We start from the raw sequence: 54,032 nt of genomic DNA, 5'->3' as shown, positions 1-54,032 counted from the left end.
ACCCTTTACGTGCTCGGCCTGATCGTGTCGTGGATCGGCGGCGATTACGTCAGCGTGCGCGCCTCGGTGCATAACCCATGCAACGCCGTGCTGCTCAGCGCGTTCGTGATCGCGATGTTCTGGCACGCCAAGCTCGGCCTGCAGGTGATCATCGAGGATTACGTGCATACCCCGGGCCTGGCGGCCGCCTCGCAGATCGCCGTCGTTTTCGTTTGCGTACTCGCGGCTCTTGCCAGCGTGCTCGCCATCATCCGCATCGCGTTGGGAGCCTGAGTCGTGGCCTCTGCCTACAAGATTCAAGAACACAAGTTCGACATGATCGTGGTCGGCGCCGGCGGCGCCGGACTGCGCGCCACCTTCGGTCTGGCCCAGAAGGGCCTGAAGACCGCCTGCATCACCAAGGTGTTCCCGACCCGTTCGCACACCGTCGCAGCGCAAGGCGGCATCTCCGCCGCGCTCGGCAACATGGGCGAGGACGACTGGCGTTACCACTTCTTCGACACCGTCAAGGGTTCGGACTGGCTGGGCGACCAGGACGCGATCGAATACATGTGCAAAGAGGCCATCCCGGCCATCATCGAACTCGAACATCAGGGCGTGCCGTTCTCGCGCACCGACGAGGGCAAGATCTATCAGCGCCCGTTCGGCGGCATGACCACCAAATACGGCGAAGGCCCGCCGGCGCAGCGCACCTGCGCCGCCGCCGATCGTACCGGTCACGCCATCCTGCACACGCTGTACCAGCAGTCGCTGGCGCACGACGCGCAGTTCTTCATCGAATACTTCGCCCTCGACCTGATCATGGACGAGACCGGCGCCTGCCGCGGCGTGCTCGCGCTCGACATGGCCGAGGGCACGTTGCACCTGTTCCGCGCCCAGGGCACGGTGCTGGCGACCGGCGGCTACGGCCGCGCCTATTTCTCCGCGACCTCGGCCCACACCTGCACCGGCGACGGCGGCGGCATGGCGCTGCGCGCGGGCCTGGGCCTGCAGGACATGGAGTTCGTGCAGTTCCACCCGACCGGCATCTACGGCGCCGGCTGCCTGATCACCGAAGGCGTGCGAGGCGAGGGCGGCATCCTGCGCAACAGCAACGGCGAGCGCTTCATGGAGCGCTACGCGCCGAGCGTGAAGGACCTCGCGCCGCGCGACATGGTCAGCCGTTCGATGACCATCGAAATCCGCGAAGGCCGCGGCGTCGGCGAGCATAAGGACCACATCCTGCTCGACCTGACCCACCTCGGCCCGGAAGTGATCCACGAAAAGCTCCCCGGCATCGCCGAGTCGGCGCGCATCTTCGCCAACGTTGACGTCGAGAAAGAGCCGATCCCGGTCATTCCGACCGTGCACTACAACATGGGCGGCATTCCGACCAACTACCACGGCGAAGTCGTGCAGTTGAAGGACGGCAATCCCGACGCGGTGGTCGAAGGTCTATACGCGATCGGCGAAGCGGCCTGCGTGTCGGTGCATGGCGCCAACCGTCTGGGTTCGAACTCGCTGCTCGATCTGGTCGTGTTCGGCCGCGCAGTCGCTAATCGCTGCGCCGAGACGATCAAGCCCAATGGCCCGCACGCCAAGTTGCCGGCCGATGCCTGCGACGCGGCGCTCGCGCGCCTGGACAAGCTGCGCAACGCCAGCGGCAGCACTCCGACCTCGGTCATCCGCGACAAGATGCAGCGCACCATGCAGGCCGACGCGGCGGTGTTCCGCACCGGCGAAACGCTGAGCGACGGCGTGCGCAAGATGCGCGAGATCCACGCGCTGTTCGCCGACGTCAAGGTCAGCGATCGCTCGCTGATCTGGAACTCGGACCTGATCGAGACCTACGAGCTGTCGAACCTGCTGAGCCAGGCGCTGGCGACGATCGTCTCGGCCGAGAACCGCACCGAGTCGCGCGGCGCGCATGCGCGCGAGGATTTCGACAAGCGCGATGACGTGAACTGGCAGAAGCACACGCTGTGCTGGGTCGACGAGAGCGGCAAGACCACGATCGACTACCGTCCGGTGCACAACTACACCCTGACCGACGACGTGGCCTACGTGCCGCCTAAAGAACGCAAGTACTGATCTTTCGACCGTGGCGCGCGGCATGCCGCGCGCCGGCAACGACCCTACTTCAGTACGACGCAAGCCGAGAGATCGCCAGCATGGCTGAATTCGCCCTACCCAAGAACTCCCAGATCCAGAAGGGCCGCCATTGGCCGACCCCGGGCGCCAAGCAGCCGCGCACCTTCAAGGTCTACCGCTGGAACCCCGACGACGGCATGAATCCGCGCGTGGACACCTACGAGGTGGATCTCGCCGCCTGCGGTCCGATGGTTCTCGACGCGCTGATCAAGATCAAGAACGAGATCGATCCGACCCTGACCTTCCGCCGTTCCTGCCGCGAAGGCATCTGCGGCTCGTGCGCGATGAACATCGACGGCACCAACACCCTGGCGTGCACGCGCGCGATCGCCGATTGCGGCGACGCCAAGAGCGACGTGCCGGTGTATCCGCTGCCGAGCATGCAGGTGGTCAAGGATCTGGTTCCCGATCTGACCCACTTCTATGCCCAGTACGCCTCGATCAAGCCGTGGCTGCGCACCCAGAGCGCGACCCCGTCCGACCGCGAGCGCCTGCAGTCGCCGGAAGACCGCAAGAAGCTCGACGGCCTGTACGAATGCATCCTGTGCGCGTGCTGCTCGACCAGCTGCCCGAGCTACTGGTGGAACGGCGACCGTTACCTCGGCCCGGCGATCCTGCTGCAGGCTTACCGCTGGATCATCGATTCGCGCGATGAAGACACCGGCGCGCGCCTGGACGATCTGGAAGACCCGTTCAAGCTCTACCGTTGCCACACCATCATGAATTGCGCGCGCACCTGTCCGAAGGGTTTGAACCCGGCGCAGGCGATCGGCGAGATCAAGAAGCTGATGTTGGCGCGCCGGGTCTGATCCGGACTTCGCGTTATGGCCGCGGCCTCCGACGTGGGGGTTTCGGCCAGCGAGCGAGCATCGGTGCTCGGCGTAGTGCGGATCGATTGCGTTGCCACGGAGAGGTGAGACCGGTCGCATGAACAAGAAATCGCTGTTGCTCGTGCTGGCCGGCCTGCTTGTGTTCGTGGCCGGCGCTTGGCTGAAATTCTCCGACGGACCGGCCGACGTGGACATCGCGGTGGTCGAAAAATGCCGCGCTGAGATGGACAAGCGCAAGGCCGACGCGGCCATGCGCGACAAGTGCGAGGAAGCCGCGTTCGCGCATATGATCACCGCGACCGATGCGGCCAGCGCGGCGCGCGCGATCAGCGCCGCGAACGAGAATGAAATCGGCGGCAACGGCTTGGCGATGTTCCTGCTGGGCCTCGGCGCCGCGTTGACGGTCGGCGGCGTACTGGCGGGGCGCCGGCGCGGCTGAGCCCGCAGCGGCCGGCGCGCACGGGTTTCGCCGAGGAATACCGCGACGCAGTGCGATACCGTCGACACCGCGACCCGCGGTGTCGTATAGGCAGTCGAACCGCCGCGCGAGCGCGCGGCCCGCTCAGGAGCGAGGCGATCGATGGATTCGAAGGCTATTTTCCTTCCCGCGCTGGCGATGGTTGCGTTGACCCTGGTCGTGTGGCTGCGCATGTATGTCGTCCGCATCGGTCAGATGCGCCGCGACCGCATCCATCCGCAGGCGGTGGCGACCTCGGCCCAGGTCAGCGCGCGGCTGACCCAGAGCAGCGCGGCCGACAATTTCCGCAATCTGTTCGAACTGCCGGTGTTGTTCTATCTGGGCCTTACCGTGGCTGCGTTCGCCCAGTTGGCCGATGCGCTGACGCTCGGCTTGGCCTGGTTGTTCGTGATTACGCGCATCGTCCACAGCGCGATCCAGTGCGGCTACAACAAGGTCATGCATCGCTTTTTCGCTTACACCAGCGGCGCGTTCGCGCTGTGGGCGCTATGGATACGTCTGGGAATAGGACTGCTCGCATGATGAGTTTGCTTCGAAATTCGCTTCGACCGTCGTTGTCGCTTCGCGTCTGCGGCGCACTGGCGGCGCTGGTGTTGGCCGCCAGCGCGAGTGCGCGCCCGGCCGAAGAGGCCGCGTCCGCCGCGCCCGGCAAGGCCACCGTCGCGCAGGCAAGCAGCCTGCTCGACACGATGGGCTTCGAGAACGTGCTGCGGCAGATGATGGTGCTGGTCAACGATCAGACCCTGCCGGAAGAACCGCGCGAAGACGGCGACAAGGCCCTGCTGCAGCGCTGGATGGCGGCGACGAAGCTGCAGCCGGTCGCGGCGCAGACCGCGCAACGCCTGGCCGAGCAGACCAGCGCCGCGCAGCTCGACGAAGCCCTGCGCTATTTCCGCAGCGCCGCCGGCCAGACCGAGCTGAGCTGCGTGCGCGATTCCGCCGCCACCCCGGCGGTGTCGGCCTGCATCGAACAGCGCGGCGGCGAGGCGCAGTTGCGGGCGCATCGGGCCTTCGCCGACAGCGACATCGAGAACACGATCGGCGACGTGCTCGGCGATTCGTTCGGCCCCGAGCTGTTCGCCGCCGCGTCCGCGGCGCTGGACGGCGATGCCGCGCTCAAGCGCGACGTGGCGCGGTATTGCAAGCGCCGTCCCACCGGTTTGTGCGCGATGGTCGGCGCCGCGCCGGCCGAGAGCGGCTCATGAGCGAACAACTCTCGGCCGAGCAACGCGACGAAATCGAACTGCGCCGCCTGCGCTGGCGCTGCCGGCGCGGCATGCGCGAACTCGATCAACTGCTGGGCCGTTACCTGGACCGCGAATGGAAGCAGGCTTCCGAATCGCAGCGCGGGGTTTTCCTACGGCTGCTTGAAACCGAGGACGATAAGCTCTGGCACTGGTTCATGGGCCACGAGACCTCCGGCGATGCGCAGCTTCAGCAACTGGTTGAGTCGATTCGTCAACTGCCGCCTTGAGCGGCAGTTATTGCACGGCCGCCGCCTTGAGCGGCAGTTAGTGCATGGTCGCCGCCTTGAGCGGCAGTTAGTGCATGGTCGCCGCCTTGAGCGGCAGTTAGTGCATGGCCGCGGTCTTGAGCGGCAATCGCAGGATGTCGGTTTCCAGCGACAGGGATCGACAAAATCGGGCGGCACCGCGACTCAACCGAAACCGAGCGAGTCCTTCCGCGGCCACGCCATGGCCGATTGCGAACTGCAGTGGCGGCCGTCGCGCTGGCTCGCGTCGGCATTGATCGTGTTGGGCGTGCTCGGCGGCGTTTCCGCCTGGGCGTCCGAACTGCCGCAGTCGCTGTCCCTGCCGGCCGCTGCTCTCGCGCTGCTCTGGGCGACCGCGAGCGCCAGCCGCGAATTGCGGCGACCGGCGCGTTCCTTGGTGATCCGCGGGGGCCGCGCCACGCTGGCCGGCGAGGCGATCGCCGACCTGCGCCTGCACTGGCGCGGTTGGCTGGCCCGGCTCGATTTCACCGGGCCCGACGGGCGCCGGCAGCGGCTGCTGTGGTGGCCCGACACCCTGGACGCGGCCGGTCGCCGTGAACTGCGGCTGGCCGTCGCGGTCACAGCCCCTGCGCGCGATACGCGTTCGGTGGCACCATGAGTCGAGGCCGGGATTCGGGATTGGAGATAAGGGATTCGACTGCAGCGAACTTCGTTTCCGCCCCATCCGCCACCCTTTCCCGACACAGGCCCAAGACAATGAACCCAATCCCGAATCCCGAATCCCGAATCCCGGCTCCATAAATGTTCAAACCCATTTCAGTCGCCATCGGCCTGCGCTATCTGCGCGCCAAGCGGCGCAACGGCTTCATTTCCTTCATCTCGCTCGCCTCGATCGGCGGCATCGCCCTGGGCGTGACCGCGCTGATCACGACCCTGGCGGTCATGAGCGGGTTCCAGCGCGAGATCCGCGACCGCATGCTGCAGATGGCCGCGCATGCCACGGTCAGCGCCTACGGCGAACCGATGACCGAGTGGCGGGTCGCGGTCGACAAGGCCATGGCCGATCCGCGCGTCGCCGGTGCCGCGCCCTACGTCGACAAGGAAGCGCTGCTGTCGGCCACCCGCCAGCAGCCGGCGATCGTGCGCGGCGTCGATCCGGTCGAAGACCACAAGGTCTCGGTGCTCGCCGACAAGATGGTCGAGGGCAAGCTGGACTCGCTGACGCCGGGCAGTTTCAATATCGTGCTCGGCAAGGAACTCGCGCTGTGGATGGGCGCGCAGGTCGGCGAGAGCGTGGTGGTGATGACCGCCGACGGCCGCAGCACGCCGATGGGCGCGATGCCGCAGCTCAAGCGCTTCACCGTCAGCGGCATCTTCGAAGCCGGCTACAACGAATTCGACAAGGGCCTGGCGGTGGTCAACATCCGCGACATGCAGCGGGTATTGCGCATGGGCGATGGCGTGACCGGCGTGCGGCTGCGATTGCACGACATGGATCAGGCCTGGAACGTCGCGCGCGATCTGGCGCTGAGCCTGGGCGGCCCGTATCGGGTCACCGACTGGAGCAGCGACAACGCCAACATGTTTCGCGCGTTGAAGATGGAAAAAGTGGTGATGGCGGTGCTGCTGTCGCTGATCATCGCGATGGGCGCGTTCAATCTGGTGTCCTCGCAGGTGATGCTGGTCACCGACAAGCAGGCCGACATCGCGATCCAGCGCACGCTCGGTCTGACCCCGATGAGCGTGATGGCGGTGTTCGTCGTACAGGGCACCTTGATCGGCATCATCGGCACCGTGCTCGGCGTCGTCGGCGGCATCACCCTGACCTTGAACCTGGAACACATCCTCAAGGCCATCGAGACCGTGCTCGGCGTGCAACTGCTGCCCGAGGACGTCTACTACATCACCGGCCTGCCGACCGACCTGCGCAGCAGCGACGTGATCGTCATCGCCTGCGTGGCGCTGGCGATGGCGTTCTTGGCCACTATCTATCCCGCCTGGCGCGCCGCGCGTACGGCTCCGGCGGAGGCGTTGCGTTATGAGTGAGGTTCTCGAATCTAAGATGGAACAGCGCAATCCGGCCGGCCATGGCGCGGACGATGTGGTGCTCAGCTGCACCGGCCTGACCATGACCTATTCGGAAGGCAAGCTGCGCACGCCGGTGTTCGACGGGCTCGACTTCTCGGTCAAACGCGGCGAGACCGTGGCGATCCTCGGCGCTTCCGGCGCCGGCAAGAGCACCTTGCTGCACTTGCTCGGCGGTCTGGACACGCCGACCAAGGGCGAGGTCTATGTCGATGGCCATCGCATGAGCGCGCTGTCGAACCGGGCGCGCGGCATCGTGCGCAACAAGTCCTTGGGCTTCGTCTATCAGTTCCACCATCTGCTGCCGGAATTCACCGCGTTGGAAAACGTGATGCTGCCGATCCTGTTGAGCGGACGCTCGATGCAGCCCCGGCGAATACTCGGCGCAAGCAGCGTGGCCTTCGGCCTGGCCGCATTCGTCCTGGTGGATCTGCCGCTGGCGATATTGCATTCGGTGATCGATGAGTTCCAGGCACCGTCCGTGGCGCAGGCGCGCGAACGCGCGACCGTGTTGCTGGAATCGGTCGGGCTGGGGCATCGGCTGCACCATAAGCCCGGCGAATTGTCCGGCGGCGAGCGCCAACGCGCCGCGGTGGCGCGCGCGCTGATCAATCGTCCGGCCTGCGTGCTCGGCGACGAACCCACCGGCAATCTCGACGAAAAAACCGCCGCGACCGTGTTCGAGCTTATGCTCGCGCTCAATCGCGAGCAGGGCACCAGCCTGGTGCTGGTGACCCACGACCGCCGCCTCGCGCGGCGCCTGGACCGCGTGCTGGAATTGCACGAAGGCAAACTGCGGCAACTGGACGCCGCCGAGGTGTAGACATGCTCGACGCGGCAAGGACGCCGCCCTTCGGAAAACTCATCGCGATCGCATTGTTGGCCGGCATCGGTGCCGGTCTGGCCTTGCCGCGTGCGTGTCCGTGGGGACTATCGTTACCGATTCTGATTCTAGCCGCGCTGATGTGGTGGCGCTCGCCGCGTTGGCGCGCGTTCGCCGCGGCCGGGTTCGGCTTTGCCCTGGTCAGTCTGCACGCGGTCTATGCGCTCAGCCTGCAACTGCCTCCGCAGTGGGAAAAACGCGACGTCGCGGTGACCGGCCGCATCGTCGAATTGCCGCTACACGAGCCGCGCCGCACCCGCTTCGAATTCCGCGTCGACGACGATGCCGCGCAACCGTCGCCGCTGCGCGGCCGCCTGCTGCGGCTGGCCTGGTACGACGAACGCATCGAACCGCGACAGGTGCTCGCCGCCGGCCAGCGTTGGCGATTCGTGGCACGCGTGCGCGCGCCGCGCGGCTTGCGCAACCCCGGCGGTCCCGATGCGGAAAAATACGCGCTGATGCAGCGGCTCAGCGCGACCGGTTATCTGCGCGATCCTGAAAATGCCCAACGCCTGGCCGAAGCCCGCGGCCTGCAGGCTTGGCGCGAATCGATCAGCAATCGCATCGCCGCGCGAGTGAATTCGGATGCATCGCGCTTCGTGCGCGCGCTCGCGCTGGGCGACACGCGCGCGCTCGGCGAACGCGACTGGAGCGTGTTGCGCGCGAACGGGTTGACCCATCTGATCGCGATTTCGGGCTTCCACGTCGGGCTGGTGGCGGGGTTCTTCGCCTTGTTCGCGCGTGGGCTGTGGTGGCTGTGGCCGGGGTTGGGGCGGCGGGTGCCGGCGGCGGTCGCGGCTTCGGTGGCGGCGATGCTGGGCGGACTGTTGTATGCGGCTTCGGTTGGCTTCGCCCTGCCGACCGTGCGCACCTGGCTGATGATCGCGGTGATCGCCGGCTTGCGTCTGTCGCGGCGTCCTTTCCATGCTTTCGACGCGCTGGCGCTGGCCGCGATCGCGGTCTTGCTCGCCGATCCGCTGGCGGTGCTCGGGGCCGGGTTCTGGCTGAGCTTTCTCGGCGTGGCCTGGTTGCTGTGGTGCCTGCCCGATCAGGCCGATAGCCGCGGTTGGCGCGAACGGCTGCGCGCGTTCGTGTCGGCGCAGGGCGTCGCCAGCCTGGGATTGCTGCCGCTGGGCGTGCTGCTGTTCGGCCAGGCCTCGCTGGCGGGACCGTTCGCGAACCTGATCGCGGTGCCGTGGTGGAGCCTGCTGGTGGTGCCGCTGGCGTTGATCGGCACCGGCCTGGAGGCGCTGCATGCCGGTGCCGGCGAATTCGCCTGGCGCTGGGCCGCGGCCTGTTTCGAGCCGGGTTGGCCGTGGTTCGAAGCGCTGGCCGACAGCGGCCTGGCCTTGTGGTGGTTGCCCGAAGCGCGCTGGTTCGCCTTGCCGCTGGCCCTGATCGGCGCGTTCTGGCTGTTGCTGCCGCGCGGCGTGCCGGGCAAGGCGCTGGCGGTGCTGTTGTGGTTGCCGTTGCTGTGGCCGGACCGCCATCTGCCCGCGCACGGCGAGGCCGAACTGGTGGTGGTCGACGTGGGGCAGGGGCTGTCGGTGCTGGTGCGTACCGCGAATCACGCCTTGTTGTTCGACGCCGGGCCGGCGGTGCGCGACGGCTTCGATGCCGGCGAACGCGCGGTGGTGCCGGCCTTGCATGCCCTGGGCGTGCGCAGGCTCGACCGCGCGGTCGCCAGTCATGCCGACAACGACCATGCCGGCGGCTTGGCCGCGGTATTGCGGGCGTTCCCGGCGGGCGAGGTGTCGGCGCCGCCGGAGGCCGAAGGCGAGGCGCTGCAACACATCGCGATCCGGCCCTGCGAGGCCGGGCGCAGTTGGACCTGGGATGGCGTGCGCCTGCGCTGGCTGCATCCGCCGCGGCATTTCCCCTATCTGGGCAACGAATCGAGCTGCGTGCTGCGGATCGACAGCCGCCATGGTTCGGCATTGCTTACCGGCGACATCGGCGAGGTGATCGAACGCGATCTGGTCCGCCGCGCCGCGGTTTCGCCCGAGGACGATCTGCGTGCCGACGTGGTGCTGGTGGCCCATCACGGCAGCGGCGGTTCGTCCGATCCGGCCTTCGTCCGCGCCACCGGTGCTCGCCATGCGCTGGTGTCCAGCGGCCACGGCAACCGTTTCGGCCATCCGCGCGCGGATGTGCTTGAACGCTGGGCCCGCGCCGGCGCGCAAACCCGCGACACCGCGGCCGATGGCGCGCTGCGGGTCGGCCTGCGCGCCGGCGGCACCACGGTCGAAACGCGACGCCAGGCACACCCGCGTCTGTGGGATGCGACCCGGCGCACGGACCCTGGGCTATCCTATCGGCCGGATTGAAGTCGGCCACAGGCCGGAGGTTCGCGAGTGCTGGAACTGGTCAAGGCCGGCGGTTGGCCGATGATTCCGTTGTTGATCCTGTCGGCGCTGGCGCTGGCGATCATCATCGAGCGGCTGTGGACCCTGCGCCGGCGCGCTGTATTGCCGCCGCAACTGGGCCAGGAAGTGCGGGCCTGGGCGGCGACCGGAAAGCTCGACCCGGCGCACATCGAGTCGCTGCGCGCGACCGCGCCGCTGGGCGCGCTGCTGGCTGCGGCGCTGGACGTGCGCAACCGTCCGCGCGAGGAAATCCGCGAACGCATCGAGGACGTGGGCCGGCACTTGGTCCACCGCATGGAGCGTTACCTGAACACGCTCGGCACCATCGCCGCCGCGGGGCCCTTGCTGGGCCTGTTCGGCACCGTGGTCGGCATGATCCAGATGTTCATGGTCATCAACGACCACGGCATCGGCGACGTCAACCAGCTCGCCGGCGGTATCGGCAAGGCGCTGGTGTGCACCGCGACCGGCATGATCGTGGCGATTCCGGCGTTGATGGCGCACCGCTGGTTCCGCGGCCGCATCTCCGAATACATCGTCGCGATGGAGCACGAGGCCATCGCCCTGATCGACGTATTGACCCCGGGCACCGCCGAAGCGCGCCAGGCCGAAGCGGCGCGCGCGCCGGTGCGGCTGGCCGGTCAGGCCGGCTGAGGCGCGCTCGATGCGTATCCGCGACCATCGCGCCGACGATGAGCCCGAGATCAACCTGGTTCCGTTGATCGACGTGATCCTGGTGTTGATCATTTTCTTCGTGGTCACCGCGACCTTCGACGCGCGCTCGGTGCTCAAGCTCGAGCTGCCGCGCGCCACCGGCGAACCGTCCGGCGACGCGAGCAAGGCGCTGATCGTGCTGGTCAACGCCGAGGGCCGTTACTTTGTCGGCGACCGCGAGGTGCTGCGCGACGATCTGGAATCGCTCAAGGCCACCATCGCCGAAGTCGCTGGCACCGATCGCGACCGCAGCGTGATGCTGCGCGCCGATGCGCGCACGCCGTATCAGGCCGTGGTCACCGTCTACGACGCGCTCGGCCAGTTGGGCTTCCGCAAGATCATGAGCGCGACCGCGCCGCCGCAGAACACCGGTGGCGCCGCTGACGCCAGCGACAACGGCAAGCCCGCGGCGGGGCCGGTGCGGTGACCGCGAGCGCAACCGCGTCGCCCTGGCAGACCTACCGCCGGTTGCTCCGATTCGCGCTGCCGTACCGCCCCCTGCTGTGGCTGGCGTTGATCGGCATGCTGATCGAAGCGGCCGCCGGCGCCGGTTTCACCAAGTTGATGGAACCGGTCATCAACCAGACCTTCATCGCCAAGAACGAGCGCATCGCGATCTGGCTGCCGCTGACCATCGTCGGCCTGTTCGTGATGCGCGGCCTCGCCGGCTATGTCACCGATTACTACATGGCCAAATCCGGGCGCGGCGTGGCGCGCGATTTGCGCGTGCAGGTGCTCGGCAAATACCTGCGTCTGCCCGGCGCGCGCTTCGACACCGAGCCGGTGCCGTCGATGCTGGTGCGGCTGGGCTCGGACAGCGACCAGGTCGCGCAGGCCTCGGTCGACGCGCTCAAGGTCATGGTCCAGCAATCGACCCAGGCCCTGGGCCTGCTCGCGGTGATGATCTGGACCAGTTGGCAGGTGACCCTCGCGGTGCTGGTCGTGGCGCCGCCGCTGGCCTGGGTCATGGACAAGGTCGGCCGCCGTTATCGGCGCATCAGCCATCGCATCCAGGAAAGCGGCGCGCAGTTGCTGCTGGCCGCCGACCAGACCTTGTCCAACCAGCAGGAAGTGAAGGTCTACGGCGCGCAGCAGTCCGAACTCGCCCGTTACGGCGCGATCGCCGATCACTACCTCAAGCTCAGCCTCAAGGTCGAATCCACCCGCAGCATCGCCTCGGCGATGGTGCAGTTGATGGGCTCGATCGGTCTGGCGGTGCTGCTGTTCGTGGCCGGCTACGAAGCGTTCAACGGGCGCTTGAGCGCCGGTGGTTTCGTCGCGCTGATGATGGCGATGATGGCGATGATTCCGAACCTGCGTCAGCTCACCAACGTGCAGAACATGCTCCAGCGCGGCGTGGCCTCGGCCGAGCGATTGTTCGAAGTGCTCGACGCGGTCGAGGAGCCCGACACCGGCACGCGCGAACTCGCGCGCAGCCAGGGGCTGATCGAATTCCGCGACGTCACCGCGCGCTATCCGGGGCAGGCGTCGCCGGCCTTGTCGAACATCAGCTTCACCGCGCGGCCCGGCACGGTGACCGCGATCATCGGCCGCTCCGGCAGCGGCAAGTCGACCCTGATCAAGCTGATTCCGCGCTTCTACGATCCCGAGTCCGGGCAGATCCTGCTCGATGGCCATCCGCTCGAAGAGTACAAACTGCTCGACCTGCGCCGCCAGATCGCCCTGGTCGGCCAGCAGGTGATGCTGTTCGACGGCACCGTCGCGGCCAACGTCGCTTACGGCGAAATGCAGCAGGCCGATGCCGCCGCGCTCGACAGCGCGGTGCGCGGCGCCAACGCGGCCGAGTTCATCGAACGTCTGCCCGAAGGCGTCGACACCTCGATCGGCGCCAAGGGCGGCAAGCTCTCCGGCGGCCAGCGCCAGCGTCTGGCGATCGCGCGCGCGATGCTCAAGGACGCGCCGATCCTGATTCTCGACGAGGCCACCGCGGCGCTGGATACCGAATCCGAACGCCTGGTGCAGGACGCGCTTGAGCGATTGATGCCCGACCGCACCACCTTGGTGATCGCGCATCGCCTGTCGACCATCGAACACGCCGATCAGGTGCTGGTGCTGGATCAGGGCCGCATCGTCGAGCGCGGTTCGCATGCCGAACTGCTGGCGCAGGGCGGCCTGTACGCGCACCTGCACCGCATGCAGTTCCGGGACGCCGAGTGAGCGCTCCGATGCGCATGCTCGCGATCGTAGCGATGCACGGCCCGCATGGCCGCGGGAGCGTGCGATGAGCGGCGCGCCCGATCGCCGCGGCGGCGTGCCGGCGTACTGGTACGACGACAGCGCGGTGCCGATGCACGCACGGCTGTTGTCGGGCGTGTACGCCGCGGTCACCTCGTTCCGCCGCGCGCTGTACCGCAAGGGACTCAAGCGCCGCCGCCATCCCGGCGTGCCGGTGATCGTGGTCGGCAACATCACCGTCGGCGGCGCCGGCAAGACCCCGTTGACCATCGCGCTGGTGCAGCGGCTCAAGCAGGAAGGCTGGACCCCCGGCGTCGCCAGCCGCGGCTACGGCCGCGACGACATCGCCACGCCGCTGTGGGTCGATCGCGATACCGATCCACGCATCGGCGGCGACGAGCCGGTGCTGATCGCGCGCCGCACCGGAGTCAAGCTGCGCGCCGACCGCGATCGCGCCGCCGCGGCCAAGGCGCTGGCCGAGGCCGGCTGCGACATCGTCATCTGCGACGATGGCCTGCAGCATTACCGGCTGGCGCGCGACATCGAGATCGAAGTGGTCGACGGCCGCCGCCGTTACGGCAACGGCCAGTTGCTGCCGGCCGGTCCGCTGCGCGAGCCGCCCGAGCGCGCCGCCGATTGCGATTTCCGCGTGGTCAACATGCCGCAGGCCGCCTCCGGCGATCCCGCCGCGAGCGCCGGTTTCGGCGAATGGCCGATGCGCCTGATCGCCGATCAGGCGTTGCCGCTGGTTGGCGCGCGCGCGCTCAAGCTCGAGGCCTTCGTCGGCCAGCGCGTGCACGCGGTCGCCGGCATCGGCGATCCCGAACGTTATTTCGCCATGCTGCGCGGCCTCGGCATCGCGATCGTGCCGCACGCGTTTCCCGATCATCACCGTTACACCCAGGCCGACTTTGGCTTCGGCAGCAAATTGCCGGTGCTGATGACCGAGAAGGACGCGGTCAAGATCCCGCTGAGCGGCGAGGGCGCGTTCGCCTCGGAGTCGTATTACAGCGTGCCGGTGCGCGCGGAGTTGCCGGAAGCGTTCTGGGTGTCGTTGCTGGATAAATTGCAGGCGTTTGCAAAGCGCTCGGTCGCTGCGTCGTAGTTGCACTGACGCGGTCGCGGCTCGCGCCGCTCCTACAGGGAGCGATTGCGGTGGTGGCGGTTCATGCCGTTCCCGCATGGAGCCACTGTAGGAGCGGCGCGAGCCGCGACCGCGAATCCGCACCGACCGCGCCCGCTACGCAAACCGTAGTCCTTACCGCATCCGCAATCCGCATCACCTGTTTCGGAGCCGAACCATGAGCCAGGATTTCGTCGTCGCCATCCCCGCCCGCTACGCCGCCTCGCGCCTGCCCGGCAAGCCTCTGCGCGACATCGGCGGCGAACCACTGGTGCTGCACGTCGCGCGCCGCGCGCTCGCGGCCGGCGCGCGCGAGGTCTGGGTCGCGGCCGACGACGAACGCATCGCCCAAGCGCTCAAGGACAGCGGCGTGCAGGTCGCGATGACCTCGCCCGACCACGCCTCCGGCACCGACCGCCTGGCCGAATGCGCCGACATCGCCGGTTGGCGCGACGACACCGTGGTGGTGAATCTGCAGGGCGACGAACCGTTCGCGCCGGCCGCCGGCATCGTCGCCGCCGCGCAGACCTTGCGCGACAGCGGCGCGGAGATGTCGACCCTGGCCGTTCCGATCACGCAGGTCGAGGTGTTGTTCGATCCGAACGCGGTCAAGCTGGTGCGCGCCGGCAATGGCGATGCGCTGTATTTCAGCCGCGCGCCGATTCCGTGGCCGCGCGACGCCTTCGCCAAGGACCGCGAGCGCATGCCCGGCGGCGACGAATGGCTGCGGCATATCGGCATTTACGGTTATCGCGCCGGGTTCCTGCGCAAGTTCGCCAAGCTGCGTCCGGGCCGGCTGGAGCAGATCGAATCGCTGGAACAACTGCGCGTGCTCGAGGCGGGTTATCGCATTGCGGTCGGGATCACGCCCGAACCGTTCCCGCCCGGCGTCGACACGCCCGAAGATCTGGCCCGCGCCGAAGCGTATCTGGCGCAAACGCGCCAGGGCGAAGCGAACGCGCCCGCAAGCGGCGAGGGCGCCTGAGCCGTGCGCCTGCTCGTGGTCTGCCTGGGCAACATCTGTCGCTCTCCGGTCGCCGAAGGCGTGCTGCGCGCGCGTATCGAGGCCTCGTCGCTGGCCGGTCGGATCGAACTCGATTCGGCTGGCACCGGCGACTGGCACGTCGGCGATCCGCCGGACCGGCGCGCGATCGCGAATGCGGCCGAACACGGCGTGGATATTTCCGGCCTGCGCGCGCGCCAGTTGGCCGCGTCGGATTACCAGAATTTCGATTGGCTGCTGTGCGCTGACAAGGCCAACCTGCGCGATGTGCGCGCGCGTGCGCCGAAGGGCGCCCACGCGCGCAGCGCCTTGCTGCTGGACTGGTGCAACACCGTCACCGACGGCGAAGTACCCGATCCCTACACCGGCGGACCGGCGCAGTTCGAGCATGTATTCCAACTGCTGGACCGGGCGGCGGATGGAGCGATCGCGCGCTTGCGCGAGGAGCTGGGGTTGCGCGGGTAGGGCGTTGCCGGATCGCAGCGCAAAATCGGCGCCCGACTGTAGGAGCTGCGTAAGCTGCGATCGCGACACCACGACTACGACGCAAGTTTCGGCGCGATCGGACACAGCGCGGTCGCGGCTCGCGCCGCTCCTACAGGGCGCCGCCATGCAACGCCGTATCGGATCGCTGCGCAAAATCGGCACCCGACTGTAGGAACTGCGCAAGCTGCGACCGCGACACCACGACTACGATGCAAGTTTCGGCGCGATCAGATACAGCGTGCTCGCGGCTCACGCCGCTCCTGCAGAGGGTCGCCGCGGCGACGCGGGAGCGGGCGGGTCGCAAATTCACCCAGCATCCGGCCCCCGATCCCGGCCGCAAGCCTTGCGCTCGCGCATAATCAGCCCAATTCAAGCTTGGTCCCTCCATTTTGTCGGCCTCCGGGCCGAGAGCCGCCCCGCCGACCGATGCCCGTGACCGCGACGCCCGCCCTTTCGCCAGCCCGCCAGCCTGATTCCGTCGTCGCTTCGGTGCATCCGTCGCGCGTGGGGACCGTGCGCGCATGACCGCCGCCGCGCCAGCGCCCGCGCCTTTCGACGGCAAGGCCTTCGTCAAGAAGCTCAGCACCGCGCCGGGCGTCTACCGCATGATCGGCGCCGACGACAACGCGCTCTACGTCGGCAAGGCCGGCGCGCTGCGCAACCGGGTGTCGAGCTATTTCAACGCCACGCCCAAGTCGGCGCGGATCATGTCGATGCTGTCGCAGACCGTGCGCATGGAAGTCACGGTCACCCGCACCGAGGCCGAAGCGCTGATCCTGGAAAACCAGCTGATCAAGTCGCTCAAGCCGCGCTACAACGTGCTGCTGCGCGACGACAAAAGCTATCCCTACGTGCTGATGACCAACGAGGCCTGGCCGCGCATCGCCATGCACCGCGGTCCGCGCGCGGTGCCGGGGCGCTACTTCGGTCCCTACGCCAGCGTCGGCGCGGTGCGCGACACGCTCAACCTCATGCACAAGCTGTTCCGCCTGCGCAGTTGCGAGGACAGCGTGTTCCGCAACCGCTCGCGGCCGTGCCTGCAGCACCAGATCGGCCGCTGCAGCGCGCCGTGCGTGGGCCTGGTGCCGGCGCGCGATTACGCCGAGAGCGTGCGCCGCGCCGGCCTGTTGCTCGACGGCCGTAGCGACGAGCTTACCGACGAACTCGGCCGCGACATGGAAGCGGCCAGCGTGCGTCTGGATTTCGAAGACGCCGCGCGCCTGCGCGACCTGATCACCGCCATCCGCACCCTGCAGGCGCGCCAGTACGTCGACGGCCGCGCCGCCGACCTGGACGTGCTCGCGGTGGCGATGCAGGGCGTGTCGGCCTGCGTGCTGCTGCTGGCGTTCCGCGACGGCCGCAACCTGGGCACCCGCGCGTTCTTCCCGAAGACCAACGGCAGCGACAGTCCCGAGGAAGTGCTGACCGCTTTCATCTCGCAGTACTACGGCGAACAGACGCCGCCGCGCGAGATCGTGCTCGACCGCGACCTGCCCGATCGCGAATTGTTCGAACAGGCGTTCTCGGCCTCCGGCGAACGCCGCGTGCAGATCAAGAGCAACGTGCGCGGCGAACGCGCCGGCTATGTCGACATGGCACGGCGCAACGCCGAACTCTCGCTCGGCACCGAACTGACCAGCCATGCCGCGCAGCTGGCGCGCGCCGAATCGCTGCGCGATCTGCTGCGCATGCCGGCGCTGCCGCAGCGGATCGAGTGCTTCGACATCAGCCACACCATGGGCGAGGCCACCGTGGCCTCGTGCGTGGTGTTCGACGCCGAAGGCCCGGTGCGCGGCCAGTACCGTCGCTACAACATCACCGGCATCACCGAGGGCGACGACTACGCCGCGATGAACCAGGCGATCGCGCGGCGCTTCCGCCGCGCGGTCGAAGAGAACGGGGTCATGCCCGACATCCTGCTGATCGACGGCGGCGCGGGGCAGGTGGCCCAGGCGCGCGCGGCGCTGGCCGAGCTCGGGGTCGAGGGGCTGCTCCTGGTCGGCGTCGCCAAGGGCCCGGCCCGGCGCCCCGGCGATGAGGAACTGCTGCTGCCCGATGGCCGGGTCGAACGCCCCGGCGCGCAGTCGCCGGCGCTGCAATTGGTCCAGCAGGTTCGCGACGAGGCGCACCGTTTCGCCATTACCGGCCATCGGGGGCGTCGTCAGAAGACGCGCAACAGCAGTAGGCTGGAAGATATTCCGGGCATCGGCCCGCGTCGACGCGCTAGTCTGTTGAAGCATTTCGGCGGTCTGGGCGGTCTCAAGGCCGCCGGGATCGAGGAAATCTCCCGGGTCGAAGGCGTCAACGCGGCCCTGGCCGAGCGCATCTACGCCGCCCTGCACGGGCTGGATGCGCCCGCCGAGCCGTCCGTCGCACCGAATACCCTTCCCAAGGCCCAGGCCGCGGGCAGCAAGAAAGCCGGCAACGGCCCAGCCGGCGCCGCCGAAACGGCGCCAGATCGCAAGCGGAGTGAAGGATGAAGTTGACCGTACCCACCATGCTGACCCTGGCGCGGATCGTCCTGATCCCGGTGCTGGTGGTGGTGTTCTTCCTCGATTACCCCTGGACCAATTTCGCCGCCGCGTTCATCTTCGCCTTCGCCTCGGTCACCGACTGGCTCGACGGCTGGATCGCCCGCCGCTACAACCAGTATTCGGCGTTCGGCGCCTTCCTCGACCCGGTCGCCGACAAGCTGATGGTCGCCGTCGCCCTGCTGCTGATCGTGCAGAAACACCCGACCGTGTGGATGACCCTGTGGGCCGCGGTCATCGTCGGCCGCGAGATCGCCGTGTCCGCCTTGCGCGAATGGATGGCCGAACTGGGCCAGCGCGCGGCGGTGAAGGTCGCCTCGATCGGCAAGATCAAGACCATCGTGCAGATGGTCGCGTTGGTTTGCCTGCTGTATCAGGAGCGCGTGTTCGGCCTGCCGATCTTCACCATCGGCGAATGGCTGCTCGCCGCCGCGGCCCTGCTGACCCTGTGGTCGGGGCTGGCCTATCTGCGCGCCGCCTGGCCTATAATGCGCGCCGACGCGGACAAGCCCTCGACCTGATCGGCAACGAAACGGTCCACGCGAACCGAGCCTTCAGCGGCGAGGAACGCGAGCGGGAATATCGCGCAGGGGCCTGTTTCCGGCGCATTCACGGCCGGTTTTGCGAGGGCCGGGGCGTGAAGAAAAGAGTTGACACTTTTCTTTCGATGCCTAAAATATCGCTTCCCNAGTTGGTAGAGCACTACCTTGCCAAGGTAGATGTCGCGAGTTCGAGTCTCGTTTCCCGCTCCAGATTCGAGGCGCTTCGGCAACGAAGCCGCTTCCGGACAAAGCCCCCTTCGCGGGGTTTTGTTTTTTAAGACGAAGACATGCGTTGTATTCGCAAGTCGACGTTGCAGTAGATGGGCAGTACCAAGTAAGGTTGTAGCAGTCATCGGCCGGGTGGCAGAGTGGTTATGCAGCGGACTGCAAATCCGCGTACGCCGGTTCAATTCCGACCTCGGCCTCCAATCTCGATCGCGATGCAACACGTCGCCATCGGTAGTTTCAAGAAAGTTTCTTCAAAAAAGTTTCAAGCAGCAGTTNAGTTGGTAGAGCACTACCTTGCCAAGGTAGATGTCGCGAGTTCGAGTCTCGTTTCCCGCTCCAATTCCGCATGCGGCGCCACGCGCGGCATGATCGACGAACCCCGCGCAAGCGGGGTTTCGTTTTTCCGGCGCGGCGTGTGGCTGGGCACCATGGTTGCGCAGCGAGTTGCAAGCACGCAGCGCTAAGGTAGAGTGAGCGCGTCACCGGCCTGGTGGCAGATTGGCTATGCACCGGATTGCAAATCCGTAGAGATGGGTTCGATTCCCGTCCAGGCCTCCATCGACACCGCATCATTGATACCGCATGACGGTCGGCGCGAGCCGGCCGTTTTTGTTTGCGCGCGGGCGCTGCGGCGGACGATCGATCGACGATGAGCGCGCTACCATTTGTGCATCCCACCAAGGAAGGCACGCATGCCCATCGCGAACGAACAACTGCAAGCCCACCGCTTCCTGAGCGAAATGCAACATGACAGCTACTTCCCGGCGGATCTGGTGCAAAAGGGTCAGCAGATCCTGATCCGCCTGTGCGAAACCATCGAAGCGCAGCGTCCCGACAGCCTGGATGCGCTGTATGCGCTGACCCACGCCGCGACCGACGAATTCAACGCGCTCGCCGGCGAATTCGAAGCCAACGACAGTGAAATCGAGACCGCCGCGCGTGAAAACATCGGCGCGGATTTCCGCATCATCGCTGCCGCCTACGGCTTCCAGGCCGACAGCGAGGAACTGATCGCCACGCGCGATTGGTGACCGCGCCGGCTGCGGCCGGCGCTCGGCCCAATGGCTTCGCAACGTCGGCCCGGAAGGCCCATGAGAGGCCAGCGAAACCCGGATGCGGTAAGCTGATGCGGTCACCGCATCCTGCCCGGATGGCGAAATCGGTAGACGCAGCGGACTTAAAATCCGCCGGGGGCAACTCCTTGCCGGTTCGAGTCCGGCTCCGGGCACCACGGTTTAGTTCGCGCGAGTTTGCAACAGTCCGCAGACGACCCATAAAGCCCCAATATTCGGGGCTTTTTTGTTATCTGTCGTTCGTCAGCGTCCACGGAAGGCCGCTTGCAGCCTCTGGAGCGTCAGCAATCCGCGTGGACCTAGAACATGTCGAGTCGGTAGGCCGCGCTCGGCACTATTCCCTCGCTGGCTCAATCGTGATTCTCGGGCGCTCAATATCTAGCTGCATCGGTCTGCAATGGCAGGGCCTGCTTCTAGAACGCCATGAACATGGACTGTGACGAGTACCGCGATGCTTTAGGTGTGGAATTACCTGCACAGCACATACCGACACTCTAGATACATCAACGGCGGCACCGTGCAGCAGTCGGGTGCTAACCCTAACTACCGCAGCGCAGGGCAGAACGCCTACTCGGCGGCGCTGTCCCTGGCCGGTGCATGGATGAGTTGGTCCCGCGAGCTGAAGGACACTCACGGCCCCGCTGATCCCGACGCCATGCTCAAGGCCGTCCGCGGCTGGAACCTCGACCACTGGAACTACAAGGGCGAGGACACGCCGCACATCGGCACCTATGCCGAGGACTTCAACAAGTCGCTGGGCTTGCCGGATAAGCCGGTGATCGAGTTCCCCGACATGTTCGGCGCGCTCACGGGCGCGATCCAGTCTTTGGACAAGAAGGTCCAGGCGATCGGCGGCAAGGAGAAGGGGCAGGGCGGCGGGCAGAACTGGTTTGGCGAGACGGGCAAGCCCAGGAAGGTGGCCTAATGGGCTGGCTTAGCAAGTTGCTTGGCCGCGCCCAGTTGCATGCGCCGCCGGCCAGCGAGGAGCGCGAGGACGTGCTGCAGTGGGCCGTGCAGTGGCTGGTGAGCCTTTCGGAGATACAGGCTCACCAAAGCGAGGTGTCCGCGCATGACGCCGCTTTCCATGACGAATGCCGTCGATCGGTCGAGATCGACATAGGTGAGATCGCTAAGGCAATCGTCAACCTGCAGAACCGGGTTGGAGTGCTTGAGGCTTCGTTGAATGAGCCGGCCCAGGCACTGGAAGCCGCCAAGAAGCACACGCTCCACTGACTCGATCGGTGGGGCACTTCCAAGACTGGACTAATAAAGGCGAACAGGAGTGGCAGAGGGCACAGAGGGCAACCCCCGCGGCAGGGTTGCGAACTTCTTCTTCAAGGGCGTCGACCGCGTTTTCCCCGGGCAGAACTACAACCCGTAGACGGGCCAGGTCTCGCTCGACGGCCGTCACGCTGCGGAACGGTCACTGCTGAGGACCCTTGAGCGTTTTAAGGTCCCAGCGGATTTGGAACGCGTCTTTGTCTTTCCATGCGCCGATGTGGATGTGAGGCGCTCGGCCATAGCCATTGTTGCCAACTTTCGCGATTACCTGCCCAGCCTTGACGGCATCGTCTTTTTTTACAGCAGGGTCTTGGATATGGGCGAGCGCGAATCTCACGCCGTCTGCGCGCCGCAGAAGTATCATCGACGCCGGCGGCTTGCCGAACTTTCCAGGCTCATTCGTCACTGGGTTGATCAATATCTTCGTAACGACGCAATCGCAAGGAGATAGGACTTGCTGCCCCCAGCCGAAATAGTCTTCATTGCGGAAGCCCTGATCCTTGTACTCCCTTGTCAATTCGCGCCCATCGAGGTCCACCGTCCTAGTGATGCTGCAGTCCTGTCCTAAGTCATCACCTAAATAGGGAAGGTCGCCGGCGGCGTGTTCTGAACAACTAAAGAATTCTTTATAGATTGCATGTGCCTTAACGGCTTCGATCTCTCGTTTTGTGGAGTCAGAGGCTTCCTGAGCGGAAAGCGGTAGCGAAGTTGCAAGGATCAGAGCCACTAACGACAGAGATGCGCGGAGTGATGTCATTTCGGAACCTGCATTGTTGGACGGGAGCGGCGTTTCACTTGCGAGCTGTGAAGCACGGGGCAAGCCATGTGCCGCGAGCATACAAATCAATGACACGCTCGAGATGTGCCTGTTCACTGATTTCGAGCAGAGCGCGCTTATGGCAGCGCGCCTGCCCGACCGCTTCGAATGGGCCAACTCGGCCCATACCGACTTCAAGGACGCGCACATCATCCTGCTCGAGCGCGAGGTCTGGGTGGCGGTAGCGCTTCCGCGCAAGCGCGCCGAGGGCTGGGAAGTCTGCACCGGCGTCTACCGGTGCCATTTCGGCGTTGGCCGCTGGGTGAACATGCGCGATGAGGCCGAGGCGGTTCAGTGGATGGCTGGGTGGGTGACCAAGTACGCGGACCGGATCGTCGCCGAGGCACCGTGGCGCAGGCATGGGCCAGTGGCGCCTGATCCCATGCTTGACCGCATGAAACGCGGCCGATGACCGCTGTAAGGGCAACTGTGACGCGCATGGGATTTGCACGCCAAGAACTGGCCGGTTCCTACGTCTTCAAGCGTATGTCTCAGAAAACTACGTCAGCTTTGGGAGCTGCAAAGTGGATTTCAATTGGTTGAATGAGTTGCCGGACTCGGCATGGCGGCGCTAGGGCCGTGGCTGGTCATATGTCGAGGTGAGCAAGGATGAATTCCACCAGAGGAGCAAGGTAAAGGGCGACCAGTATTGGGAGGGCCCATTCGTAGAGTGGGGTATGAGGCAGCCGCGTCGGTACATCCATATGAATAGGATCACCCACGTACGGGTTCTGGCTGAATTAGGACCTGGCTAGGTAGTTCACAGGTCGCGAGGACTGTTGTCGTAGGTATCGATTGAGGACCGAACTTCATGTTCGATCGAACGAAGCACGGACGCTGACCAGGGTTAGCGCCTTGGCGACGCAATTTACGATCTGCGACGATGAGTCGTGCCCGCCGAGCGCAGTCGACAGTGGCAGTTGGCAAGGAAGCAGCAAAGCTGGCTGGCATGCTTCTGACCTACGAGAGAAGCACGGGGCCGATGTCGTAGATCTTGCGCTGTGGATGACCCCTGGAGTGCCCGATGCGATCATGCTGGGCAGGCATGAGGTGGTGATATCAGGCGTCCATCCGCGACAGGTCGATCGCCTAATTGCCTGCCTCAACGACCTGAATTTTGCTGCGGAAGAAGCTCCGACAGAACCCAGCGGAATGTCAGGCGGGCCTGGGAAAGGTTTGACGAGAGTTGTCGTTCGGTGGTGAGCATCCAAAGGCCAGAGATCGGCCTCAAGAAGGCAAGCGATCATGCTGAGTCGAACAGCGGATCTAGGTGGCTATAGCGCTGATACCGTTGTGCCCGAGAAGGACGCTGATGCGAGCTTGAGTTGAACCGCTGGTGCGCTAATGCATCAAGGGCGCCGAAGCGCCCTTGATGGTGTGCGAGTTGCGGCCCATTGGTTCAAAAGCTTATGGGCAACCGACGCCTGGGTCTTCATCGATGACAGGCATCTCGGGAAAGGTCTCCCCGCCGCCGCCTGGGTTGCCGACGCAGCCGCTGCCGCTCGTCGCCCAAGAGGAACTGCCCGAAGCAACCACCGTCGATCCATAGACGGCTTCCGCAGTCACGGTTGCCGTGCCCGGCGCGATGTCGGACTTTTGCACCCCGTCCAGCTCAATGTTGAATCCATCTGCCGATGGATAGTTGGCGAGCCAGGCGTTGAGCGCAGCCGGATTCGCGGCCACCGCCATCGAGTCGGCCACAACGAAACCGAAGGACGTCGATCCGAGCACTGTTTCGCCCTGCTTGACCGCCAGCGTGCCGGTCCCTGAACCGTCCAAGATAATGGTGTTTTGGGTGGTGATGTCGACCGCGATGTCAGCCGCATCCAGGGCGCTCATTGCATTCATCATCAGCATGCTGCTGCGGCTTTTACCGCATTGCGCGCTCGCGCTCGCCCCGATTGTGAGCTCTTCTTGCCGCTCACCCGAGGGGAGTGTGATTTCTTTTTTGCTGATGGTGCCTGTAGTAGTGACTGGCCCACACGGACAACCCGTCAGCCCCAGACAAATCGCCACCGCCCCTACGATAGTGCGATATTTCATAAATCCCCCCCCTTGTTGGTCCGCATACGTTAGCCAGCCTGCCAAGCTGTTGCCGCCAATGCTTGAGCCCCACTGCTCAAGACTGGAATGCTCGTCGCAGTCATTTCCGATAGCCGGTCGGGCGCGGTCGATTCACACCATGGCGTCCGTGGCGTTCCTCCCGATACATCAAGGGCGCGGGAGGTGCGTATGTGGATCATGGTGGGTTTGGACCAGTGGATTGCCATCGACGGCCGCGAGCCGCTGCAGTTACCGGGTCAGCCGTCGGTGAGGGAGATCGGCCACCTCGCTACCCGCGGCCTGAGCGGTTGCGTCGGACTTGCGCTGGGCTGGGAGGGCGGCCAGATCGCCCTGGCCCATGTCTTTTCCGGATGCACTGACGGAACGGGTAAACCGCCAGGCCCGAACACCTGGGACGGTCCGAACGGCTACCGGGCAAAGCTCGACCACGCGCTAGCCATGACCCAGGCGGCGATCCCCGGCGCGACCGAACAAAAGTACCGGCTTGGCATTCTGGTGTTCTCGGAGTCCGATCCAACACGCACCGTCGAACTGCTGGCTGGTTGGCTCAAGGACAACGGCATCAGCTCCGCCCAATATCCCGACTGGAGCGGCTGCAACGTGAGTGCCTCGCCCGACGACGACGACGAAATGACCGTCAGTAAACCCAGCTTGCTTACCAACTATCTGATCGCCCCCGTCGACGACGGCCTGACATGGGGGCCAGGGGGACAGATGATCGCGTGCGAAGAATTGTCGGCATTGGCCCACTCGGCCGATCCCCCGCAGGGCGGGACGTGATCGCGAGTCGGTGGCCGCTACGCATTCCTCATCGACATGCTTGAGAGCAGGGCTGGGGTGACCGCCACCAACGGATTTCTGCCATCGAGCGGCGATCAGCAGAGCCCGGTGTCTGGGGGCATTTATGGGGGCATTCCGACTGTGCGTTCTTGATTAATATCAAAATAATCAAGTGGATGGGTCGTTTATGCGGAGCCGGCTCCGCACCACGCATCCGTTCTCGATGCAGCTACAGTCGGCACGACCCACATAAAGCCCCGTTGATTGGGGCTTTTTGTTGTCTGCGGTTGGTCAGCGTTTGGTTCGATGATGCCGTCTGCGAGATCGTCTACACGAACGGTTCGGATGGCGCGGCGGCCGGCGTTGTTCAAGGTGCGCGCGGATCGTCCGTACCGTAAATCGTTCCTGATACCTTGTCGCAATACCAGCCCTTCGCCATGCGGTATAGCGACTCGCCTCTCGGTCCGACGACTCGGACGGTCCAGTAGTTCGCGACGCCATCGGCGGTGGTGCCGTCGAGATCGGTGCCTTCCGCCATGGCGAACGTCAGCCAATAAGGAAAGGGCCAGAACGTCATGACTCGCCAGATTGCATCGCGCGTCGCAGGCATGGTCGGGTGCTTGTTGGTGGAGCTCGAGGCTCGCCGGTGTTGGTTGCGATCATGATGGCATTCATGGCCGCAATCCGCGTCGCGATCACCAAGCCGAGGGCGTGCTTCGCGATGTAAGGGGCAAGCGACCGCGACAAATCGGCGTTATCGATAAGGCGCGCGTTCGACTGGTTTGCGTCTCGTTGTCCCCGCCTGTTCATACCCGATCAGCTGAAACCCCGGGCGCCCGGCGGTCATTGCCCTAGGGCGGCCCCCAGTTGTTTCGGGCCGGGACAGGGTTAGAGTCGGAACGATCTTGAATGCTGTGGGGTCTGGGGCCATGGGCATCTCTCCCGTCAACGACGCCGGTGCGGCCCGCTATTGGCAGCCACCGCCGCCGCCGACCACCGCCACGACGGCGCAGCTGCCGACCGGGCCGCTGCCAGGGCCGTATCGGCTCGAGCCGTCTTATCACCCGCAGTTCCCGGCCCCGAGCGCGCCGCCGCAGAGCCAGGGGGGTCCGTATGCCTTGCCGCCCGGCAGCACGCTGGCGCAAACCGTCGGCGGAACCCAGGCGCAGCCCTTCGACGTGACCATGTCGCAACTGGCGACCGCGGTGTACGGCACCCGCGGCGATCCGCCGCCGGGCTGGAGCGCGGTGAGCGATCAGGACCTCACTGCGCGCGGCATCCAGGACCCGCAGGCCTGGCGTCTGCAGTTCCTCGGCGCCAACGACGCGGTCGCGACCAATTCGCAGGAATACCGCGCCGAAATCTATCAGGACGGCGCCGGCAACTTCGTTCTGTCCTACCGCGGCACCGCCGAGGGCGCGGACGACTGGATGAACAACTTCGAGCAGGGCACCGGTTTCAAGACCGACCCCGCGGACAAGTTCAGCGAGACCGCGGTCAACACCGCGACCGAATTCGCGGCGGTGTTCGGCGAGCCCGGCGCCGATGGCGCGTCGAGCAATCTGGCGATCACCGGCCATTCGCAGGGCGGCGGCTTGGCCACCGTCGGCTCGCTGGCCACCGGCATTCCGGCGGTGACCTTCGATGCCTCGGGCATCCATCCCAATACGCTGGAACGAATGGGTTTCGCCGATCCGCAGAAGGCGCGCGACATCGCGGAGGGTGGGCAAATCCGCGCCTATTCGCTCGACTCCGATCTGCTGACCCAGACCCAGGAAGGCGGCCCGCTCGGTTTGCTCGCGCCCGATGCGCTGGGCACCAGCATCGTGGTCGAGCCCGGTCCGATCAGCGAGCACACCTTGTTGGCGCGCGCCAGCGCGGTCGAGTTTCCGAATCTGCCGCCGGCCGCGCTCGCTGCCCTGAACGCGGTCGGCGAAGCCGCCCGCCACAGCCCGGTGCCGTTTATCAACGGCGTCGGCGATCTCGCCTACAGCGCCTTGAGCCACAACCCCAACGTGCTGACCTCGGCGATGATCGAGCAACAGCCGTGGCAGGCGGGTTACGAAAATCCGTCCGACTTCGGCAAGGACCTGCAGAACCTGGTGCCCGATCCGCTCAAGGACGATTTCGCGATCAACACCCACGATCTGATTTCCGACATCGGCGAGGTGATCGATACCGACTTCAAGAACGGCGACTACGTGCAAGGCGGCTTCAGCATCTTCGGCGACCTCGGCGAGGGCGCGTGGAATACGGTCGGCGATACCGCCAATCGCACCACCGAGGTCTTGGCGCAGACGGTCGACGACAACGTCGGCGGTCCGCTCGGCGATCTGCTGTCCGGCGCCATTTCCGGCAGCGGCGATCTCGCTCAGGCCGGTTCCGATATCGCCGGGCAGGGCGTGGAAATCCTGGCAGACGGCGCCGGTGCCGTCGTGCAGACAGGCTCGGACGTCGTCGGCTGGCTGACCGGACGTTGATCCCGGCGTTCGCGCGCATCGCAACGCTTCGTCGCGATCCCGGCGCCGCGGCGATGCTGCGGCGCGCGGGTATGCGCTATCGTGCGGCTGTTCTTATCGGCCTTTGGGTCATCGGTCTTCCAGCATGCACACGGTCCTCCATGAGCAATGAACCGTTCGCCAGTCCGACGCTCGCGCCCTTGGCCGAGGCCGTGCGCAGCGGCGATGCCGCCGAGATCCGCCGCCAGTTGCAGAGCGTCGCGCCGGATACGCCGGGCGCCGACGGCTCGACCCTGCTGATGCTGGCGATCGCGCAGGGCCACGCGGACAGCGCGCGCGCCTTGCTCGAAGGCGGCGCTGACCCGAATCGCGCCGGCCCCGACGGCAAGACCCCGGTGCATCTGGCCGCGTTCGCCGACGATCCCGAATTGCTGCGTATCGTGCTGGCCCACGGCGGCAAGCCGGACGTGCGCAACGCCCAGACCGATGCCACGCCACTGGAATCGGCCTTGCTGGGCGGCAACCCGACCCAGTTGCGGATATTGCTCGATGCCGGCGCCGATCCGAATCAGGTCGATCGCAACGGCGACACAGCGCTGCACGTGGCGGCGCGCACCAATGCCGGCGCCGCGCTGTTGCTGCTGCTCGAACGCGGCGCGAATCCGTTGGCGAATAATTCGCGCGGCGCGTCGTTTCAGTCGTATTACTTCAAGTTTCCGCGCAACGCGCTCAACGAACGCGCGCTGGCCGAACGGCGCGCCATCGTGGCCTGGCTGAAGTCGCATGACGTGCCGTTGGAAGCGTCGGTTCAAGCCGACTACTGATCGGCGGATTTTGTGATGCCGGCGCTTGCGCAGTCGTCGGCGATTATCAGTTGCGATGATGGCCGGCGATAAGCCGACGGTAATTCCTGTCGCCGCGCCGCACGGGTGAGCGATGCCGCGGGCTTTGTCGGGCATCGGCCGATGCGCTTTTAGAGACAGTCCCACGTCGCCGCTGCGCGGCTTGTTAAGCCCGTCTTCGCATGGCGACGACGTCGCGTACATGGCGCCGAGCGCAACTGTGTGCGTGGACACGGCGGATTGTTCCGTTGTGCCCGAGCGGACATCGACGCGAGCGGTACGGCGCGGTCGCGTTTGCCCGGTTCGAGCACGGCCCGATCGCCTTCAACCATGACCAAGGGGCATCAGCATGGAAACCACCATCACTCACTACCGATGCGGCGATTGCGGCAGCGAACAGCTCATCCAGCCCCAGAATCCGCATCCGGACGACGTCATCACCTGCGCTCATTGCGGTGCGACCTGGACGGTGCGCGAGGTTCAGGAGGCCAGCCTGGAGGCCGGAACCTTGGCCGCCATCGACAAGATCGACGAAACGTTCGGCAAGGATTGATTGCCGGCAATGAACTGGGGATCGCGGATGGTCGTATCGATCTGATTGAAGCCGGGCGGCGCTCGCGCCAACGCGATCCCGCGCCGCCGAAACTCTTACGCGATCGGTACGCGCCTGATCCGCCGGGGCTTCACTTCCAGCAATTCCTGACGGTGCCGATGGTGGTGTGTGGCCTGAAACCCAGCCAGCACCCGCGTGCAATCGCCGCTATCCACCGACCAGACCGAAGTGTCGGACCCATGCGCGGCGAAAATCGATCGGCCATCCGAGAACAACGCTTGCGGCGCTGCGCTCATCGGCAGCTTGCGGTCGGGTGTCGCGCCGCGCTGGCTCAGGTCGATGATGCGTACGCCGGGCAATGCCGGATCGCTGGCGAACTCCTCCTCGTTCCAGTCGCTCATGCTGGCCAGCGCGATGCGATCGTCGTCGATCCAGCAGGCCGGAAAATTCCAATCGTCCGAGTAGGTGAGCCAGAGCACGGAGGGCCCGTCTTCGGACTCCCAGACATTGTCGGTCAACCAGACCGCGGCATCGAATACGCGCGGGATACCGACCGGTTGCCAGGCCCAGCCGTCGTCGAACAGGCGCGACCCGGAGGGATTGGGCTGCAGCCGCCCGTGGAAATAATCGAGGTAATGCGGCGGCGCCTTGCCGTCGACGTAAGTGGTCGGCCCGCGTTGCGTCAGCAGGGCGCCGGTGCGCGGGTCCGACGCGTCGAGGCGATTCCAGGCGGTGCGATGGACCACGACAGCGGCGCCGCGCAGCGACAGGAAGCACAGCGAGAAGGCAACCGTGTCCGGGTAATAGCTGCCGCCGTCGAGCTCCATGGTGATCCTGAAATTGTCGAGATCGATCACCAAGCCGTCGCTTCCGCCATCGAACACGATCGCCGCGAACGCGTCGTCGGCGGACGCATGCAGTCGCCATCGCGAGGCGACGCCGTACCGACCGTCATCGTCGATGGCCTGCTCGCGCAGAATCACCGTGCCCAGCAAGGCGATTGCGCCTGATTCCAGGTCGATGCATGAAATGCCGCCGGCGGCGTCGAGGACCAACAGATCGCCGTCCACGCGCCGGACCTCGGCGGCATCGAGCAGATCGGGCCCGGTCCAATCGAGCGTCGTTTCAGTCATGGTCGTCGTGTCCATTCGAATTATTCGTCTGTCGGTAAGGCTATACGGAAAAATCGAATCTTTGCCGGGCTCGAATGCAAGCGATCACGGCGAGGTCGCGGCTTTGATCGCCCTGCCGGGCACGCGTTCGTGCGGCGCAATCGGCGTCATGCAAGCCGGGCAGGTGGCCCGTCCCCATCAAGGCGGACGATACGAATACGGAACGAGTTCGCACAGACGCCGCCACTTCGACAGCGCGATCGCGTCGAAGCTGCCCGCATCGAAAACGCAAAAGGCCGGCTTTCGCCGGCCCTCGTTGCACGTCCCTCAACGGGACGCTGTTACCGCGTTCGGCTTACGGCGGTTGGCAGCCGTTGGCGATCAGGCAATTGCTCCATTCGTCGACGCAATGCTGGCGCTCGGGGTAGGTCACCACGCCGTCGGCGTTCGCGTCGGTCAGACAGGCGTAGTAATTGGTCGTGCACCAGCGATCGCGGCATGCGGCGGCCACCGTGGCCGAAAACCCGAACAGGGCCACGGCCGTGAACAACAACGTGCGGCGGGTCAATGTGTTCATCACTCGTACTCTCCTTGTCGATTGATAGGAACGGCTGCGATCGGGCGTGGTTCGGGGACTGACAGTTCCTTGTGTGGGGCGCCCGATGGCTGTGCGAGCATTTGCCGGGCGCGCCGGCATGTCAATGGATCGGCGCGGCGTCGGCGGCGTCGGTGCGCAGGCCAGGCGATGTGAGGCCGCGGCGCGAAACGCGACGAGTCGAAGGCCGCGATCGAGGCCGCCGCCAGCGTTGGCCACCGATTCGACCGCCGATTCGGACCGGGCCTCGACTAGCGCCGTTATGCGCGTTTCTTCGGCTTCGGCGGAACCCGACATCGGGTAGCGACCAGAGCCACGCAACCGCGTTCAGCCGCCGCACTTGAATCTGATCCGGCATAAGCACATAACCGCCGGGCGATCCGTCGAAGGCCGGCCCGCCTTACAATGCCGACGGCCGCGATCGCACAAGCGATTCGCACAGGCGATTCGCGCCGGTGATAGGCTGGCGGCGCTGCAGTCCCGCCCCCGGTCCGACCTCGCGCTACGGCCCGTAGGGCGACGTCCTTCCCCCGCACCCAAGTGCTTACGCGACGGTCCATGATCGAATTCCAGCAGATCCATAAATCGTTCCGCGTCGGCGGCAACGAGGTTTCGGCGTTGCAACCGCTCGATCTGCGGATCGTCGAAGGCGAGGTGTTCGGCATCATCGGCCATTCGGGCGCCGGCAAATCCACGCTGATCCGGATGATCAACGGCCTGGAGCGTCCCAGCGGCGGCCGCCTGCTGGTCGACGGCGAGGATCCCAGCGCGCTCGATCCGGCCGGGCTGCGCGCGCTGCGTCGGCGTATCGGCATGATCTTCCAGCATTTCAATCTGCTGTCCTCGCGCACGGTCGCGGCTAACGTGGCGTTTCCGCTCGAACTGGCCGGCACGCCGCGCGACGAGATCGCCAGCCGCGTCGCCGAGCTGCTGGCGCGCGTGGGCCTGAACGATCACGCCACTAAATACCCCGCGCAGTTGTCCGGCGGACAGAAACAACGCGTCGGCATCGCCCGCGCGCTGGCCTGCCGGCCGCGCATCCTGTTGTGCGACGAAGCCACCAGCGCGCTCGATCCGCAGACCACCGCCTCGGTGCTGGCGCTGCTGGCGCAGATCAATCGCGAGTTGGGACTGACCATCGTGCTGATCACCCACGAGATGGAAGTGATCCGCCGGGTCTGCGACCGCGTCGCCGTGCTCGATGCCGGTCATCTAGTCGAAAGCGGTACGGTCGCCGACGTGTTCCTGCATCCGCGCCATCCGACCACGCGCCGCTTCGTCTCCGAAGCCGAGCACGTCAACGAAGGCAGCCTGCACAGCGATTTTGCCGCGGTCGCCGGGCGCCTGTTGCGTCTGACCTTCCTCGGCCAGCACACCTACGAGCCCCTGCTCGGACGCATCGCGCGCGAGACCGGGGTCGACTACAACATCCTGGCTGGCCGCATCGATCGCATCAAGGACATGCCGTATGGACAGCTCACCATCTCCCTGGTCGGCGGCGACAGCGACGCGGCGATCGCGGCGTTGAACGCGGCCGGTGTGCATATCGAGGAGATCGCGCGATGACGCCGAACGCCGGTTGGTTCGCTCATCTCGACGCGGGCAAGTGGGCCGAGATCGGCCAGGCCACGCTCGACACCTTGCTGATGCTGGCCGGTGCGTTGCCGTTGACCCTGGCGATCGGTTTGCCGCTGGGCATCGCCTTGTTCCTGACCGCGCCGCGTCAGTTGCGCGCGCAGCCGCGCCTGTACGGCGCGCTGTCGTTGGTCATCAATATTTTGCGCTCGGTGCCGTTCATCATCTTGATGATCGTGATGATCCCGCTGACCTTGTCGGTCATGGGCACCTCGCTTGGCGTGCGGGGCGCGATCCTGCCGCTGGTGATCGGCGCGGCACCGTTCTATGCGCGCCTGGTCGAGACCGCGCTGCGCGAAGTCGATCGCGGCATCATCGAGGCCTGTCAGGCGATGGGCGCGACCACGCGCCAGATCGTGCTGCGCGCGCTGCTGCCCGAAGCCTTGCCCGGACTCATCGCCGGCGCCACGGTGACCACCGTCGCTTTGATCGGTTACACCGCGATGGGCGGCGCGATCGGCTCGGGCGGCCTGGGCGATCTGGCCTACCGCGACGGCTATCTGCGCTCGCATACCGACGTGGCGTTCGTGACCGTGCTGTTGTTGCTGCTGCTGGTGCAGGCGCTGCAGACCCTGGGCGACAAGCTGGTCGCGCGTTTCAGCCGCCGCTGAGCCGCATCACATCATTCGAAAGAGGATTGTCCCGATGAAAAAGATTCTTGCGCTGTTGCTGCTGGCCACCGTCGGGCTCGGCGGCTGCGGCTCGTCCGGCACGGCGTCGTCGAAACTCACCGTCGCGGCCACCGCGGTGCCGCACGCGGAAATCCTCGAAGTGGTCAAGCCGCTACTGGCGAAGGAAGGCGTCGAACTCGACGTGCGCGTGTTCAACGACTACGTGCAGCCCAACGACCAGGTCGCGCAGAAGCTCATCGACGTGAGCTATTTCGAGACCGAGCCGTACCTCAATGCCTACAACAAAAGCCGCGGCACCCAGCTGACCACCATCATCGGCGTGCATATCGAACCGTTCGGCGCGTACTCGCGCAAGTTCAAGTCGCTGCAGGAACTGCCGAGCGGCGCCGACGTGGCGATCCCGAACGACCCAAGCAACAACAGCCGCGCGCTGATCCTGCTGCACAAGGCCGGGGTGATCCAGTTGCGCGATCCGACCGATTCGCTGGCGACGTTGCGCGACATCACCTCCAACCCGAAGCAGCTCAAGTTCCGCGAGCTCGATTCGGCGATGCTGCCGCGCGTGCTGAGTCAGGTCGATCTGGCCCTGATCAACACCAATTACGCGCTCGACGCCGGCCTGGACCCGACCAAGGACGCGCTGGCGATCGAAGGCTCCGATTCGCCGTACGTGAATTTCCTGGTCGGCCGTCCCGACAACCTCAAGGACCCGCGCGTGCTCAAGCTGGCGGCCGCGCTGACCAGCCCGCAGGTCAAGGATTTCATCAGCAAGAAGTATCGCGGCGCGGTGTTGCCGGCGTTCTGAGCGGAGCCGCTGGGCACGGTGCCGATCGCGGCCCGGAGCGCCTGGAATTTTGAGAGTGGGGCTAAAGCCCCACCCAGTACGAGCATGGCCCGTGACGCGACGCGCGACGTACGCGCAACGCCGGCCGCGGCGCTACGCGCGCGCCTCAGCGCAGCTGGTTGATGCGGATCAGATTGCCCGAGGGATCGCGCACCGCGCAGTCGCGCACGCCGTAGGGCTGATCGATCGGCTCCTGGACGATCTCGGCGCCGCCGGCCTGCAAGCGGGCGAACGCGCCGTCGAGGTCGGGCGTGGCGAGCGTGATGATGGCGTAGGTGCCCTTGGCCATCATCTCGGCGATGGTGCGGCGTTCCTCGTCGGTGATGCCGGGGCTGGCCGCCGGCGGATGCAGCACGATCGAGGTGGCCGGCTGGTTGACCGGGCCGACCGTGATCCAGCGCATGCCGCCGAAGGCGACGTCCTTGCGGACCTCGAAACCCAGAATGTCGCGATAGAACGCCAGCGCGGCGTCAGCGTCGTTGTGGGGGAGAAAACTCGCGTGAATGCTGATGTCCATGGCAATCGTCCTGGGAGTGGTGGGGCGAGACGTCATGCTAGGTCGAGCCGCCGTCGGGCGCTTCTCGATTCCTGATCGGTCGCGCCACCTGCTTCGCCACGCACGGCGGCAGCCCCTCGCTCGCGCGTTCCGCCCGCTGTTTGTAAACGCTGGGCGGCACCCCGACCAGTTCGGTGAAACGGGTGCTGAAAGTGCCCAGCGATGAGCAGCCGACTTCGAAGCAGACCTCGGTGACGCTGAGGTCGCCGCGATCGAGCAGCGCCATCGCGCGTTCGATGCGCCGGGTCATCAGATAGGAATAGGGCGACTCGCCGTAGGCGATGCGGAACTGACGGCTCAGATGCCCGGCCGACATGCCCACGCCGCTGGCGAGCGCTTCGACGTCCAGCGGCTGCGCGTAGTCGCGGTCGATCCGGTCGCGGACGCGACGCAGCCGCGCGAGATCGCGCAGATGGACGGCTTCGGTGGGCGGGCGGGTCATCGGCGCGATCGTGCCATGTCGCGCTGGAGGTGCCTAGCGCCGTTGCGCTGATCGTTCGCGTTCGGCGCGATGCTCCGATTCGCGTTTCACAAGCCCATCGGTCCGCGCGTTATCCCGAGCAAGCCGTTGCGCGATCGCGGATCCGCATCCGTCGTCGAAGTGTCGATACGCACGGCGTCTCCGGTCGTCGATTCCACGACCGGACCCACCCACCGCGCCACGACCCGGCAGGCCATCCGCATGAGCAGAATCATCTACACCGGCGCGCCCGGCAATCCGCACTGGAGCACCAACCAGCCGATCTTCACCACCACGCTGTATCAGGCCGGCGCGCTTGCGGTCCGGCAGATCGCCAACTTCGCCGGAACCTGCGCGTCGGCGTTGCTCGGGCCGGATCTGATCATGCCGGGACAGCAGGGCAGCAATGTCCCGACCGCGACGGGCGCGCCGTGGGATCGTCTGCTCGCTGGCGGGCCGCCGATCGCGTTCGTGCAGGACGGCACTTACGCATGGATTCGCGGCCATCTGGTCAACGGACGCTGGGGCGGTCCGGGCGGTTCGTGGAACAACCTGGTGCCGCTCACCGGCGTGGCCAACTCCAACCATGCGACGGTCGAAAGCTATATCGACGCCTATCTCGCGGCGAGCTACCAATACGAGACCAGCGGCCAGCGCGACGCGTGGTACGGCGTCTACTACAGCGTGCAGGCCTCGGCGAGTCCGTTCTCGCACCCGGCGACGACCAACAATCAGAACCTGTATTCGTACGCGCCGGAATTCATCCGCATCCAGTGGCGCGCGGTGCGGATCGCCAAGCCGGTCAATGTGTCGACTCAGGTCGCCGCGGCGAATATCGGCAACTACCCGCGTCTGGCGGTGCCGGCCTTCCCGCCGGGGTTCGTGCGGCCGGCGTTGCCGCCGGCCATGAACGGCCGCCAGGCTTTGCCCGTCGGCAACGTCGCCGGCGGCGCGGTGCTCGGCGCGGCGCCGGCCACCTTCCCGGGCGCGCAGGGCAATGGCTTCGACGGCGAGATCGAGATCCATCAAAGTTGAGTGCGCGCGTGGCGTGAATGTCGGGGGCGAAGCGGCGATGAAAGGCGCGGGCGCGAATGCCCGCGCTCTTGCCGGCTTGGCGTAAATACCGATACTTCGGTGGATGAACCGCTATTTCGTCGACAGTGCCATCCACGATAAAGCATCGTTCCAACTGGATCGAAACGACGCATTCGTACTGTGGAAGATCGAGCCGGTCGAACACGACTTGCAGGCCAGCCGCATCCTGTTCGGTTTCAGCATGGACCTCGACCGTACCGTCAACAACAGCATTCACCATCGCATCGTCACAAAGGCGAACTTCGATGGATTGATCGCCGATGTGATTCTGCGCTCGGGCAAATGCCGCGAAGTTGAACGGGCGGAGTTCGACCGGATCCAGGCCTGCCTGGACCACAAGTCGCTGCAACTGGAAAATATCAAACGGCGCAAGCGCATAGTCGACGTCGAACACGGGATGGGCGAGTCGCCGTTGCCCTGACGATGGCCGCGGATCGCGCGAATCGCCTATGCGTTGTCTTGCCGCGGATACCGCGGGCGCGCAGGCGGGATCGTTGGACTTTTCAGTTTCAGCGCCCACTTCATTCCAAGCCAGCCTTGCAGCGGCAGGCTCAACAACAGGCCGGCGCAGAACCATGACGGAAAGTCGCCGCCCAGTTGCGCCACTGCGTAGACGGCGGCGATCGACAAGGCCGCGAAACAGACCAGCGCATGGCGACGTGGGGCCGCCGGCGCGCAGTAGGTTGCGGTCGCGATCGCGGCGGTGCCGCCGGCGATCGCCCAGGCCAGATCCCAGGCCAGGCGGCCGGTGCCGCCCGGCGGAAAACCCAGCCACGACGCCAGCGTGCCGCCGATGAGGTTGACCGATACCAGCGCGACCACGGCCGCGCTCATGGCCAGCAACGAGCCCAGGATCAGCCACGCGAAGCGTTTGAACGACATGCCACCTCGATGTGAGTTCGGTTGCCGCGAGCGATGGCGCATGCGGCCGCGCGCGGCTCACGAGCGGCCGGCGCGCGGTGAACTTTAGCGCAACGTAAGCGCGGTGGAACCGGCTGTCCGGCCTGGCTTAACCCACCTGGCGATCGCGGCGTCGGCCTTGCGGATCGACCCAGCTAGGGTGCGTGCACGTCCATCGACCAGTAGGTCACCGCTTCGAAATCGTTGACGTAAACGCCGGCCGATTTGGGCCGCAGCACCACGCCGCGGGTATCGCGAATCTGCAGCGACAACTGTCTGATCTGTTCGCTGCCGTCGGGCAGGGTGGTGACGTCGACCTGACGGATGCAGGTGAGCTGGCAAGGCCAGCCGTTCGAGTTCACCGCCGAGATGGTCCAGCCTGAGTTCCTGATGGCCATGGGCCTCCGGGATGCAGCTGTGTGGGTGTTGGAAGGCTAGGCGCGAGCTTCGCCAAGCCGCAGGAACGCCGAGAAACCGACATACGACCAGAACACGACGACCACGCCGAGCCAGGCGAAACCCCAGGCGAAGCAGTCGCCGGCGAACCCGAGGAAGGGAAACGAATTGCCGGGGTACGGTTCCTTGAGCAAGGTCGGCCAGACTTCCTTGGTCCAGAACGAGAGACAGGTCGAGACCCCCAGCCACATCGGAAACAGCCATCCCGCCGAGAGCAAGGCGATCCCGGCGCCGACGATCCTGTTTCGCGTCTTCATGCTGCCCCCTTGTGGCGATGCGGCGTGTCCGGCAGGCGCAATGCGCCTCGCCGCCGATCCCTTCGGCGGCGCTCGGTCGCCGGCCAGACGGCCGGCGACCACTCGCTGGGGCAGAGCGTAAACCCCAGGCGCGCGGCTTGGAAGGTCGTCAACGATCCACCGCTGTGACCGGCGTCGCTGTCGCCAGCAGCGCCGGCGCGGCGGTGGCGTCGCCAGCGGTTTTCCCGCCCGCGCTTGCGTGTTCGGCGGCGCGCGGAGCGGGCGCGTTCGCGACCGTCCGCGGGTCGAGGACGGTGCAACGGATGGCGGCGGCGGTGGCTAGCATGGCGATGCTTCCGGCATCGGGCGCAAGCACGACATCGGCATCGGCGAGCGCAGCTTCAATGCGCGATGGACTTCGAGAACAGATTCATAACCACCACCCCGGACACGATCAAGGCCATGCCGACGCCGGCGGCGGCATCGAGTTTCTGGCCGTAGTGGAACCAGGCGAACCCGGTGACGAGCACCACGCCGAGGCCGGCCCAGATCGCATAGGCCACGCCGACCGGAATCGACCTCAGCGCCAGCGAGAGAAAGTAGAAGGCGGCGATATAACCGGCCGCCACGATCAGTGATGGGACCGGTTTGGTGAACCCATCGCTGGCCTTGAGCGCGGACGTTGCCACTACTTCTCCGACAATTGCAATACCCAGGAAAATCCACTGTTTCATGATGCTTCGCTCCGCACGGGGAGCTGGATTGTGTGGGTCGAAAACCGATAAAAACAGTCTTGTTGCGGCGCTGTTTTTCTGAGCACTCGCCGCTGTTTTTCGTGGTTTAGGCTGATGCCGGGGTGGTGGAGGATTCGACAAGCATCCGATGCAAGCGGTGGTGTTCGGCTCGTTACGAATTGCGCACGCATGCCGAAACATCATTGCGAAGACAACAGTCTTGCTTATGCGCTATTCGCAAAAAATGCATTGAGCTTCGCGCGCTGTGTGTCGTGGGATTCGCATGGCGCCGATAGTTTCGTTCCGCTTCAACGACGAGCGCTATCGCATCAGCGTCCGTCGCGGTTCCTATGATCGGCTTCGAACGAGAACGCTCGATCGTTGCCCACAAGCACGGTCACGGCAGGGGCGGGTACGACCAGGTGGCGCGAGCGCTGCGCGCTCGACCAGTGGTGCGGGAACGGCATCGACGCCGCGAGATCGGACGGTTGCGGCGACGACTCGGATTGCGCCGCGATTGCCGCCGGTCGCGCGGGTACAAGCCTGAGCGCCGCGGCGATGGGGTCCGAGCCGAAAAAGAAACGATCGTGAATGGCACTGCCTTTAACGACGATGGTGGCCATGACCAGCGCGGACAGCACGAAGGTCGTGGCTATCGCCGTCATCATGATGCGATCGTCGCGGGTCATGGTCGTCCCTTCGGCACGCAGTCGTCCCTGCGGGTCCAGCCTGCCCGGGAGTAATCGAAGTGAAATAGGACCCGGCTGGCAAAAAGCACGACGGGCAGCGCCGGTCTTGACGCGCAAAGTCGCGAGGTCTCCTTGGGAAGGGCTTTAATCCCGATGCTTTTCGTACCGCTCCACTCGGATCTTGGCCTCAACGGCGAGCCGGCCGCTCGGGTGCCCGGGAGGCGGTGAGTTTGGGTGAGTCGATGGCTGCCGCCGTGGCGCGACGGACGCCCGGCGCGACGGCGACGGCGAGTTCTCGAACCCGGCAATAGCTCCCAGCCGCCGTCAACGCCGATATCATGCCGCGCATGCAGCCCATCCTCGCCGCCCTAGCCGATGCCCTGATCTTCATTCTGCTGTCGTGGGGGATCTGGCGCGCGCTCGGGCGCTCGATACCGCTGGCGGTGGTGCCGATCGTGATCGGACTGGTGCTGGCCGCGACCGGGTGGCTGCCCGCGGGCCTGGGCGTGCCGTCGAAGATCGGCGATCAGATCGGCTGGGTCGGCGTGCTGCTGCTCGCGTTCACCGCCGGCCTGGAGACGCGCCACAGCCCGGCCGCGCCGACGCCCGAATCCAACTCCCGATCCGACAGCGAACCCGACAGCGAATCGGGATCGCGGCGCAGCGCGTTGTCGCTGTCGCGTTTCACCCTCAGCGCCGCGCTCGCGCTGGTGCTGCCGTTCCTAGTCGGTACCGTCGCTGCGTATTGGCATTTCATCGGCCTGCCGGGCTGGGCCGCGCCGCGCGCGCCGGGGTGGCTCGGCGCGGTCGCGATCGGCCTTTGCGTGGCGGTCAGCGCCTTGCCGGTGTTGATCGGGATCGTGCGCGAGCTCGGTTCGCTGCATCGCCCCTTGACCCAGACCGCGGTCGCCATCGCGGTGGTCGACGATGCGGTGCTGTGGATCGGTCTGGCCGCCTTGTTGTTGCTCGCCGATGGCGGCGACGGCTTGGCCGGGTGGTCGGGCCTGGACGGCGTAGCCATCGCGCTGCCGCTGTTGCTCGCCGGGTTCGGCGTGATCGCCGAGCGTCGCGGCGCGACACCGCCGATCGCGGTGGTGTGGTTGGCCCTGCCGGTCGCGCTGGCGGCCTGCGCCTGGTCGAGTTCGCAATTGGGGCTGCATGCCTTGCTCGGCGCGTATTTCGCCGGCGCGATCATTCCGCCCAGTTGGACGCGGCGGCTGCCCTTGCACGGCATGGGCCAGTTCGCGCTGATCGGCCTGGCGCCGTTGTTCTTCGGCCATAGCGGCCTGCGCATCGACGGCGACGCGCTGGGCTGGGCTTCGCTGCAGGCGGCATTCGCGTTGTTGGCCTTGTCGGTGCTGGCCAAGCTGGCCGCGCTGGTGCTGTGCCCGCCGTCGCCGCGGTTCAGCCGCAGGCAGGCGCTGGCGATCGGCGCGCTGCTGCAATGCAAGGGGCTGATGGAAATCGTCGCGGCCACCATTCTTCGCGACAAGGGCCTGTTGTCGGAGTATGCATTCGCCGCGCTGGTTACCTTGGCGGTGCTGTCGACCGTGCTGACCGGGCCGTTGTTCCGCCTGATCCTGCGCGGCCGCGCGGCGGAGCGGCGGATGGGCTACGAATACAGCTGATTGGGCTGACGCAGGTCGCGTTCGCGGGGCGCGGCGATTGTGCGATGCATGCGGTCTCGCCGCGCGGGCTCACGGTGCCGCCACGTCAGGCAGGCGATGCTCGCCTGAGCAAGCTCAGGAGCCCGCCATGCCCGACACCATTTACGATGCGCTGCGTGAAAGCCACGAAGTCCAACGCTCGCTGTGCAGGAAACTGCTGCGTTCCAAGCCCGGCGAGGGGAGACTGGAATTATTCACCGCGCTGCGCATCGAACTGGCCGCGCACGAGGCCGCCGAAGAACGTTATCTGTACGTGCCGATGCTGATGAACGACGCCGGCCTGGATTCGTCGCGGCATGCCTTGCACGAGCATCACGAACTGGACGAACTGGTCGAGGACTTGCGCGAGCGACCGCCGGGCGATCGCGGCTGGATGAACACCATGCGCAAGCTGTCGAAAAAGGTCCACCACCATCTCAAGGAAGAGGAGACCAAGTTCTTCCAGGTGTCGGGCAAACTGATCGGCGCGGGCGACAAGCTCAAGCTGGGCAAGCAGTACCGGCGCGATTACCAGCGCATGGTCGACAAGCTGCGCGCAGAGTAGGCCTGATAAACGACACCCGCCATTCGGCGGGTGTCGGTGACTGCGGGTAAGCCTGCGAACTCAGCGAAGGTCGACGTTCGCGACCTTGTCCTCATAGCTTTTCTTCGGGTCGATGCCGAGCAGCATCTTGACCCCGGCCAGCAGATTGTTCTCGTTGAGCCAGATCTCCGCGTGCTCCGCATCCAGGCGCAGCAGCGCGAGTTTCGGATCGGTCTTGCCGCCCTCGTACCAGGCGGCGATGAAGGGGTTCCACAGACGCTCGATCACTGCGCGGTCGGTATCCACGGTCAGGCGTCCGGACAGGCTGGCGAACAGGTCGTGGCCTTTGGACGAAAACGCGGCGATCGCGCGGCTGCCGGGCTTCACCGCCTGCACCAGGGCGTTATCGGTCGAAGTGAAGAACCAGATGATGCGGCTGCCGTCTTCGACGTTGGCAGTCATCGGCCGGGTGTGGCCTTCGTCGACGCCGTGCAGGCCCAGCATCAGGGTGCGGTCGGACTGCAGCGACTTCCACAGCTTGGTTTCGAGCTCTTGCGGTGTATGCATTACTTTCTCCAGAAAGCGAATACGAACTGGCGCGGTGCGGGCGGAGCGTCAACGCATCAGCGCACGCGTCCGCGGCGGAACAGGTTGACGATGCCGAGCAGCACGATGGCGCCGAGCAGCGACACGATCAGGCCGCCGAGGCTGAAATTGCCGTCGTTGATGTCCGAACCGCCCATGCCGAGCAGCGAGCCCAGCCAGCCGCCGATAAAGGCGCCGACGATGCCGACGACGATATTGAGGAAGATGCCTTGCTGTCCGTCGGTGCGCATCAACAAGCTGGCGATCCAGCCGATGATGCCGCCGACGACCAGCCAGATGATGATGCCCATCATGAGCGGGTCTCCGCGATGCGCCGCGTCGTTGCGGCAGGCCGACGGTGCGGTGCGCGGCGTGACGGCGACGTCTGATCCGCGGCGATGGTCGCGATCGCGCGAGTCGCCGTTGTGCTTTGTGTGCACTTCGTAACAAGTGCGTTGTCGCGGCGTGTAGAGAAACGACGGATTTGATCGAAGCGTGGTGTTCGCAGTGTCAGCGAGTGGAGTGGATCCCGCGCGTTGCGCTTTCGCAATCGTCTGGATGACGGTGGGTGCCAGACTGGTACGCGGTACCTTGCATCAGGGGACCGCGATCCGCTTCCACAACAGCACCGTACCGGTGAGCCCGCCATGCGGCTTGAATGCGTAGTCGGGGATTTCGCCGGCGCGGGTGTAACCGAGCTTTTCGTAGAAGCCGGCCGCGCCTTGCTCCGATGCGGTGTCGAGCACGAGCAGACTGCGCCGATGTTGCGCGGCCAGGCGTTCGGCCTCATCGACCAGGGCGGCAGCGATGCCGCGGCCGCGATGGCTTGGGCGGGTCATCATCTTGGCCAGTTCGGCGCGGTGCGGCTGATTGGGCGGGCAGTCCAGCGACAGGCTTAGGGTGGCGACCAGGGTTTCGCCCTCGAACGCGGCCAGCACGATGCGCGCGCCGCGATCGGCCGCGGCCAGCGCGTCGTGCCAGAAACGCTGCGCGCTGTCGTAGGCGAGCGGATGCATGAAGCCGACCGAGCCGCCATCGGCGACGACGTTGATCAGCAGGCCGGCGAGGTCGGCGCTGTGCCGCGGCGACGAGGCCAACGCGACGATGGTGATCGACGGCGGAGCGATGGACGACATGGCTCAGCTCCGCGCCAGCACGACGAGATAGCTACAGGCGCTATCGCCCGGGTTGGCCAGGACCACATCGCACGGCGGCCCGAAACCGAGGCAATCGCCCGCGGCCAGAACATGGTGTTCGCCGCCTTCGTCCACCACCAGTTCGCCCGACAGCACGCGGATCGCCTGGCGGATGCGCGCGTACGACGCGGCGGGCAGGGCGACGCGCTGCCCGGGCGGCATTTCTACCTCGACGATTTCGACCGGGTGATCGGCGCGCAGAAACACCTGCCGGCGCAGATAGCCGCTGTCGGGATCGCGCCAAAGCGGCTGCTCGGCGGCGCGCGAGACACGGCTGTCGTCGGCGGCTTCGGCGCGCAGCAGCAGGCCGGCGAGGGTCAGGTCGAAGGCCGCCGCCAGACGCACCAGCAGCGCCGCGGTCGGGCTGGTTTCGCCGCGTTCGATCTTGCTGATCGCGGCCTTGGAGACCTGCGAGCGTTCGGCCAACTGGGCCAGCGACCATCCGCGCGATTCGCGCTCGTGGTGGATGCGGCGGGCCAGGCGGAGGCTGGTTTCGTCCGATAATGTGTCCATTCCGTCTTTTATACGAGACGATAAGATGGCGGTCAACAGGCTGGGATAGCCGATTTGCAGGTTCGGTCGCCGCCAGCGACCGCTGTGCGGGCGAGTGAGTGGCGCAGTCGAGCTTCGTGTACCGACGCATGGCCCATTGCCGCCATCGCACGTGGACGTGCTCGCATCGGATCGATGTGTCGCTGGTTCGAGTTGCACAAAAAAACAGATCGATGGAGTGGACGCGGCTATATTCGATCAGGGCACGACGTCGACGACACGATCCGGCATGAGCTGCACATGCGCCGCGACCGCATCTGCCGCGGCATCACGCAACCAATGCGACAGCGAGCACTGCAGCGCGAGGATGACGCCACACCCGCGCGCTTGCTAACCTGCGCGCCATCCACACACGCTTCCGCCGACGTCCACCGACCTCGGCGCGTCACTCTTTGCGGAGCCGCTCGAATGACCGTCCTCGTTACCGGCAGCGCCGGCCACCTCGGCGAAGGGCTGATGCGCAGCCTGCGCGCACAGTCGCGCGCGGCGCGCGGCATCGACATCAAGCCGTCCGCATTCACCGACAGTGTCGGTTCGATCGCCGATCGCGGCTTCGTCGACGAGGCGATGCAAGGCGTGCGTTGCGTGATCCATTCGGCGACCCTGCACAAGCCGCATGTGGCGACCCACAGCTATCAGGACTTCGTCGACACCAATATCTCCGGCACCCTGAACCTGCTGGAGGCGGCGCTGAAGGCCGGGGTCGAAGCGTTCGTGTTCACCAGCACCACCAGCACCTTCGGCGGCGCGCTGAAGCCGCCGCCGGGCGGGCCGGCGACCTGGATCACCGAGCAGGTCGCGCCCATCCCCAAGAACATCTACGGCACCACCAAGATCGCCGCCGAAGGCTTGTGCGAATTGTTCCATCGCAAGCACGGGCTGCCCGTGCTGGTGCTGCGCACCTCGCGTTTCTTTCCCGAGGACGACGACGATGCCGCGGTGCGCAGCGTGTACGCGCCGGCCAATATCCAGGCCAACGAACTGCTGTACCGGCGCGCCGACCTCGACGACGTGGTCCAGGCGCATCTGTGCGCGATCGAGCGCGCGCCCGCGTTGCGCTTCGGCCGCTACATCGTTTCGGCGACCACGCCGTTCGCGCAGGCCGATCTGCAGGCGCTGCACGACGATGCCGCCGGCGTGGTCGAGCGCCTGTTCCCGCACTGCCGCGAGCTGTACGCGGCCAAGGGCTGGACCTTGTTCCCGCAACTGGACCGGGTCTACGTCAACGACGCGGCTCGTCGCGACCTGCACTGGGAGCCGCGCTACGGTTTCGGCTACGTGCTCGACTGTCTGCGCGCGGGCCTGGATTTCCGCAGCCCGCTCGCGCACGAAGTCGGGATCAAGGGCTATCACGCCACTGCGTTCGAAGGCATTCCCTATCCGGTGGAGTAGGCGCTCGTGCCGCGGCCTTGCGCTAAGGTATCGGCCCCGTTTCCACCCTCAGGACATGCCATGGACCCGATCGATCCCGGCGCCGAAGCGATGACCCAGCAGCAGGTGATCGACGGGATCGTCGCGGCCTTCGATTCGGTCGAAGCGGTTGAATCGGCGCAGAGCGAGGGTGGCAGCGACTGTTTCTTTTTCTTCGGCGCGGAACGTCATTTTCCGTTTGCCACCGTGGTCACGCGCGACAACGAATTCGATCACCTGTCGCGGCTCGACCGCGACGGCGTGTTCCGCTTGAACCTCGGCCTGAGCAAGCCCGGTTATGCGGCCGTGTTCGAGACCGCGCAGGACGAGGCCTGGGACTACACCGCGCTCGACCGGTTGATGCCGCATCCGATGTATGCGCGCATGCATTGGGTCAGCGTGCTCAATCCGAGCCGGCTCACGTTCGAACGCCTGCAGCCGTTGCTGGCCGAAGCCTACGAGCTGGCGCAGCGGCAGGCGGCGCGGCGGCCGTCGTCGGAGCGGCACTGACGCCGGTAGCGTCGCGGCGTGCAGGTCACGGGCGAGCGCCGGTTTGCCGGCTAGAATGCGGCCATCCCCCCACGGCGACCGCGGCCGCAACGGCGCGGTAAACGAGCTAGCAGAGGCGAAGCGTTGACGATCAGGACCGACACGAACATGCACGGCGGCGTCTGCGCCGCGCCCGGCCGCACCGGCCGCGCGGCGGACGGCGCATGAGCTGGATCGCGCTGATCTGCCTGGGCGCCAGCGACGGCGCGCGGGTGGAGAATCTGCTGGAATCGGCGACACGCCTGCTCGGATTGCCGCAGGCGCGCGCGCTGCGCGCTTGCTCGGAGTTGTTCGGCGATCGTCATCGCCCGCATCGCGGCGGCGCGACGGTCAATCTGATGCTGGCGCTGGAAGTCGAGGCGGGGCTGACGATCCAAGCGCTGGAACACGAGTTCAAGCGCATCGAAGCCGCATTCGGCCGGCAACGCGATCCGCGCCGGGCGATGCCGGTGCCGCTGGACATCGATCTGCTCGGCCGCATCGACGACGGCGTGCAATGGCAGCCGCGTTACGATCCCGGCCGGGCGTATCTGTACCACGGCCTGCATCAGTTGCCGTTGCCGGCCTTGCAACGCGAACTCGATCGCGTCGCCGCGCAGCGCGGGTTCGTGGCGGAACAAAACGCGAGCGGGTTCTATGAGTTGGCGAGCGCGGCGTTCGTCGAACGCTATCTGGCCGCGTCGGCGACGCGGCGGTCCATGCAAACGGAGATGCAGCGATGACCCAACGCACGACCCTGGTGACCGGCGCCGCGCGCCGCATCGGCCGCGCGATCGCCGAAGCCTGCCTGGCGCGCGGCGAAACCGTGGTGGCGCATCGGCGCGACGCGACGAGCGAATGCGCGCCGTATTCGGCGCCGGTGATCGACTGGTGCTGGGACATGACCCAGCCCTTGCCGGGGCTGCCGTCGGCGCCGGTCACCGACGTGGTGCTCAACGCCTCGCTGTTCGAGCGCGGCTATGCCTGGGGCGCGCTCGGCGCGGCCGAGGTCTTTGATGAGCGCGAGCGCCTGGAGCGCCACCTGCGGGTCAATCTGCTCGCGCCCTGGGAACTGGTGGTGAGCCTGCACGCGCGCTCGCCGCTGCGCTCGGTGGTGATGCTGCTTGATACCTATCTCGACCGTTCCTTCGCCGGGCATGCGGCCTATCAGGTCAGTCGCGCCGCCGGCGCCGGCATGGTCCGCGCGCTCGCCGCCGAACTGGCGCCGGCCTGCGTCAACGCGGTCGCGCCCGGCACGGTGTTGCCGTCGGTGCGCGACCCCGCCGAGCGCGCCGAGCAGGAGGAAGCGATCGCCGCGCGCACCGTGCTCGGTCGCATGGGCTCGGTCGACGACGTGGTGCAGGCGGTGCTGTATCTGCGCGACGCGAGCTACATCACCGGCGAGATCCTGCGGGTCGACGGCGGGCGCTTCAAACTCTGAGCGGCGCGCGGCGGCATGCCGGCGGCGCTGATCGCATTCAACGACAAGGACGCACATGAAGATCGTCAAGGGCGACTTGCTGCAGCTGGCGGCTGACGGCCATTTCGACGTGATCGTGCAAGGCTGCAACTGCCAGTGCCGGATGCGGCGCGGCATCGCCTTGAGCATCAGCGAACGCTTCCCGGCCGCGCGCGACGCCGACCTGCGCACCGAGCCGGGTTCGCGCGCCAAACTCGGCGGCTACAGCCAGGCGACCATCAGCGAGAACGGCCACGAATTCGTGGTGGTCAACGCCTACACCCAGTTCGACTGGCAGGGCGAGGGCGTGCTCGCCGACTATGATGCGATCGAGCGTGCGATGCGCGCGATCGCGCGTGAGTTCCACGGGCGTCGCATCGGCTACCCGCTGATCGGCGCGGGCTTGGCGCGCGGCGATTGGGGCCGGATAGCCGCGATCATCGACGACGCGTTGACCGGCGAAGATCACACCCTGGTCGAGTTCACCAGTTGAGTCATTTTCAGGACGCAGACTCAGGACACAGATGAAGATCATCCAGGGCGATTTGCTGCAATTGGCGGCCGACGGCCATTTCGACGTGATCGTGCATGGCTGCAATTGCCAGTGCCAGATGGGCAAGGGCATTGCCTTAAGCATCAAACGCCGGTTTCCCGCGGCGTATCAGGCCGATCTGCAGACCGAAAAAGCCTCGCGCGAGAAACTCGGCACATACAGCCAGGCCCGGGTGAGCGAGAACGGGCATGAGTTCGTCGTCGTCAACGCCTATACCCAGTTTCACTGGCGCGGCGCTGGCGTGCGCGCCGAATACGATGCGATCGAAAAGGCGATGGCGTCGATCGCCAAGCAATTTCATGGGCAGCGAATCGGCTACCCCTTGATCGGCGCGGGCCTCGCCGGCGGCGACTGGGTGCGGATTTCGGCGATCATCGATACGGCGCTGGCTGGCGAGGATCACACCCTGGTCGAGTTCAGCGGCTGAGTCGGTAGCTCACACGCGCTGCGTCGATCCGGTGTCGTAACTTACGAAACCTGCAATCCATGAAGGATTACGCCCGCGGCATTGCACCGCGGGCGTCGACTGTCGCGACTCGCGCTCAGGGCTGCGCGGCCAGTTCGGCCATGTGCCGCTGGATCCGGATGTGCGCGGCTTCGGCATTGTCGCGCGCGCGCCGCCAGGCCGAGCGGGCCGCGTGTTCGGCGTGTTCCCAGTCCAGCGCCGAGCCCAGGCGGATGCGCTGGTAGCGGTCGCGCAGGTCCAGGCGCGGGTCGTCGAAATCGCGGTCGGGGTGTTCCAGTTGCGCGGAGATGCCGACGTAGAACGCCGGCGCGTAATCGCTGAAGCGCAGTCCGTCGCGGTAGAACTCGGCATCGCGGAAATGACTGGCCCAGTAGCTCAATCCGGGCGTGGTCGGGGCGGGGCGGCCTTGCAAGCGGGTCGTCATCACACAGGCTCCACTCGGGAACCCCCTGTGCCCGAATGGTGCCAAATTTCGGCGTTAGTAATTTGTGTAGGGAATGTTCACGTCCCGCTACGCGCACCGGCCCGGCCCGTGCCGACTCGGGCGGTTGGCGCGGCGCTCCGAAAACTGCGATGCAGGTCGTATGCGAGCGGCCCGGCCGGCCCCGTCCGGCCGCGCGGAGGCGGGGTATGCTGTGCTTGCCGCCGACCTTGCGGCACCTGCATTGTTGATCGAGTCAGCCCGTGGGGAGTGAGCGTGACGGGAATCGCCGACGGCCCGCTCGGACCGGATTCGTCCGGCGAGCATCTGCGCTTCGTGCGCCGCATCTACCAGATGCGCACGCTGGGGCTGGGGGTCGGATTCTTCGCCGTGGCCGGCGTATTGCACGAGCAGGGCGCCTCGCCGTGGCTGTGGGCGGCGCTGGCCTTCAACGGCTTCCTGTGGCCGCCGCTCGCGTTCCTGCTGGCCCGGCGCAGCCGCGATCCCGAATACGCCGAGTACCGCAACCTGCTGATCGACTCCGCGCTCGGCGGGGTCTGGATCGCGGTGATGCAATTCAACGCGGTACCCAGCGCGCTGCTCGCGGTGATGTTGTCGGCCGACAAGATCGGCGTCGGCGGCTGGCGCTTCTTCGCCCGCACCGCGATCGCCCAGGTCGTGACTTGCCTGGCGACCTGGGCGGTGCTGGGGTTCGGCTTTCAGCCGCACAGCTCGATGCCGGTGATCCTGGCCAGCCTGCCTTTCATGTTCGTCTACCCGATGGCGATCAGCAGCGCCGCCTACGGTCTGGCGCGCAAGGTCGTGCGCCAGAACAAACAGCTGGCCCTTATCAGCCGCACCGATCCGCTGACCGGTCTGCAGAACCGCCTGCACTGGGACGATTCGGCGACCGCGACCATGACCTATTGCGCGCGTTCGTCCAAGCACGCGGCGCTGATCGTGATCGACGTGGACCGGTTCAAGGAGATCAACGATTTCCACGGCCATCTGGTCGGCGATGCGGTGTTGCGCCGGGTCGCCGGTACCTTGCGCACCGCGACCCGCATGACCGACACCGCCAGCCGCCTCGGCGGCGACGAATTCGTGCTGATCCTGATGGACCTGGATCTCGACGGCGCGCTGGCGATCGCCGAACGCGTGCGCCGCGCGGTCGAGGACGCGCGCTTCGAGGAGGCGCCGGCGTTGCGCTGCACGGTCAGCATCGGCGTGGCGAGAATGGGGCCGAAGACCATCAGCGCGGCGATGTGGATGCGTCACGCCGACACCGCGCTATATCGGGCCAAGCAACTCGGGCGCAACCAGGTCGCGGTGGCGGAGGATTGATGAGCGAAGCCGCTCGACCGCCGACGCGGTGGGTCGAGTGGACGCCGGCGCGACCCTGGGCCGATTTCGACGCGCATCAGGCGTTGTCGGATGCGATCTGGGACAGCGCGTCCGAGCCCGAATGGCATTACCTCAATCCGGCCGGCGGCCTGTCGATCTGGGAAGCGCGCACCGACGGTAGCGCGATCCTGATCGAGTATCGCGACGATCGCATCGTCGCATTGCAGACCAACAGCGGCGACGCGCAGCGGCATTTGCTCGCGGTGGCCGCGCCGTTCCGGTTGGTCGCCGGAGCGCGTGCCGATTCGTCGCCGCGGACTGCGACGACGGACACCCAGCCGACTTGAGACTGCGTTCACTCGCACAGGCGTGAGCCCGGGCGAACCGCGCCGCCGGTATTTGCCAGTGCGCGACGCGGCTGCCTAGAATCCCCGCACCGGGGGTCCGGCCGCCCCGGCGCCCGACCCGACATCAGGGCAGGGCATGACACAGCACGACGGCACCACCTCGCAAGCGGGCATCGCGCAAGCGCGCATCGGCGTGATCGGCCTGGGCTATGTCGGCCTGCCGCTGGCGCTGGAGTTCGGCAAGCAGTACGACACCGTCGGCTACGACATCAATGCCGTGCGCGTGGCCCAGCTCAGCGTCGGCGAGGATCATCATCGCGAGAACGATCCCGAAGAGATCGCCGCCGCGACCCGGCTGCGTTTCAGCGCGAGCATCGAAGACCTGACCGATCGCGACGTGTACGTGATCACCGTGCCGACCCCGATCGACGAACACAAACGGCCCGACTTCACCCCGCTGATCGAGGCCAGCCGCGCACTGGCGGTGCTGCTCGAACCCGGCGACACGGTGATCTACGAGTCGACCGTATACCCCGGCGCGACCGAGGAAATCTGCATTCCCGAACTCGAGCGCGTCTCGGGCCTGCGTTGCAACGAGGATTTCTTCGTCGGTTACAGCCCCGAACGGATCAACCCGGGCGATCGCAAGCGTCGTCTGGTCGATATTCCGAAGGTGACCTCGGGCTCGAATCCGGCGACCGCCGAACGCGTCGACGCCTTGTACCGCAGCATCATTCCGGCCGGCACTCACAAGGCCTCCAGCCTGCGCGTGGCCGAGGCGGCCAAGGTCATCGAGAACACCCAGCGCGATGCCAACATCGCCCTGATCAACGAGTTCGCGCTGATCTTCCAGCGGCTCGGCATCGACACTACCGAAGTGCTGGAAGCGGCCGGCAGCAAGTGGAATTTCCTGCCGTTCCGGCCGGGCCTGGTCGGCGGCCACTGCATCGGCGTGGATCCGTATTACCTGATCCAGAAAGCGCAGAGCGCCGGCTATTACCCGGACATTTTGCTTGCGTGCCGGCGCATCAACGATTCGATGGGCAGTCACGTCGCCGGCGAAGTGGTCAAGCGCATGATCCAGCGCGGCACCGCGGTGGCCGGCGCGCGGATCCTGATCCTGGGCATCACCTTCAAGGAAAACTGCGCCGACCTGCGCAACACCCGCGTGGTCGATCTGGCGCGCGAATTCGGCGAGTACCGCGCGCAGGTCGACATCCACGACCCCTGGGCCCACCACGAGGAAGCGCGACGCGAATACGGAGTGAGCATGGTCGAACACCCGCAGGCCGGCGCCTACGACGCGATCGTGCTGGCGGTGGCGCACGAACAGTTCCGCGCCCTCGGCGCGGCCGGCGCGCGCGCTTACGGCAAGCCGGGGGCGTTGTTGTACGACATCAAGAGTCTGTATCCGCGCGATGAGGTGGATGCGCGGCTTTAGCGGCGTCTTCCAGAATCTCATTCCCGCGGATGCGGGAGCCCAGTGACTTCAGCGTCATCTTCAAAATCGTCATTCCCGCGAAGGCGGGCTCCGCTTTACTTCGGCGCAGCCGAATATCCAGAGCCTTTAGCGCCATCTTCCAGATCGTCATTCCCGCGAACGCGCGCTCCGCTTTACTTCGGCGCAGCCGAATATCCAGCGACTTCACGCGTTCTCGCACGAAAGGCCCTGGATTCCCGCGTTCGCGGGAATGACGGTAGGAGAGAGCGTCGGTACTTGCTGTTACGAACCACTTTGCTTCGTCGCAGTCGAATATCCAGAACCTTCAGCGTCATCTTTCACGTCGTCATTCCCGCGAACGCGGGAATCCAGTGACTTCAGGCGTTCTCGCACGAAAGGCCCTGGATATTCGGCTGCGCCGAAGTAAAGCGAAGCCCGCCTTCGCGGGAATGACGGTAGGAGGATACGTCGGTACCTGCTGTTACGAACCACTTTTCTTCGTCGCAGCCGAATATCCAGAGCCTTCAGCGCCATCTTTCACGTCGTCATTCCCACGAACGCGGGAATCCAGCGACTTCAAGCGTTCTCGCACGAAAGGCACTGGATTCCCGCCTTCGCGGGAATGACGGTAGGAAAGGGCGCGGGCACTTGTTGTTACAAGCCAGCCACCCCCGTACAGCCAATCCACTCCCGCAAGGGTATGCTCGGACTCAGCTCGTGAACCTATTCCGATCGCCATGCGCTATGCCGCTTACCTCGCCAGTCTGATCCTGACCCTGATTTCCATCGTGCTGGTGTTCACCCACCACGTCGATTGGTGGTGGGGCGTGGCCGTGTTCGGCGCCATCGCCGCGCTCGGCACGGTCGACCTGCTGCAGACCCGCAGCACCTTGCGCCGTAATTACCCGGTGCTTGCGCATTTCCGTTACGGCCTGGAATCGATCGGCCCGGAGATGCGCCAGTATTTCATCGAGGCCGATACCGCCGAGGTGCCGTTCTCGCGCCAGCAGCGCGCGCTGGTCTATCAGCGTTCCAAGTCGGTCAACGACGTACGTCCGTTCGGCAGCCAGGCCGATGTCTACAGCCTGGACTACGAATGGATCAACCATTCGCTGGCGCCGACCGCGCACATCTCGCACGATTTCCGCGTGGTGATCGGCGAGAACAGCGCGCAGCCGTATTCGGCCAGCGTGTTCAACATCTCGGCGATGAGCTTCGGCTCGCTTTCGGCCAACGCGATCCGCGCCTTGAACAAGGGCGCCAAGCTCGGCAACTTCTATCACGATACGGGCGAAGGCTCGATTTCACCGTATCACCGCGAAAACGGCGGCGATCTGGTCTGGGAAATCGGCTCGGGGTACTTCGGTTGCCGCGACGACCAGGGCATGTTCAGCGAGGAACGCTTCATCGCCAACGCACGCGATGCGCAGGTCAAGATGATCGAGATCAAGCTGTCGCAAGGCGCCAAGCCCGGTCACGGCGGGGTGTTGCCGGCGGCCAAGGTCAGCGCCGAGATCTCGGTCACCCGCGGCGTGCCGATGGGCCAGGACTGCGTATCGCCGGCCGCGCACACCGCGTTCAATTCGCCGCAGGGGCTGCTGCAGTTCGTCGCCAAGTTGCGCGAGTTGTCGGGCGGCAAGCCGACCGGGTTCAAGCTCGCGATCGGCCATCCCTGGGAGTGGTTCGGCATCGCCAAGGCGATGCAGGAAACCGGGGTGTTGCCGGATTTCATCGTCGTCGACGGCGCCGAAGGCGGCACCGGCGCGGCGCCGGCGGAGTTCATCGACCACGTCGGCGTGCCGATGCACGAGGCGTTGATGCTGGTCCACAACACCCTGGTCGGGCTGGAACTGCGCGACAAGATCCGCATCGGCGCGGCTGGCCGGGTGACCAGCGCGTTCGACATCGCCCGCACCCTGGCGATGGGCGCGGACTGGTGCAACGCCGGACGCGGCTACATGTTCGCGCTTGGTTGCATCCAGGCGCAGAGCTGCCACACCGACCGTTGCCCGACCGGCATCGCCACCCAGGACCCTAGCCGCTGGCGCAAGCTCGACGTGCCGGACAAGTCGACCCGGGTGTTCCATTTCCACGACAACACGCTCAAGGCCTTGCGCGATCTGCTGTGCGCCGCCGGCCTGAGCCATCCGGGCGAAATCGGCCCCGAGCACATCCTGCGCCGGGTCTCGCCGACCGAGGTGCGCTCGCTCGGCGCGCTGTACAACTTCCTCGCCCCGGGCGACCTGCTCGGCAAGGTGCCCGACCACGCGGTGTTCAAGTCGTTCTGGGCGAACGCGCGCAGCGATTCGTTCGCCGCGCCGGATCGCTTGCTGGCGATGCGGGCGAGCAAGTCGTTCTGATCGCTAGCGATCGCAGCCTGGGGCTAAGCGTGGTTTGTGGCCTGGGTTCAGGCTCGATTTCCCGCAAGCTTTCTTTAGGCCCCGAGGTCTTCTGTGGGCGGGGCTTCAGCGCCGACGCTTTACGCTCAGATCGCCACAGCTCTTCTAAGCAAGTCGCTTCGTCCGATAATCCAGGCAACCGGATCGAAAAGCGTCGGGCTGAAGCTCCCTCCCACAAAAGACTTCGGGCGGGATCGCGATCTGTCGCCGCTGTCGCGAGCGAACGCCATTTGCCGCCTTCAGAGCAGTTCGAGCACTCGCTCCGGCGGCCGTCCGATCA

63 protein-coding genes, 3 tRNA genes and 1 pseudogene (2 of these 67 running past the window's edge) are annotated in these 54,032 nt (G+C 66.1%); 47 read left to right on the top strand and 20 right to left on the bottom strand.

Annotation, left to right across the window (positions count from 1 at the left end; all coding sequences use genetic code 11):
* From sdhD to ASD86_RS05955, 25 genes and pseudogenes are all read left to right on the top strand, one after another.
* On the top strand, positions 1–273 hold the 3' portion of the coding sequence (gene sdhD / locus ASD86_RS06075; protein WP_056108237.1) for a succinate dehydrogenase, hydrophobic membrane anchor protein. Its footprint begins 126 nt before the window's first position; only the last 273 of its 399 coding nucleotides appear in the window; its start codon lies off the left edge, out of view; its stop codon occupies positions 271–273.
* 42 nt (positions 274–315) lie between these two features.
* Positions 316–2,070: a succinate dehydrogenase flavoprotein subunit gene (gene sdhA, locus ASD86_RS06070; protein ID WP_056109101.1), complete on the top strand. Its 1,755-nt coding sequence runs from the start codon at positions 316–318 to the stop codon at positions 2,068–2,070.
* A gap of 80 nt (positions 2,071–2,150) precedes the next feature.
* A complete protein-coding gene (locus ASD86_RS06065) occupies positions 2,151–2,939 on the top strand; it encodes a succinate dehydrogenase iron-sulfur subunit (RefSeq protein ID WP_056108234.1) in 789 nt (262 codons plus the stop codon).
* Positions 2,940–3,057: 118 nt separating this feature from the next.
* Entirely contained in the window at positions 3,058–3,399 is a 342-nt protein-coding gene (locus ASD86_RS06060) for a hypothetical protein (RefSeq protein ID WP_056108231.1), read from the top strand.
* Between the two features lie 141 nt (positions 3,400–3,540).
* Positions 3,541–3,960: an MAPEG family protein gene (locus ASD86_RS06055; RefSeq protein ID WP_082578099.1), complete on the top strand. Its 420-nt coding sequence runs from the start codon at positions 3,541–3,543 to the stop codon at positions 3,958–3,960.
* Between the two features lie 32 nt (positions 3,961–3,992).
* On the top strand, positions 3,993–4,643 hold the full coding sequence (locus ASD86_RS06050; RefSeq protein WP_056108225.1) for a hypothetical protein: 651 nt from the start codon (positions 3,993–3,995) through the stop codon (positions 4,641–4,643).
* Entirely contained in the window at positions 4,640–4,912 is a 273-nt protein-coding gene (locus tag ASD86_RS06045; protein WP_056108221.1) for a succinate dehydrogenase assembly factor 2, read from the top strand. Before ASD86_RS06050 ends, ASD86_RS06045 begins: the two co-directional genes overlap by 4 nt.
* Positions 4,863–5,549: a hypothetical protein gene (locus ASD86_RS27695; RefSeq protein WP_235567683.1), complete on the top strand. Its 687-nt coding sequence runs from the start codon at positions 4,863–4,865 to the stop codon at positions 5,547–5,549. Before ASD86_RS06045 ends, ASD86_RS27695 begins: the two co-directional genes overlap by 50 nt.
* Positions 5,550–5,692: 143 nt before the next feature.
* Positions 5,693–6,937 carry a lipoprotein-releasing ABC transporter permease subunit gene (locus ASD86_RS06035; protein WP_056108217.1) on the top strand — a complete coding sequence of 415 codons (1,245 nt, stop codon included), beginning with the start codon at positions 5,693–5,695 and terminating at the stop codon, positions 6,935–6,937.
* A gap of 82 nt (positions 6,938–7,019) precedes the next feature.
* A complete protein-coding gene (locus ASD86_RS06030; protein ID WP_235567696.1) occupies positions 7,020–7,799 on the top strand; it encodes an ATP-binding cassette domain-containing protein in 780 nt (259 codons plus the stop codon).
* A 2-nt stretch (positions 7,800–7,801) separates the two neighbouring features.
* A complete protein-coding gene (locus tag ASD86_RS06025; RefSeq protein ID WP_056108212.1) occupies positions 7,802–10,186 on the top strand; it encodes a DNA internalization-related competence protein ComEC/Rec2 in 2,385 nt (794 codons plus the stop codon).
* Positions 10,187–10,213: 27 nt separating this feature from the next.
* Entirely contained in the window at positions 10,214–10,879 is a 666-nt protein-coding gene (locus tag ASD86_RS06020) for a MotA/TolQ/ExbB proton channel family protein (protein WP_036109612.1), read from the top strand.
* A 10-nt stretch (positions 10,880–10,889) separates the two neighbouring features.
* Entirely contained in the window at positions 10,890–11,366 is a 477-nt protein-coding gene (locus ASD86_RS06015) for a biopolymer transporter ExbD (protein ID WP_056108209.1), read from the top strand.
* Positions 11,363–13,117, top strand: coding sequence for a lipid A export permease/ATP-binding protein MsbA (gene msbA, locus ASD86_RS06010; RefSeq protein ID WP_056108205.1), 1,755 nt, complete (start codon positions 11,363–11,365; stop codon positions 13,115–13,117). The genes ASD86_RS06015 and msbA overlap by 4 nt, the downstream gene beginning before the upstream one ends.
* A gap of 64 nt (positions 13,118–13,181) precedes the next feature.
* The gene (lpxK, locus tag ASD86_RS06005; protein ID WP_056108202.1) at positions 13,182–14,240 is read left to right on the top strand and encodes a tetraacyldisaccharide 4'-kinase; all 1,059 of its coding nucleotides are present in this window, start codon (positions 13,182–13,184) and stop codon (positions 14,238–14,240) included.
* 196 nt (positions 14,241–14,436) lie between these two features.
* Positions 14,437–15,243, top strand: coding sequence for a 3-deoxy-manno-octulosonate cytidylyltransferase (gene kdsB / locus ASD86_RS06000; protein WP_056108198.1), 807 nt, complete (start codon positions 14,437–14,439; stop codon positions 15,241–15,243).
* Between the two features lie 3 nt (positions 15,244–15,246).
* A complete protein-coding gene (locus ASD86_RS05995) occupies positions 15,247–15,726 on the top strand; it encodes a low molecular weight protein-tyrosine-phosphatase (RefSeq protein ID WP_056108195.1) in 480 nt (159 codons plus the stop codon).
* Between the two features lie 542 nt (positions 15,727–16,268).
* Positions 16,269–18,095 (top strand): annotated as a pseudogene (gene uvrC / locus ASD86_RS05990) (excinuclease ABC subunit UvrC); the annotation flags it as partial.
* A gap of 128 nt (positions 18,096–18,223) precedes the next feature.
* A complete protein-coding gene (pgsA, locus tag ASD86_RS05985) occupies positions 18,224–18,799 on the top strand; it encodes a CDP-diacylglycerol--glycerol-3-phosphate 3-phosphatidyltransferase (protein WP_056108192.1) in 576 nt (191 codons plus the stop codon).
* Between the two features lie 375 nt (positions 18,800–19,174).
* Positions 19,175–19,248: transfer RNA gene (locus ASD86_RS05980), tRNA-Cys, on the top strand.
* A gap of 284 nt (positions 19,249–19,532) precedes the next feature.
* Positions 19,533–19,606 (top strand) — tRNA-Cys (locus tag ASD86_RS05975).
* Positions 19,607–19,740: 134 nt separating this feature from the next.
* Entirely contained in the window at positions 19,741–20,079 is a 339-nt protein-coding gene (locus ASD86_RS05970; RefSeq protein ID WP_056108189.1) for a DUF5713 family protein, read from the top strand.
* 113 nt (positions 20,080–20,192) lie between these two features.
* Positions 20,193–20,279: transfer RNA gene (locus ASD86_RS05965), tRNA-Leu, on the top strand.
* Between the two features lie 302 nt (positions 20,280–20,581).
* A complete protein-coding gene (locus ASD86_RS05960) occupies positions 20,582–21,046 on the top strand; it encodes a hypothetical protein (protein ID WP_157476229.1) in 465 nt (154 codons plus the stop codon).
* Entirely contained in the window at positions 21,046–21,354 is a 309-nt protein-coding gene (locus ASD86_RS05955; RefSeq protein WP_056108181.1) for a hypothetical protein, read from the top strand. Before ASD86_RS05960 ends, ASD86_RS05955 begins: the two co-directional genes overlap by 1 nt.
* A 190-nt stretch (positions 21,355–21,544) precedes the next feature.
* On the opposite strand, the gene ASD86_RS25800 is transcribed toward ASD86_RS05955, so the two are convergent.
* Positions 21,545–22,159, bottom strand: coding sequence for a M23 family metallopeptidase (locus ASD86_RS25800; RefSeq protein ID WP_162253620.1), 615 nt, complete (start codon positions 22,157–22,159; stop codon positions 21,545–21,547).
* A 103-nt stretch (positions 22,160–22,262) separates the two neighbouring features.
* Here ASD86_RS25800 and ASD86_RS27215 point away from each other — a divergent pair, with 103 nt between their 5' ends.
* Complete coding sequence (locus ASD86_RS27215; protein WP_056108176.1) at positions 22,263–22,631, top strand: hypothetical protein; 369 nt, start codon at positions 22,263–22,265, stop codon at positions 22,629–22,631.
* 995 nt (positions 22,632–23,626) lie between these two features.
* Here the strand turns inward: ASD86_RS27215 and ASD86_RS05940 are convergent.
* Positions 23,627–24,262 carry a hypothetical protein gene (locus ASD86_RS05940; RefSeq protein WP_157476227.1) on the bottom strand — a complete coding sequence of 212 codons (636 nt, stop codon included), beginning with the start codon at positions 24,260–24,262 and terminating at the stop codon, positions 23,627–23,629.
* Positions 24,263–24,451: 189 nt separating this feature from the next.
* Between ASD86_RS05940 and ASD86_RS05935 the strand changes: the two genes are divergently transcribed.
* Entirely contained in the window at positions 24,452–25,063 is a 612-nt protein-coding gene (locus ASD86_RS05935) for a hypothetical protein (RefSeq protein WP_056108170.1), read from the top strand.
* 367 nt (positions 25,064–25,430) lie between these two features.
* On the opposite strand, the gene ASD86_RS05930 is transcribed toward ASD86_RS05935, so the two are convergent.
* Positions 25,431–25,640, bottom strand: coding sequence for a hypothetical protein (locus ASD86_RS05930; protein WP_056108168.1), 210 nt, complete (start codon positions 25,638–25,640; stop codon positions 25,431–25,433).
* Positions 25,641–25,992: 352 nt separating this feature from the next.
* Between ASD86_RS05930 and ASD86_RS05925 the strand changes: the two genes are divergently transcribed.
* From ASD86_RS05925 to ASD86_RS05915, 3 genes are all read left to right on the top strand, one after another.
* Positions 25,993–27,543, top strand: a complete 1,551-nt coding sequence (locus tag ASD86_RS05925; RefSeq protein WP_056108166.1) for a hypothetical protein — start codon at positions 25,993–25,995, stop codon at positions 27,541–27,543.
* Between the two features lie 140 nt (positions 27,544–27,683).
* A complete protein-coding gene (locus tag ASD86_RS05920; protein ID WP_056108163.1) occupies positions 27,684–28,346 on the top strand; it encodes an ankyrin repeat domain-containing protein in 663 nt (220 codons plus the stop codon).
* 367 nt (positions 28,347–28,713) lie between these two features.
* Complete coding sequence (locus ASD86_RS05915; RefSeq protein ID WP_056108160.1) at positions 28,714–28,917, top strand: hypothetical protein; 204 nt, start codon at positions 28,714–28,716, stop codon at positions 28,915–28,917.
* Positions 28,918–29,012: 95 nt separating this feature from the next.
* On the opposite strand, the gene ASD86_RS05910 is transcribed toward ASD86_RS05915, so the two are convergent.
* Positions 29,013–30,050 carry a hypothetical protein gene (locus ASD86_RS05910; RefSeq protein WP_157476223.1) on the bottom strand — a complete coding sequence of 346 codons (1,038 nt, stop codon included), beginning with the start codon at positions 30,048–30,050 and terminating at the stop codon, positions 29,013–29,015.
* Positions 30,051–30,384: 334 nt separating this feature from the next.
* Entirely contained in the window at positions 30,385–30,606 is a 222-nt protein-coding gene (locus tag ASD86_RS05905) for a hypothetical protein (protein ID WP_056108155.1), read from the bottom strand.
* Positions 30,607–31,182: 576 nt separating this feature from the next.
* On the opposite strand from ASD86_RS05905, the gene ASD86_RS05900 reads away from it, so the two are divergent.
* The 3 genes from ASD86_RS05900 to ASD86_RS05890 are packed head-to-tail and all read left to right on the top strand — an operon-like array spanning position 31,183 to position 33,696.
* On the top strand, positions 31,183–32,190 hold the full coding sequence (locus ASD86_RS05900) for a methionine ABC transporter ATP-binding protein (RefSeq protein ID WP_056108151.1): 1,008 nt from the start codon (positions 31,183–31,185) through the stop codon (positions 32,188–32,190).
* Positions 32,187–32,870 (top strand): methionine ABC transporter permease, encoded by a 684-nt coding sequence (locus ASD86_RS05895; RefSeq protein WP_056108149.1) that lies wholly within the window; start codon positions 32,187–32,189, stop codon positions 32,868–32,870. Before ASD86_RS05900 ends, ASD86_RS05895 begins: the two co-directional genes overlap by 4 nt.
* 34 nt (positions 32,871–32,904) lie before the next feature.
* Positions 32,905–33,696, top strand: coding sequence for a MetQ/NlpA family ABC transporter substrate-binding protein (locus ASD86_RS05890; RefSeq protein WP_056108147.1), 792 nt, complete (start codon positions 32,905–32,907; stop codon positions 33,694–33,696).
* Positions 33,697–33,841: 145 nt separating this feature from the next.
* On the opposite strand, the gene ASD86_RS05885 is transcribed toward ASD86_RS05890, so the two are convergent.
* Entirely contained in the window at positions 33,842–34,252 is a 411-nt protein-coding gene (locus ASD86_RS05885; protein ID WP_036109637.1) for a VOC family protein, read from the bottom strand.
* 37 nt (positions 34,253–34,289) lie between these two features.
* A complete protein-coding gene (locus tag ASD86_RS05880; protein ID WP_056108144.1) occupies positions 34,290–34,733 on the bottom strand; it encodes a helix-turn-helix transcriptional regulator in 444 nt (147 codons plus the stop codon).
* Between the two features lie 240 nt (positions 34,734–34,973).
* Here ASD86_RS05880 and ASD86_RS05875 point away from each other — a divergent pair, with 240 nt between their 5' ends.
* Together ASD86_RS05875 and ASD86_RS05870 are read left to right on the top strand one after the other, a co-directional pair.
* On the top strand, positions 34,974–35,786 hold the full coding sequence (locus tag ASD86_RS05875; protein WP_056109097.1) for a hypothetical protein: 813 nt from the start codon (positions 34,974–34,976) through the stop codon (positions 35,784–35,786).
* Positions 35,787–35,889: 103 nt separating this feature from the next.
* Positions 35,890–36,267, top strand: coding sequence for a hypothetical protein (locus ASD86_RS05870; protein ID WP_056108141.1), 378 nt, complete (start codon positions 35,890–35,892; stop codon positions 36,265–36,267).
* Between the two features lie 26 nt (positions 36,268–36,293).
* Here ASD86_RS05870 and ASD86_RS05865 read toward each other — a convergent pair whose 3' ends face one another.
* From ASD86_RS05865 to ASD86_RS05845, 6 genes are all read right to left on the bottom strand, one after another.
* Positions 36,294–36,728: a hypothetical protein gene (locus ASD86_RS05865; protein ID WP_056108138.1), complete on the bottom strand. Its 435-nt coding sequence runs from the start codon at positions 36,726–36,728 to the stop codon at positions 36,294–36,296.
* A 173-nt stretch (positions 36,729–36,901) separates the two neighbouring features.
* A complete protein-coding gene (locus ASD86_RS05860; RefSeq protein WP_056108135.1) occupies positions 36,902–37,144 on the bottom strand; it encodes a hypothetical protein in 243 nt (80 codons plus the stop codon).
* 36 nt (positions 37,145–37,180) lie between these two features.
* Positions 37,181–37,459, bottom strand: coding sequence for a hypothetical protein (locus ASD86_RS05855; protein WP_056108132.1), 279 nt, complete (start codon positions 37,457–37,459; stop codon positions 37,181–37,183).
* A 148-nt stretch (positions 37,460–37,607) separates the two neighbouring features.
* A complete protein-coding gene (locus ASD86_RS26470; protein WP_157476221.1) occupies positions 37,608–37,784 on the bottom strand; it encodes a hypothetical protein in 177 nt (58 codons plus the stop codon).
* A gap of 55 nt (positions 37,785–37,839) precedes the next feature.
* Entirely contained in the window at positions 37,840–38,172 is a 333-nt protein-coding gene (locus ASD86_RS05850) for a multidrug efflux SMR transporter (RefSeq protein ID WP_056108129.1), read from the bottom strand.
* A 329-nt stretch (positions 38,173–38,501) separates the two neighbouring features.
* The gene (locus tag ASD86_RS05845) at positions 38,502–38,861 is read right to left on the bottom strand and encodes a hypothetical protein (RefSeq protein WP_157476219.1); all 360 of its coding nucleotides are present in this window, start codon (positions 38,859–38,861) and stop codon (positions 38,502–38,504) included.
* A gap of 347 nt (positions 38,862–39,208) precedes the next feature.
* Here ASD86_RS05845 and ASD86_RS05840 point away from each other — a divergent pair, with 347 nt between their 5' ends.
* On the top strand, positions 39,209–40,489 hold the full coding sequence (locus ASD86_RS05840; protein ID WP_056109094.1) for a cation:proton antiporter: 1,281 nt from the start codon (positions 39,209–39,211) through the stop codon (positions 40,487–40,489).
* 127 nt (positions 40,490–40,616) lie between these two features.
* The gene (locus tag ASD86_RS05835; protein ID WP_056108123.1) at positions 40,617–41,072 is read left to right on the top strand and encodes a hemerythrin domain-containing protein; all 456 of its coding nucleotides are present in this window, start codon (positions 40,617–40,619) and stop codon (positions 41,070–41,072) included.
* 60 nt (positions 41,073–41,132) lie between these two features.
* On the opposite strand, the gene ASD86_RS05830 is transcribed toward ASD86_RS05835, so the two are convergent.
* The 4 genes from ASD86_RS05830 to ASD86_RS05815 all read right to left on the bottom strand — a co-directional run bounded on the left by ASD86_RS05830 (position 41,133) and on the right by ASD86_RS05815 (position 43,345).
* Positions 41,133–41,618, bottom strand: a complete 486-nt coding sequence (locus tag ASD86_RS05830; RefSeq protein ID WP_036109667.1) for a pyridoxamine 5'-phosphate oxidase family protein — start codon at positions 41,616–41,618, stop codon at positions 41,133–41,135.
* A 56-nt stretch (positions 41,619–41,674) separates the two neighbouring features.
* Positions 41,675–41,947, bottom strand: coding sequence for a GlsB/YeaQ/YmgE family stress response membrane protein (locus ASD86_RS05825; RefSeq protein WP_036109670.1), 273 nt, complete (start codon positions 41,945–41,947; stop codon positions 41,675–41,677).
* Positions 41,948–42,232: 285 nt separating this feature from the next.
* On the bottom strand, positions 42,233–42,772 hold the full coding sequence (locus ASD86_RS05820) for a GNAT family N-acetyltransferase (RefSeq protein WP_056108120.1): 540 nt from the start codon (positions 42,770–42,772) through the stop codon (positions 42,233–42,235).
* A gap of 3 nt (positions 42,773–42,775) precedes the next feature.
* A complete protein-coding gene (locus ASD86_RS05815; protein ID WP_056108117.1) occupies positions 42,776–43,345 on the bottom strand; it encodes a helix-turn-helix domain-containing protein in 570 nt (189 codons plus the stop codon).
* 447 nt (positions 43,346–43,792) lie between these two features.
* Here ASD86_RS05815 and ASD86_RS05810 point away from each other — a divergent pair, with 447 nt between their 5' ends.
* The 6 genes from ASD86_RS05810 to ASD86_RS05785 all read left to right on the top strand — a co-directional run bounded on the left by ASD86_RS05810 (position 43,793) and on the right by ASD86_RS05785 (position 47,761).
* Positions 43,793–44,776 carry an NAD(P)-dependent oxidoreductase gene (locus ASD86_RS05810; protein ID WP_056108115.1) on the top strand — a complete coding sequence of 328 codons (984 nt, stop codon included), beginning with the start codon at positions 43,793–43,795 and terminating at the stop codon, positions 44,774–44,776.
* A 60-nt stretch (positions 44,777–44,836) separates the two neighbouring features.
* A complete protein-coding gene (locus ASD86_RS05805) occupies positions 44,837–45,304 on the top strand; it encodes a DUF6194 family protein (protein WP_056108112.1) in 468 nt (155 codons plus the stop codon).
* A gap of 203 nt (positions 45,305–45,507) precedes the next feature.
* Complete coding sequence (locus tag ASD86_RS05800) at positions 45,508–46,065, top strand: 2-amino-4-hydroxy-6-hydroxymethyldihydropteridine diphosphokinase (protein WP_056108096.1); 558 nt, start codon at positions 45,508–45,510, stop codon at positions 46,063–46,065.
* Positions 46,062–46,763 carry an SDR family oxidoreductase gene (locus tag ASD86_RS05795; RefSeq protein ID WP_056108093.1) on the top strand — a complete coding sequence of 234 codons (702 nt, stop codon included), beginning with the start codon at positions 46,062–46,064 and terminating at the stop codon, positions 46,761–46,763. The genes ASD86_RS05800 and ASD86_RS05795 overlap by 4 nt, the downstream gene beginning before the upstream one ends.
* Before the next feature lie 55 nt (positions 46,764–46,818).
* A complete protein-coding gene (locus ASD86_RS05790; RefSeq protein WP_056108090.1) occupies positions 46,819–47,274 on the top strand; it encodes a phosphatase in 456 nt (151 codons plus the stop codon).
* 61 nt (positions 47,275–47,335) lie between these two features.
* Positions 47,336–47,761, top strand: a complete 426-nt coding sequence (locus ASD86_RS05785) for a macro domain-containing protein (protein ID WP_200957211.1) — start codon at positions 47,336–47,338, stop codon at positions 47,759–47,761.
* Between the two features lie 115 nt (positions 47,762–47,876).
* Here the strand turns inward: ASD86_RS05785 and ASD86_RS27210 are convergent, their stop codons facing one another.
* Entirely contained in the window at positions 47,877–48,224 is a 348-nt protein-coding gene (locus tag ASD86_RS27210) for a hypothetical protein (protein ID WP_036109695.1), read from the bottom strand.
* A 273-nt stretch (positions 48,225–48,497) separates the two neighbouring features.
* Here ASD86_RS27210 and ASD86_RS27205 point away from each other — a divergent pair, with 273 nt between their 5' ends.
* The 3 genes from ASD86_RS27205 to ASD86_RS05765 all read left to right on the top strand — a co-directional run bounded on the left by ASD86_RS27205 (position 48,498) and on the right by ASD86_RS05765 (position 51,353).
* A complete protein-coding gene (locus ASD86_RS27205; RefSeq protein WP_162253619.1) occupies positions 48,498–49,565 on the top strand; it encodes a diguanylate cyclase in 1,068 nt (355 codons plus the stop codon).
* Positions 49,565–49,912, top strand: coding sequence for a hypothetical protein (locus ASD86_RS05770; protein ID WP_056108080.1), 348 nt, complete (start codon positions 49,565–49,567; stop codon positions 49,910–49,912). Before ASD86_RS27205 ends, ASD86_RS05770 begins: the two co-directional genes overlap by 1 nt.
* Positions 49,913–50,048: 136 nt before the next feature.
* Positions 50,049–51,353 (top strand): nucleotide sugar dehydrogenase, encoded by a 1,305-nt coding sequence (locus ASD86_RS05765; protein ID WP_056108077.1) that lies wholly within the window; start codon positions 50,049–50,051, stop codon positions 51,351–51,353.
* On the opposite strand, the gene ASD86_RS26460 is transcribed toward ASD86_RS05765, so the two are convergent.
* Positions 51,310–51,561 carry a hypothetical protein gene (locus tag ASD86_RS26460; RefSeq protein ID WP_157476214.1) on the bottom strand — a complete coding sequence of 84 codons (252 nt, stop codon included), beginning with the start codon at positions 51,559–51,561 and terminating at the stop codon, positions 51,310–51,312. The two genes, ASD86_RS05765 and ASD86_RS26460, sit on opposite strands and share 44 nt — an antisense overlap.
* A 529-nt stretch (positions 51,562–52,090) precedes the next feature.
* On the opposite strand from ASD86_RS26460, the gene ASD86_RS05760 reads away from it, so the two are divergent.
* The gene (locus ASD86_RS05760) at positions 52,091–53,713 is read left to right on the top strand and encodes an FMN-binding glutamate synthase family protein (protein WP_056108074.1); all 1,623 of its coding nucleotides are present in this window, start codon (positions 52,091–52,093) and stop codon (positions 53,711–53,713) included.
* Between the two features lie 278 nt (positions 53,714–53,991).
* Here the strand turns inward: ASD86_RS05760 and arsC are convergent, their stop codons facing one another.
* Positions 53,992–54,032: the 3' portion of an arsenate reductase (glutaredoxin) gene (gene arsC / locus ASD86_RS05755; RefSeq protein WP_056108071.1), read on the bottom strand. It continues 325 nt past the right edge of the window; the window shows 41 of its 366 coding nt (coding positions 326–366); its start codon lies beyond the right edge, outside the window; the stop codon is at positions 53,992–53,994.

This window comes from Lysobacter sp. Root690, from assembly GCF_001427785.1.
Lineage (GTDB): Bacteria > Pseudomonadota > Gammaproteobacteria > Xanthomonadales > Xanthomonadaceae > Lysobacter.
The sequence above is the reverse complement of the archived record's forward strand: the minus strand, read 5'-3'. Positions and strand labels throughout refer to the sequence as shown.

Bases quoted from the DNA above. Each gene is read 5' to 3' on its own strand.
- ASD86_RS05970 (WP_056108189.1), top strand. From the start codon at position 19,741: ATGCCCATCGCGAACGAACAACTGCAAGCCCACCGCTTCCTGAGCGAA.
- ASD86_RS05885 (WP_036109637.1), bottom strand. From the start codon at position 34,252: ATGGACATCAGCATTCACGCGAGTTTTCTCCCCCACAACGACGCTGAC.
- ASD86_RS05770 (WP_056108080.1), top strand. From the start codon at position 49,565: ATGAGCGAAGCCGCTCGACCGCCGACGCGGTGGGTCGAGTGGACGCCG.
- ASD86_RS05905 (WP_056108155.1), bottom strand. From the start codon at position 30,606: ATGAACACATTGACCCGCCGCACGTTGTTGTTCACGGCCGTGGCCCTG.
- ASD86_RS05875 (WP_056109097.1), top strand. From the start codon at position 34,974: ATGAGCAGAATCATCTACACCGGCGCGCCCGGCAATCCGCACTGGAGC.
- ASD86_RS05820 (WP_056108120.1), bottom strand. From the start codon at position 42,772: ATGTCGTCCATCGCTCCGCCGTCGATCACCATCGTCGCGTTGGCCTCG.
- ASD86_RS06055 (WP_082578099.1), top strand. From the start codon at position 3,541: ATGGATTCGAAGGCTATTTTCCTTCCCGCGCTGGCGATGGTTGCGTTG.
- ASD86_RS27210 (WP_036109695.1), bottom strand. From the start codon at position 48,224: ATGACGACCCGCTTGCAAGGCCGCCCCGCCCCGACCACGCCCGGATTG.
- ASD86_RS05765 (WP_056108077.1), top strand. From the start codon at position 50,049: ATGACACAGCACGACGGCACCACCTCGCAAGCGGGCATCGCGCAAGCG.
- ASD86_RS06065 (WP_056108234.1), top strand. From the start codon at position 2,151: ATGGCTGAATTCGCCCTACCCAAGAACTCCCAGATCCAGAAGGGCCGC.
- ASD86_RS05870 (WP_056108141.1), top strand. From the start codon at position 35,890: ATGAACCGCTATTTCGTCGACAGTGCCATCCACGATAAAGCATCGTTC.
- ASD86_RS06045 (WP_056108221.1), top strand. From the start codon at position 4,640: ATGAGCGAACAACTCTCGGCCGAGCAACGCGACGAAATCGAACTGCGC.
- ASD86_RS27695 (WP_235567683.1), top strand. From the start codon at position 4,863: ATGCGCAGCTTCAGCAACTGGTTGAGTCGATTCGTCAACTGCCGCCTT.
- ASD86_RS26470 (WP_157476221.1), bottom strand. From the start codon at position 37,784: ATGCTAGCCACCGCCGCCGCCATCCGTTGCACCGTCCTCGACCCGCGG.
- ASD86_RS05925 (WP_056108166.1), top strand. From the start codon at position 25,993: ATGGGCATCTCTCCCGTCAACGACGCCGGTGCGGCCCGCTATTGGCAG.
- ASD86_RS05825 (WP_036109670.1), bottom strand. From the start codon at position 41,947: ATGGGCATCATCATCTGGCTGGTCGTCGGCGGCATCATCGGCTGGATC.
- ASD86_RS05800 (WP_056108096.1), top strand. From the start codon at position 45,508: ATGAGCTGGATCGCGCTGATCTGCCTGGGCGCCAGCGACGGCGCGCGG.
- ASD86_RS05890 (WP_056108147.1), top strand. From the start codon at position 32,905: ATGAAAAAGATTCTTGCGCTGTTGCTGCTGGCCACCGTCGGGCTCGGC.
- ASD86_RS05955 (WP_056108181.1), top strand. From the start codon at position 21,046: ATGGGCTGGCTTAGCAAGTTGCTTGGCCGCGCCCAGTTGCATGCGCCG.
- ASD86_RS05935 (WP_056108170.1), top strand. From the start codon at position 24,452: ATGTGGATCATGGTGGGTTTGGACCAGTGGATTGCCATCGACGGCCGC.
- ASD86_RS05815 (WP_056108117.1), bottom strand. From the start codon at position 43,345: ATGGACACATTATCGGACGAAACCAGCCTCCGCCTGGCCCGCCGCATC.
- ASD86_RS05760 (WP_056108074.1), top strand. From the start codon at position 52,091: ATGCGCTATGCCGCTTACCTCGCCAGTCTGATCCTGACCCTGATTTCC.
- ASD86_RS05920 (WP_056108163.1), top strand. From the start codon at position 27,684: ATGAGCAATGAACCGTTCGCCAGTCCGACGCTCGCGCCCTTGGCCGAG.
- ASD86_RS05865 (WP_056108138.1), bottom strand. From the start codon at position 36,728: ATGTCGTTCAAACGCTTCGCGTGGCTGATCCTGGGCTCGTTGCTGGCC.
- ASD86_RS05930 (WP_056108168.1), bottom strand. From the start codon at position 25,640: ATGACGTTCTGGCCCTTTCCTTATTGGCTGACGTTCGCCATGGCGGAA.
- lpxK (WP_056108202.1), top strand. From the start codon at position 13,182: ATGAGCGGCGCGCCCGATCGCCGCGGCGGCGTGCCGGCGTACTGGTAC.
- kdsB (WP_056108198.1), top strand. From the start codon at position 14,437: ATGAGCCAGGATTTCGTCGTCGCCATCCCCGCCCGCTACGCCGCCTCG.
- ASD86_RS05880 (WP_056108144.1), bottom strand. From the start codon at position 34,733: ATGACCCGCCCGCCCACCGAAGCCGTCCATCTGCGCGATCTCGCGCGG.
- ASD86_RS05830 (WP_036109667.1), bottom strand. From the start codon at position 41,618: ATGCATACACCGCAAGAGCTCGAAACCAAGCTGTGGAAGTCGCTGCAG.
- ASD86_RS06015 (WP_056108209.1), top strand. From the start codon at position 10,890: ATGCGTATCCGCGACCATCGCGCCGACGATGAGCCCGAGATCAACCTG.
- ASD86_RS06060 (WP_056108231.1), top strand. From the start codon at position 3,058: ATGAACAAGAAATCGCTGTTGCTCGTGCTGGCCGGCCTGCTTGTGTTC.
- ASD86_RS05940 (WP_157476227.1), bottom strand. From the start codon at position 24,262: ATGAAATATCGCACTATCGTAGGGGCGGTGGCGATTTGTCTGGGGCTG.
- ASD86_RS06025 (WP_056108212.1), top strand. From the start codon at position 7,802: ATGCTCGACGCGGCAAGGACGCCGCCCTTCGGAAAACTCATCGCGATC.
- ASD86_RS06035 (WP_056108217.1), top strand. From the start codon at position 5,693: ATGTTCAAACCCATTTCAGTCGCCATCGGCCTGCGCTATCTGCGCGCC.
- ASD86_RS25800 (WP_162253620.1), bottom strand. From the start codon at position 22,159: ATGACATCACTCCGCGCATCTCTGTCGTTAGTGGCTCTGATCCTTGCA.
- ASD86_RS05840 (WP_056109094.1), top strand. From the start codon at position 39,209: ATGCAGCCCATCCTCGCCGCCCTAGCCGATGCCCTGATCTTCATTCTG.
- sdhA (WP_056109101.1), top strand. From the start codon at position 316: ATGATCGTGGTCGGCGCCGGCGGCGCCGGACTGCGCGCCACCTTCGGT.
- ASD86_RS05855 (WP_056108132.1), bottom strand. From the start codon at position 37,459: ATGAAGACGCGAAACAGGATCGTCGGCGCCGGGATCGCCTTGCTCTCG.
- ASD86_RS27215 (WP_056108176.1), top strand. From the start codon at position 22,263: ATGTGCCTGTTCACTGATTTCGAGCAGAGCGCGCTTATGGCAGCGCGC.
- ASD86_RS06030 (WP_235567696.1), top strand. From the start codon at position 7,020: ATGACCTATTCGGAAGGCAAGCTGCGCACGCCGGTGTTCGACGGGCTC.
- ASD86_RS05900 (WP_056108151.1), top strand. From the start codon at position 31,183: ATGATCGAATTCCAGCAGATCCATAAATCGTTCCGCGTCGGCGGCAAC.
- ASD86_RS05860 (WP_056108135.1), bottom strand. From the start codon at position 37,144: ATGGCCATCAGGAACTCAGGCTGGACCATCTCGGCGGTGAACTCGAAC.
- ASD86_RS05915 (WP_056108160.1), top strand. From the start codon at position 28,714: ATGGAAACCACCATCACTCACTACCGATGCGGCGATTGCGGCAGCGAA.
- ASD86_RS05895 (WP_056108149.1), top strand. From the start codon at position 32,187: ATGACGCCGAACGCCGGTTGGTTCGCTCATCTCGACGCGGGCAAGTGG.
- ASD86_RS05910 (WP_157476223.1), bottom strand. From the start codon at position 30,050: ATGACTGAAACGACGCTCGATTGGACCGGGCCCGATCTGCTCGATGCC.
- ASD86_RS05790 (WP_056108090.1), top strand. From the start codon at position 46,819: ATGAAGATCGTCAAGGGCGACTTGCTGCAGCTGGCGGCTGACGGCCAT.
- pgsA (WP_056108192.1), top strand. From the start codon at position 18,224: ATGAAGTTGACCGTACCCACCATGCTGACCCTGGCGCGGATCGTCCTG.
- ASD86_RS05795 (WP_056108093.1), top strand. From the start codon at position 46,062: ATGACCCAACGCACGACCCTGGTGACCGGCGCCGCGCGCCGCATCGGC.
- ASD86_RS05810 (WP_056108115.1), top strand. From the start codon at position 43,793: ATGACCGTCCTCGTTACCGGCAGCGCCGGCCACCTCGGCGAAGGGCTG.
- ASD86_RS05845 (WP_157476219.1), bottom strand. From the start codon at position 38,861: ATGACCCGCGACGATCGCATCATGATGACGGCGATAGCCACGACCTTC.
- ASD86_RS05805 (WP_056108112.1), top strand. From the start codon at position 44,837: ATGGACCCGATCGATCCCGGCGCCGAAGCGATGACCCAGCAGCAGGTG.
- ASD86_RS05850 (WP_056108129.1), bottom strand. From the start codon at position 38,172: ATGAAACAGTGGATTTTCCTGGGTATTGCAATTGTCGGAGAAGTAGTG.
- ASD86_RS05835 (WP_056108123.1), top strand. From the start codon at position 40,617: ATGCCCGACACCATTTACGATGCGCTGCGTGAAAGCCACGAAGTCCAA.